This is a genomic window from Polyangium mundeleinium (genome assembly GCF_028369105.1).
GTDB lineage: Bacteria > Myxococcota_A > Polyangia > Polyangiales > Polyangiaceae > Polyangium > Polyangium mundeleinium.
The window spans coordinates 5,598,499-5,655,206 of record NZ_JAQNDO010000001.1 but is presented as its reverse complement, the minus strand read 5'-3'; the positions used below and the strand labels follow the sequence as shown (position 1 = coordinate 5,655,206).

Genomic DNA, 56,708 nt, shown 5'->3' with positions numbered 1-56,708 from the left:
TCTTCGCCCAGATCGCCGTCCTCAGCGTGCTCTGATGCGAGGCCAATCCCCGGCGCACGCCGCGTCGCCCCGGTGGCATTCCGGTTGCACGTTCCCGGGGGATGATGGCGACGCCCCCTCGCGCGGGCTGCTTCAGGGCAGCCCTGGCTCTCAGCATTTCGACCCTCGTCACGACCTCCGTATCCGCCGCGGAAAAGCCGCCCCGCGCCGCCGTGGGCGCGCAAGCGACGGGGTTCGTCGTCGGCGCGAGCCTATGGGTCGCCCCCCTCGATGAAGACGTCCTCCGCGAAGAGCTGACGCTCGGGTTCAAGGTCGAGGGACTGTTGCTCGGCGTCAACATGTATTATGCGAGCCACACGCGCGACTATAAACCGGAGGTTGGCTCCAGGAAGGAGGACGAAGAGACATTCGTGGTCTCCCCTGGGGCCCAGTTCGTCCTGGGTCGCACCGAGAACGCGCGGTTCGAGCTCCTGGGCCTCCTCGGGGCCGGCGTGGGGACGTGGAGGCAATCGAACAGGGTGGTTCCCTCTTTTCAGCAGGCCACAGAAGCCCCTCCGGAGCCCACGGTGAGCGCAGGCAACGGCCCTCGCGTGCGCTGGTATGTGGGGACCGGCGGGCGCGTCTGGCTCTACCCCACGTTCGGATTGAACCTCGGCGCGGGGCTCCTCGGCGATTACCGCCTGCAGAAGGGCACCTTTCGCGAGCCGCCCGTCACCCTGTTTCTGCAGGCAGGCGCCATCGGCGTTTTTTGAAAGGCAGGAGCACCCACCGCTATGAAAACGAAATGTCTCCTGCCTGGGGCCGCCGGCCTCGCGATCCTCGTGGTCACGGGCGCGGCGAGCGCGGAACCGAACGACGAGGCGCGCAACGGTCCGCCAGATTGGGGCTTTGCGATCCAGCCGGCATTCTCGACCGCCCCGCGTGGCCACGTCGATGGAAGCCTCCTCCTCGGCGTCGCCCTCCCTCGTGTCGTGCTCGGCCTCGGCGTCGACTTCTCGCGGGCCTTCGATGAGCCGCACGACGACCCGCTCTTCATTCCGTATGCCGAGCTTCAGGGGACGCTCCTTCGCTCCGAGGATCGGCGTACGGAGCTCTTCGTCTTCGGCTCCCTGGGGCGCGTGCCTCTCGGCATTAGCGACAGCTTCTCAGGGGAGCATATCTTCCGCTGGAGGGTCGCGCCGGGGCTGCGGGTCTGGCCCCTCCGCAGCCTGGCCGTCACCGCCGCCGTCGGCCTCACCGCGGACGAGTACGAGCGATTCGGGTTCGATGACCGGGACCAAGGCCAGCACGTCACGATGTTCGGAAGGTTCGGGCTCCTCGCCGTCTTCGGGAAGTGATCTGGCGCTCGAAGCGCAGCCTCAGGCGGCGCCGCGCTCGCTCGGAATGCCGAGCTTGTTCGAGCGCGCGGCGTCGAGGGAGCTCGTGAGCTGCTCCTCCAGCGCGTCGAAGATGGTGTCGACCATGCCAATGGCCACGTCGCGCTCGGCCGTGGTGATACGCTCGCTCGTGATGAACGCGCTTCGCGGGAGGCGCTCCCCGCGCGCCCCGTGCGCCACGTCGTGCCGATCGCAGAGGTAATCGAGCCGGATTCCGTGCTCTTTCTCCACGACCTCCGCGAGCCGCTTCACGTTCTCGAAGAACGCGTGCCCGCTCGCCTCCAGGGCCGCGACGAACCAGAAGAGCATCGCCGGATCCCGGTGGCCCATGGCGAGCTTCGCGAACGTCGCGAGGTTTTTCCGGTGCGTCTCGACCTGCGGATCGAGGAACAGAAACTTCAGCGTGTCCTTCGCCTTCCAGCCGAGGACCTCGTCCATTCCGAGCGCCTGCCAGTCGTTCAGGAAGAGCGCGCTGTGCGTCTCCAGGTCGTCACACCATTCGTTGATGCGCCGCTCCTTCGGCGTCCGCGGCTCGGGATAACGGACCGCGTATCGGTTCAGATCACGGTATCCCATGATGTCAGGCACCCAGGACGGGAGGAACCGCATGAGCTTTTCCCGCGGGGAGACGCTCGTCTCCTCGCGCAGCCACGCATAAAAAGGATGCCGCGCCGCCTGCGCCTTCCGCTCCTCGATGACGCGAAGGACATCCTCGTGATAGAGCGCCATGGGCTGCTCGAGCTCGACCTCGTACGAAGGCCGCTCCGTCGGCACGGACGCCGTGCGGGGCGCGATCTCCTCGACGCGGGGTCGTTTCGGGAGCACGCCCGGCTCCATGAACGAGCGCCCGTATTCCAGGAAGCAATCGTGGACCTGCTCGAAGAGGTCGAACATGCGGTTCGACAGGCGCATCGCGAGCGGCCGTTGCTGCTCGTCGAGGACCTCGTCGTCGAAGACGCCTTTGGATCCCCAGACGAACCCCGGCTCCCGCTCGAGGTGGTGATTGCCGTAGTAGATGTACCGCAGCCCCGTCTTCGCCTCGATCTCGCTCGTGACCTTCGCCATGTGATGGAAAAACGCGTTCCCCGCGGCCTCGCCGGCCTCGGAGTGCGTGAAGCGGACGAGCGGATCGCCCGCGTCCTCGACGTCGAGCCGGCCGAACTCCAGCACGAAATACCGGAATCGCTCGTTCTCCTTCGACAGGAAGAGCCACCAGATCATGTCGCTCGCGCGAAAGCCGAGGCGCTCGTCGAGCTTCATCTTGCTCCAGTCCTCCAGGAAGAGCCGCGAGTGGGTCTCGTCCTCGCGCGTGCCGCCGTTCAGCGCCTCCTCGAAGCGGTTTCGCGGGTTCGGGAAGCGGATGAAATACCGGCTCGCGTCGCGGAAGTTCATCACGAACACGGTCATGATGGGCGCGATCAGGACCTTGTCCTCGAGCGGCACCGCGTCGGAATGCAGCCAATCGAAGAACGGGTGCGACAGGATGCGCTCCCACCGCGCCGCCTTGAGCTTCATGAACTCCTTCATTGTGGGCCTCCTTTGCCTTTGCGTTGGCTCCGATCGGGTGAGTCTATCACGAGCGGAAATCGAAGGAGGTCCCTCCCCGCGAAGCCGCCGTCGAAAGAGCCGGCCGCACGAGGCCTGTGCGCCGGCACGCCTCGCCGAGCGTAATCTCCCCTTGCTTCGTGCCTCGCCTTCCGCCTATTCTCCGTCGCCCCCTCCGGCTGGAGAAACCCTGTGTCCTTGCTCATCGATCCGGAGATCGCCGCCCGCGTCGACCGCCTCGAGTTGCCCTTCAACACCTACGGTGTCGATCCCTACGGCGCCTCGAAGCAGCACCTCGCTCGGCTGTTCACGGCCTTCCGGTTCTTCTACCGCCATTACTTCACCGTCGGCGTGGAGGGCATCGAGCACGTCCCCGTCCGCGGCCGCGCCATGCTCGTCGGCAACCACTCGGGCGGCATCGCGATCGATGGCGCCATGGTGATCACGTCCTGCTTCTTCGAACGCGAGCCGCCCCGGCTCGCCCAGGGCATGGCCGAGAAGTTCATGGCCCAAACGCCGTTCATGGGGCTCTTCGCCACGCGCAGCGGGCAGCTCACCGGGCTCGTGGAGACGGCCGAGCACCTGCTCCACGACGAGCGCCTGCTCATGATCTTCCCGGAAGGCGCCCGGGGCACCGCGAAGCTTTATCCCGAGCGCAACACGCTCGTCCATTTCGGATCGGGCTTCATGCGCCTCGCCATGAAGACACGGACGCCCATCATTCCGTTCGGGTTCGTCGGCGGCGGCGAGGCCATTCCCACGATCGCGAATTCGTATGCCCTCGGAAAGCTCTTCGGCGCGCCCTACGTCCCGATCACGCCCTGGGGCGTCGCGCTCCCGGCGCCCGTGCGGCTCGAGCTCACGTATTCGGCGCCCATGACGTTCGAAGGGTCGGGGACCGAGGAGGACGAGGTCATCGAGGGCTACGTCGAGCAGGTGAAGCAGCGGATCGCCGGCCTCATCGAGGTGGGCCGGGAGAGACGGCGCAAGGCGCTCGCCTGGTCGCGCGGGGCAGAGGACGAGGCCCGGATCGAGGGTGAGCCGGCAAGCACGAAGGAGGAGCAGCGATGAGGGTTCTCATTCCGGGCATCGGGGGCGTGCTCGGTCAGCGCGTCGCGCGCCGCCTGCTCGAGCAGGGGCACGAGGTCATCGGGATCGATCGCCGGCCGTGGCACGACGCGCCGCCCGGCATCGAGCTGCACAACGTGGACATCCGCAAGCGCGCGGCCGAGGACGTCTTCCGCAAGAAGCGGCCCCAGGCGGTCATTCACATGGCCACCGTCACCCACCTCGTCGAGAAGACCGCGGAGCGCTACAAGATCAACCTCGGCGGCACGCGCGCCGTCTTCGAGCATTGTCGCGATTGGGGCGTCGAGCACGCGATCTTCGTCGGGCGACACACCTATTACGGCGCGGCGGCGGATTCGCCGCTGTATCACAAGGAAGAGGACCCGCCGATGGCGGTGACGACCTTCCCGGAGCTCTCCGACCTCGTCGCGGCCGATCTGTATGCGTGCACGGCGCTCTGGCGACTGCCCAATTTGTGCACGACGGTCCTCCGGATGGTGTACACGCTCGGGCCCACGGGGCACGGCACGCTCGCCACGTTCCTGCGCGGGCGGCACGTGCCCATGGTCCTCGGATTCGATCCGCTGTTTCATTTCATGCACGAGGAGGACGTGGCGACGGCGATCTGCCTCGCGCTCGAGAAGCGGCTGCAGGGCGTCTACAACGTCGCGGGGCCGCAGCCGGTGCCACTCTCCGTGGTCGTTCGCGGGACGGGGCGATCGCCCATTCCGCTCCCCGAAATCGCCTTCCGCGCGGCGCTCGGCCGCTTCGGCTTGCCCCGCCTGCCGCCGGGCGCGCTCGCGCACATCAAATATCCGGTCGTGGTCGACAGCGAGGCATTTCGCGCGGCCACGGGGTTCGTCCACCAGGTGGACGAGGTCCGGGCGATGCAGGAATATCGGGACGCGTTCCCGGTGCGGGGATAGCCGCAGGGCGCGCCCCTTCTTCGGGAGCGCGCCCCGCGGGAAAACGTTTTATTGGCAAACGCCGCCGAGGCACTTGCCGCTCAGGCATTCGATGCCCTTCGTGCACGCCTGGCTGGCGACGTTCTTGCACGCGCCCTTGCCGTCGCAGACGGAGGTGCCGCCGCCACACGCCTGCTGCTCGTGGGTCTCGTTCTCCGGGACGTAGGCGCAGATGCCCACGGCGCCTGCGAGGTCGCACCGGACGCACGCGGCGCCACACGCCTCGTTGCAGCACACGCCGCCCGTGCAGAAGCCGGTCGCGCAATCGCCGGCCGCCCCGCAGGCGAGGCCCTGGACGCAGGGGCCGCAGGCGCCGCCACAATCGACGTCGGTCTCGAGGCCGTTGCGGAGGCCGTCGCTGCAGCTCACGCACGCGCCCATGAAGCAGGATTGCCCGGCGGCCGCGTCGCATTGAGGCCCGCACGCGCTGCGCGCGCCCGGGAGCGCCTCCTGGCAGACCCAGCAGAGCTCGACCGCGCACGCCGCGTCGCAGCCGTCGCCCGACGCGCTATTGCCGTCGTCGCACGCCTCCTTGTCCTGGCGAACGCCGTCCCCGCAGCGCGACGCGAGCGCGCTGGCGCCCAGGTTGGGCCCGGACGGCACGAGATCCTCGAGGAATTCGCCCTCGACCACGCAGCCGTAGCCGATAAGTGCGCAAGCCACGATCCACAAGAAATCCCGTCCAACGTGTTTACGCGCCATGACGACCGTACCCCCAAAAAGTCAGAACCGGATGTACGCCTCGGTCAGAAAAGAACCTGGACGCCGAGGAGCCCGCCCTGGAAGCGCACCACTGCCTGTGGGACAAACTTCTTTTTCTTCGCGGTCCTCACGTCGTCCTCGACTTGAATGGCATACAGGGCCGTCCCCAGGCCGGCGACGCCGGCGCCGACGAACGACAGGATCGAAGCGTTCGCGAGGAACGCCATGTCGCGCTGCATGTCATTGAAACCGCCGGGACAGCTCCGGCAGGGATCGGCCCGCAGCCGCTCGCTCTCGGCGTCGAGCGTCGCCGCCGCGGCGCCGAGGCCAATGCCGAACGAGGCGAAGAGCACGGTCGCCGCCACGCCCCCCTCGACCACCTCCTCCGCGCCCCGATCGGGCGTGATCGGCGGCGGGACCATGACCTCCCAGGGCTCGCGGCAGAGGCCGTTTGCCGATTGGAAGAGCCCGCCCGAGAGGACCACCAGCGATAGAATGCCCCGCACGACCACGCGCGACGTACCCCTCGCGTTCTCACGAGAATGCATCGTTCCCCCCATATCAATGCAATTTCTAGCACCCGCGTGGGGGTCGTACGAGCAAATGCTCGCGGCGCGGCGCGCTCGCGCGGCCTATGTCCCGCGCGCCCACCGATTCGTAGTTCGATAAAAACGAGAAATCAGCGTTCGTCGGGCTCGAAGAGCGCGCCGGGGTTCATGATTCCGGCAGGGTCGACGGCGCGTTTCGCGGCGCGGAGCGCGGCTTCGAATGGCTCGGGCCGCTCGGCGCGAAAGTAGGGGCGGTGCACGCGGCCGACGGCGTGATGATGCGTGATGGTGCCGCCCGACGCGAGAATCGCGTGGCTCGCGGCGTCCTTGATGGCCGCCCACGTCTCGAGCTCGTGGCCGTCCCGCGCGGGGCCGATGAACGTGTAATACGGCGCGGGTCCGTCCGGATACACGTGGGTGAAACGCCGCGCGAGCACGCCGCCGCCCAGAGCGCGTTGCAATGCCGGGAGCACGGCCTCGTGCACGGCGGCGTCGAGCGCCTCGAACCTGTCCCACGTGCACGCCGTCTCGAACGTGTCCGCGAGGACGCCGAGGGAGACGAGCGCGCTCTGCAGATACGGCGCCCGAAAAAACGATTGCTTGTACGTCGCCTGCGCCCGCGCCCCTTCCCCACGCTCTTCGCGGAAAACCGGTCCCTCGGGACAAATGCCGCCGGCCTCGGCCGTGATCACGAGGGCCCGGTCCATCGAGGGCCCGAGCGGGTGATCCGCCGATTCGAAGGCGAGGAGCAGCACGGCTTCGCCGTCGACGAACACGCCGCCGAGCAGGGCGTCCGTGCGATCGAGCAAGCGGCAATTCGAGGGATACAGGCCCGATTGCGCGAGCATCCGGCACGCCCGGACGCCGTCCGCGAAGCGCGGGAACGTCACGCTCGCCGAGGCCCGATACCGGGGCCGCGCCTGCAGGCGCACCCACGCCTCCGTGATGACGCCGAGGATCCCCTCGGAGCCGAGCGCGAGCCGATCCGGGTTCGGTCCCGCGCCCGAGGCCGGGAGCCTGCGGCTCGCCCAGGTGCCGGCGGGCGTGATCATCCGGATGGAGGAGACGAGATCGTCGATATGGGTGTACAGCGTCGCGAAATGGCCGCCCGCGCGCGTCGCGATCCAGCCGCCGAGGGTCGAGAACTCGAAGCTCTGCGGGAAATGGCGGAGCGTGAGCCCGTGCGGGGCGAGCTGCTCTTCGAGGACGGGGCCCGTCGCGCCGGCCTGAATACGCGCCGATCGCGAGACGGGCTCGATTTCGAGCACCCGATCGAGCCGCCGCAGGTCGAGCGAGACCACGCCGCGCGGGCGATCCCCCACGCTCGCCTCGATGCCTCCGACCACGCTCGTGCCGCCACCGTACGGGATCACGGCGATGCCCTCGACCGCGCAATGGGCGAGCAATTGTTCGATGTCCTCCTCGGACCGGGGAAAGCTCACCCAGTCGGGGGCGACCGAAAAATCACCGCGGTAGGCCCGGACGAGGTCGCGATACCCTTTGCCGTACGTGTGGAGGATCCGGTCCTTCGGCGCGGCCGAGGAGATCGGCGCGAGGGAGACGGGCGGCAGGACGCGGGGGTCCGAAAGGCGCGCGGATTCGAGGGTCGGCAAGGGCCGCAGGGAAACCTCCCGGCCGAGGAGGGCGCCGACCTGCGCCGCGAGGGCCTCTCGCCCGGGTTCGTCCGGAAAAGCGTCCGTGTATCCCCACGCCCAATGGCTTCGCTCACGCTCGCTCATCGTCCTTTGGCTCCTCCGCGACGGGCGCGGCCTTGACGCTCGCCGGCGCGCTCGGCGGATCGACCGGCGTATCGGCGGGCGCGCTCGAATCGAGTAGCATGGCCATCCAGCGCGTCTTTTCGCTCCCTTCGAGGAGGATCCGCGCCACCATCGTGAGGGGCACCGAGAGGAACATGCCGGCCGGGCCCCATAGCCACCCCCAGAACAGGAGGGAGAGGAAGACCACGGTCGCCGACAACCCGAGCCTGCGCCCCATCCACGCAGGTTCGAGGATGTTGCCGAGCACCGTGTGCACCACGAGAAACCCGGCCGAGACGGCCAGCGCCCGCCCCGGGCCGTGCGAGAGGAGCGCGAAGAAGACCGGCGGCGCCCCGGCGATGATCGCGCCCACGTTGGGGATGTAGTTCAAGAGGAACGCGACGAGGCCCCAGAGCAGCGCGAAATCCACACCGAGGACGTAGACGATGAGGCCCGCGAGGAGGCCGACCGCGATGCTGACGACGGTCTTGATGAACAGGTAGTTCTGCACGTCGCCCACGATCCCGGGGAAGAGCCCCACGTAGCCGCCGCGCGCCCCCGCGAGGGCGCGGAGCTTGCGCGAGAACGTGCGCGACTCGAAGAGCATGAAGCCGAGGATCAAGAGGACGATGAAGATGTTCGAGACGAGCCCCGCGAGATCCCGGATCATCCCGGCGCCGAACGAGAGCACGGTGCCGGGCGAGACCATCTGCGTGATCGCGCCTCTCGGGACGTGGACGTTGTGCGCGCGCAGCCAGGTCGTGAGGTCCGCGGCGATGATGTCGAGCCGGGCCTGGTAGCGGGGCACGGCCTCGCCGAACTCGGTCGCCGAGCCCGCGACGACGGAGGCGCCGGCGCTGAGGACGGCGATGTTCGCGAGCAGGACGAGGGTGGCGGCGACGGGCTCGGGGACGCGCCGCTTCTCGAGCCACGTGAGCGGCGGGGCGCTGACGACGGCGAGCAGGAGCGCCATCATGATCGGCACGAGCACGCTCGCGGCCGCGTGGAGGGCCGCGACGACGACCACGAAGGCGGCGAGCTGCAAGAGGGCGTCGGAGCGAGACGGGACGCGGGTGTCCAAGGCGGCGGCCATCCTAGCCGGACGGGACGCGTCGCGCACCCCGGATGCTCGCCCCTTCCAGCGCGGCACGGCTCGTGCGATGGGCAGCACCCCGGATGCGGACCCAAAAACAATCGAGAGGCGGAGGACACACGATGGGACGAACGATGACCCTGGCCATGTTCGTGCTCGCCGCGGTCGTGGCGAACGCGTGTGACGGGAGCGGAGGCGGCGGCGGAGACGGCGGCGCGGGCGGCAGCGGTGGCGCAGGAGGCATGACTGGCAGCGGCGTCATGGCTGGCACAGGCGGCAGCGGTGGCACAGGCGGCAGCGGCGGCGCGGGGGGCAGCGGGGGCATGGGCGGCAGCGGCGGCGCGGGCGGCGGGAACGTGCTCGGGCCTGGGGAATGCCGCACGAGCGCCGATTGCAACCAGGGAGGCGAGTTCTGCTTGTCGCCGGGGGAGCAGCTCCCGTGCGGGATCTGTTACGACCCGCCGAACCCCTGCACCACGGACGCCGCGTGCGCCGCGCAGAATCCGATGACGATCTGCACGAAGGCGCCGTGTAGCTGCGGGGAACCCGAGTGTTTGCCCGGCTGCGCCTCGGACGCGGAATGCCTGCCCGCGGAGCACTGCTCGCCGGGGCACCGGTGCGAGCCGGATCCGTGCGCCGTGGACGGCGATTGTCCGGCGAATTTCGCGTGTACCCCGCAGGCGCAGACGTGCGCGCGGAAGGCTTGCAGCGCGGACGCGGATTGCAGCGGTTTTTGCGTCAATGGCCTCTGCCACGCCGAGGCCGGATCCTGCGCCCTGCCGCCGCCCTGACGGCGTACATCCGCGAATCGAACACGCCTCAGGGGCAGGCGCAATGTATCTGCGCCGTGCCCACGCAGAAGACGTCCCACGACGACTTGCAGCACGTCTTGTCGATCAGGCAAACGGCGTTCACGCAGGGGTCGCAGAGCGGATCGAGCTCGTCGCCGGGCGTGCACGGATCGTGCGCGCAAGCCGGCGGGCCCGCGCTGCACCCGTCGTCCACCACGCCGTCGCAGTTGTCGTCGACGAGATTGCCGCACATCTCGGCCTGCGGGGTGGCCATGGACGTGCACGAGAGCGCGCCCGCGGTGCACGTGCGGATGCCCGCTGCGCACGCGCCGAGGTTGCCCGTGTCGCACGCTTCGCCGCCGCCGGGGTTGTCCTCGTCAATTGCGCCGTTGCAGTTGTTGTCGAGGCCGTCGCAGACCTCGACGGAAGGCGAGGCCGTCTGGACGCAAACGAGCCCCGTTTTGCCATGGCAAACGAGCTCGCCCGCGCTGCACACGCCCGGCGCGCTCGTGTTGCATTCGTCGCCGACGCCCGGGCTCTCCTCGTCGATCACGCCGTCGCAGTCGTCGTCGACGCCGTTGCAAACCTCGGGGACGCACGCATCGCCGCCGCCGCCCATGCTCCCGCTTCCGCCGCCGCCCACGCTTCCGCTTCCGCCCGCGCCTCCGCTCCCGCCTCCGCCCCCGCTCCCGCCTCCGCCTCCGCTGCCAAGGAAGATTTCCTCCACGACGGGTGATGTCGTCCCCCGCGCGCAACTGGCGGCCCCCACGAGGAGCCCCACGGAAACCATCGCCGCCCATCCCACGAGATACCGCTCGCCCATCACGCACCCTCCCCAACGTCGGCACGGGCGGAAAGCCGCGATCGGCCGCCCGCGCCAAGCCATCCGGCCCCCTACGATGCTCCAAAGCACGTAGTGGGGGTCACCAAATGGAATTCGTGAAGAGACGTTTGCGGGACAAGGACGGAATTCGCCCACGGACAGGCGTCTCGAATACGTGCGCCGCGACCCTCATGGTTCTTCCCGCGCCTTCGTCCCGCGTGTACAAGGAGACATGCTTCGAAACGAATTTGGCTCGGCGGGGCGATGGGGGCGTGTCCTGGGCGTGATGGGCGCCCTTTCTTTGCTTGCGGCTTGCGGGTCGGGCAATGGCACGACCGGGAGCGGAGGCAACGGCGCAGGCGGGAGTGGTGCCGCAGGGGGGAACGGCGGCGGGGGTGGCGGGGGCAACGGCGGCAACGGCGGCAACGGCGGCGGGGGCAACGGCGGCAGCGGCGGCGTCGGCGGGGGTGGAGGCTCGGGCGGCTCGGGCACGCCTGCGGGGCTCTTCGAGGCGCCGAACCCCTGGAACAAGGACGTCTCGGCCTTGCCGAAGAACACGGAGTCGGACGCGATCACGGGCTGGCTCGCGGACAATGGCGGCTGGGGCGCGGGCTCGTTCCGGATCGATTTCAGCATCGAGCTGCTCCACGCCGACGCGAACACCGAGATGCGCACGTTCGAGACCACGGACGAGTTTTACTCGCCCGATTGCGAGCACGTCCCCTTCCCCGTTCCGGCCGGCGGCGCGCTGGAGGGCGAGCAGGGCTATGCGTGCACGAACGACGGCGATTGCCACCTGCTCGTCGTGCATCAGCCGACGAAGACGCTCTACGAGATGTGGCGGGCGAACATCGTGGGCAACAACTTCTACGGCGGCTGCGCGGTGACGTGGAACTTGACGAAGTCATACCCGCCGAACCTGCGCGGCGAGGGCTGCACCTCCGCGGACGCGGGCGGCTTCCCCATCTCGGCGATGCTCTTCTCGGCCGACGAGGTGGCGGCCGGCTCGATCGATCACGCGATCCGTTTCATCCTGCCGAACGCGCGCATTCGCGACAACGTGTACGTGCATCCGGGCACGCACAGCACGGGCCCAACGTCCGGCGGCCCGAATGCGCCGCCCTACGGCGTGCGCTTCCGGTTGCGCGCGGATTACCCGCTCGAGACGCTGCCGACCGAGGGCGCCCGCGTGGTCGCGCGAGGCCTCCAGAAATACGGCATGTTCCTGGCCGACGCGGGCAACATCGCGCTCACGGCGCAGAGCGACCGGTTCACGACGCACAAATGGGACGAGGTCGGCGTGGACTCGTTCTCGCTCACGGACATCCAGCCCGAGGACTTCGAGGTCGTCGACATGGGCGACCCGATTCAATGGAGCGGGGACTGCGTGCTGAACCCGCCCTGATCGGCGTCAAAGCATCTCGGGGAAGCTGCTCCAGCGGTCCTCGAAATGCAAGATGAACGGGTTCGTCATGAGCTCGTAACGAAAGCCTTGGATGGGCGCGATCGGCACGTCCATCGGCAGATCCCCCGCGCAGCCATACGAAAAGATCCAGGTCTCGATGACCTGCCCCGTCGGTGCATCCCGCCGCGCGACGCGCTCGAGCCGCGATCCGGACCAGGTGACGTCGGTGATGAACTTCTGCGTGCCCTGATCAAAGACGTCCCACGTGCGCCGGACGAGCCGCCCCGCGTCGTAATCGAAATCGACCGATTGATCGAGCACGCCATCCCCCTTCGTATCGTACTCGACGCGCGTGATGCTCCCGCCCTCCTTCCAGAAGAAGCGGTCGACGTAGTCAGGCTGTCCGTCGCCGTCGGCGTCGAAGTCCCGCCGCGAGAGCCGCCCCGCCGCGAGGTCTTCATACAAAAAATCCTCGGTGACGATCTGCTCGCCGTTCATGTACACATGTTCGGCCTTCACGAGCCACTGCCCCGCCGCATAGAACTGGCGGAAGACGTGCTCCTCCGTGCCGTCGCCTCCGTCGTCCGACCCCGCTTCGAGGACGAACGGCTCGCCTCCGAGATACCGGTACCGCATCACGCGGGAGAGGACCCCGTCCGCGAAAAACTCGTCCCGCTCGTGGTTGCCCGCAGCGTCGAAGAAGAAGCGTGATTCGCTCCGGGCGTCGCCCTCGGGCTTCGAGGCGACGTACGTCGTGCGCACCACGCGATCCTGGTCGTCCCATTCCCACGTCATCTCGCGGTGCGGGCTGCTGAAGCGGCCATCCTCGACTGTCTGCGTCATGCGGCGGCCGAGCGCGTCGTAGCCGCGTTTCACGAGGAAGACCCGCTTGCCGTCCGCCGTCCGCTCGACATACTGGAGGACGCGGCCGCCCTCGTCGTAATGGTAAACGGCCGCGAGGCGCAGCGCGTCGTCGAGCAGGTAATCGATCCGGTTCGTGCAGACTGCCCCGGGGACGTCGTCCTCGTCCTCGTCCTCGCCCGCCACGGGCGGGGAATCGGCTGCGGCGGGCCCCCCGCAGCCGATTGAGCCGAGGGCGAGCGGGAGCAGGACCAGCAGGAGGGGGCGGAGCATCCCCCGAAGGTACACGCGAAGAGCGCCGGAGGGGTCAGCCTTCCAGCACCTCGAACCGGATCCCCGCCGCCTGGAGCCGCTCGATCAACACATCGCCCATGCCCGCGGCCGGCGTCACGACGCCGACGTGCGGCGGGAGCCGATCCCGATCGAACGCGAGGCACAACGCGCTCTCCGCGATCATCTTCGAGGTCTCGCCATACCCGGGATCCCCGCCGCTCACCCGCGTGAGCACGCGGTGGCTCGAGCTCCGCCCGCGGAACGTGACCTCGAACCAGCTCCGCGCGCGTTGCTCTGCGCTCGGGCCCTCCCCCGAGGGGCGGAGCCGCGAGAGCAGCTTGCGCGCCGGGCCGATCTGCGAGAGCCCCACGATCGCGCCCATCCCGAGCGTGACGCCCGCGAGCACCAGGGGCGAAGAAAAGACGAGGTTGTGGCCATACCGGAAATCGGGGCCGTACACGTCGAGCGCGCGGGCGCTGCGCAGGACGATCTGCGGGTCGATCGACGGCATGGGGCAAGCCCAGCCGCCGAGCTCGGGCTCCTTGCGCACGCGCGGGCGCAGCTCCTCGACGACACGGCCGCCGGGCAGCGGATCTTTGGCCCAGGGGCGCGCGTTCCCGGCGGCGAAGCCCACGCCGCCCATTTCGTTGAGCAGCGATTGCCACGTGCCGCCCGAGAACGACCCGGTCGTGCGCACGAACCCTTCGAGCGTGATCGGCTCGCCCTTCGGGAGCTTCTGCACCGTGTAGAGCGCGCCGAGGTCGTGCGGGATGCTGTCGAAGCCGCAGCAATTCACGATACGAACGCCTGCCTTGCGCGCGTCCTCATCGTGCCGCTCGATCAGGCGATTCACGAAGCTCGGCTCGCCCGTCAGGTCGACGTAATCAGCGCCCTCGCGAATGCAGGCCTCGACGAGCGGCTCGCCGTGGAGGGCATAAGGCCCCACGGTGGTGAGCACGACCCGGGCGGATCGGGCCATGCGCGCGAGCGAGGCGGCGTCGTCGGAGCTCGCTTCGAGAAGCGGGAGGGGCGAACCCTGGGGCAGGACGGATGCGATCTCGCGCTGGACCCCTTCGAGTTTTTCCTTGCTGCGGCCGGCGAGAGCCCAGCGGAGGGGCGTTTTCCTCGACGTCTCGGCGAGGTAATGGGCGGTGAGGCGGCCGGTGAAGCCGGTCGCGCCGAAGAGGACCACGTCGTATTCGCGCTCGGTCGTCATGCCCGGCTCGATACCACGGCGGGCCCTCGGGCAGGAAGGGATCCGCTTCCGCGTCATGGCCGCCCTGCCCTCTCACGAAGCAACGCGTGGCCGCCGCTGTCCGCGAACGGGGAGCGTACACGCGAACCGTCCGGGCTTCATCGCGCGCCCGTCGCGTGGCTGGGCTCGAACTTCGCCGCCGCGTAGACCGGCATCCCCCCATGGAGGCCCGAGGCGTCCGCGCGCCGGGCCTGGGCCTGGGCGCGCATGGCCAGGAAAAACACGAGGACCGACACGATGCCGAGAACCACGAACGCCCCGGCGATCGAGCGCTGTCGCCTCCGCCGCGCCTCCGCCCGCCATTGCGACGCAGCGGCGCGCTGCCTGGCCATGAACTCGGCGTCCGCCGTGCTCTCGTCGAGCCACCGCGCGAGCCTCGGCCAGCGCTCGATGCTCGACGCGTGGACGAACTCCACCGTCACTGCGCCCGGAAGGCCGCCGACCTCGAGGAGCAAAAGCCTCGCGCCGCAGAGCCCTGCGGACGGCAGCTCGCCCTCGGCGAGCGCGAGGAGCTTTCGCCCTTCGCGCAGGGGCGTGAGCGCGGCGAGCAGTTCGTCCGCCGATGCGAATCGCTCCTCCTTTCGCTTGCGCAAGCAGCGGTCGACGACGTCCGAGAGCGCAGAAAGCTCGGGCATGACGTCGCAGAGCCTGGGCATGGGCACATCCAAGTCGGAGACGCTCTCGGCCCGCTCCCGCGTGAGCGGCGCGAGCGGATGCGCGCCTGCAAGCAGTTCGTACAGCAGGACGCCGACCGCCCATAGATCGGCGCGCGCGTCGACCTCCTCGCCGCTCCATTGCTCGGGCGCCATGTACGCGAGCGTGCCGCCATCGATCGGCTCCAGGCCGTCCCCGCGCCGCGCCAGCCCGAAATCCAGCACTTTGATCCCCCCGGCATCGAGGATCATGATGTTCTCGGGCTTGAGGTCACGGTGGACGACGCCGCGCTCGTGCGCAGCGATGAGCGCGCGGAGGACCGACGTCACGATGTCGAGCGCGAGGCCCTTGGGGAGCGCACGGCTCGATCCACGGGGCCCCGAGGACAGGACCTCCCGCAGCGTGCGGCCTTCGAGGTATTCGAGGACCATGTACGGATGCCCGTCGGTCTCGTCGACGTCGTAAAGGACCACGATGCTCTCGTGCTTGCAGAGCGCGGTGGCCCTGGCCTCGGCGAGCAAGCGCGAGGTCGCCTGTCCGCGATCCCGAAGGAGCTTGATGGCGACGAGGCGCCCGAGCTTGGTGTCCCGCGCGAGCAACACGACCCCCATGCCGCCTTCGCCGAGCTTGCGGATAATCTCGTAGTGCTTGAGGAACCCGCCGGGCAAAAACGTGGCCTCGGAGGGCGCGTCTCGCTCGGCGGGCGCGGAGGACGAGGCAGCAACCTGCCCCGGGGGCAATGTCCGCTCGACACGAACGAAGTCCGCGGTGACGCTCGCGCCCGTCAGGAGACGGGGGCCGGGTCCTGCTTCATCAGAGACCACGGCGAGCATCGGTCGAGGTCGCTCGTACGGTATCCAGCGCGTTCGCAAAGGTTCGCTCGGACGTCCCCCGGAAGGATGCCCAGGACGCGGGCCGCCAGCCGCCGACTACGTTGCACACGAGGATCCCCATGGGTCTGACCATTCCGGACGACACGCACGAGCCGCGGACGACGAACGCACGCCGCACCGCGCCTCCGACCGTCGAGACGATGTCACCCGTTTCGCCGGATTGCACTTACTCCGCCCTTACAGCTCGGCGTGATGCCGACGAGCAACGTCTTCGCGCCCTGTAAGATGCTTGTAATTGACACAGGGGACGTACAGGTCTGAATACGACAATCCCTCGCGTGGATGGAACCCACGCCGCGACGGCAAGCGACAAGTGTCTCGGCAGCCTGCTACGCTGGCTTGCCATGACCATCGCGCAGGCCGGAAAGCTCATCGCAGAAGCGCGATCGGCTCTGTTCATCACGGGCGCGGGCATCTCGGCAGCGTCGGGGATCCCGACCTACCGCGGCGTGGGCGGGCTCTACGGAGACCGCGTGACCGACGAAGGGATGCCCATCGAAAAAGCGCTCTCCGGCCCCGTGTTCCGGCGCTCCCCGGAGCTCACCTGGAAATACATCCACCAGATCGAGCAAGCCTGCCGCGGCGCCGCGCCGAACGCCGCACACCTGGCCCTCGCGCGCCTCGAAGAACGCCTCCCCCGGAGCTGGGTGCTCACACAAAACGTCGACGGCTTCCACCGCACCGCCGGCTCGCGCAACGTGATCGACATCCACGGCGACATCCACCGGCTGCTCTGCACGAGCTGCACGTACACCGAAGTCGTCCAAGACTACGCCCACCTCGCCCCCTGCCCCCGCTGCACCACCTGCGAAAAGGTCCTCCGGCCCGACATCGTGCTCTTCGGCGAGATGCTCCCCGTGGCGAAGCTCGAAGTGCTGCACCACGAGCTCGATCGAGGCTTCGACGTCGTCGTCTCGGTCGGCACATCGAGCCTCTTCCCCTACATCGCCGAGCCCGTCCTCGAAGCAGCCGCGCGCGGCGTGCCCACGATCGAGGTCAACCCCGAGCCGACCGTCATCTCACACGCCGTCGCCCTCCGCCTGCCGATGGGCGCCGTGGAAGCACTCGAAGGAATCTGGCGGATCGTGGAAAGCAAGCCGTAGCGCCGGGGTTTCACCCCGGACCCCGACCAGGGGTTTTCCACCCCTGGACCCGGACCAGGGCCAGCCCTGGACCTCGGGTGCATCGACCGCGATGCGGTCGATGCAAAGGAACGCTGAGGCGCGTCCGCATCGGCCTCCCGTCCTCGATCGAGGCCCCGATCCCTCAGCCGCCCCGCACATGTGCGGCACCGAAAATCTGGCATGTCGGTTGCCTGGCGCGCCGCGCTCGCGAAGAATCGCGCGCGTCCTTTGGCACCACATTCCGGTGCAGCGCTTGTTTGAGGAGAAGACATGAGGAACATGAAGCAAATCCTGGTCGCTTTGGGGCTCGTGGCGTTCTTGGCCGGCTGCAGCGACGGCGGCAACGAGAACACGGGCGGCGCAGGCGGCGACGGCGGCAGCGGCGCCGCGGGCGGCCAAGGCGGCGCAGGTGGCGAAGGCGGCCAGGGCGGCCAGGGCGGCCAGGGCGGCCAGGGTGGCGCGGGCGGCGACGATCTGCAGGCCCTTTACAAGGCCGCCGTCACCGACGCCGCAACCCCGGAGGCGGACGAGATCTCCGACAAGCTCACGGAGATCCGCCCGGACAACGCCGAGCTCGTGCTCGACGCGAACGGCCGCGTGAAGATGGTCACCTGGACCTCGTACGCGGGCTACGACGCGCTCGTCGGCATGGAGACGACCGTGCCCGTGGAAGTGTGGGTCACGCCGGCGCCGAAGCTCGCGGAGTTCTGCAAGGCGACGGGCCTCAAGGGCGCCGCGCTCGACCTCCGGCTGGAGCAGCTCCTCGGCCTGCCCCCCGGGAACGGCAAGACCCGCGTCGTCGAGCTCTGGGTCCCGATGAACAGCATGTTCCGGCCCGCCCCCGACATGGAGATCGACGACAACGTCGCCCAGCTCGACTTCCCCGCCGGCACGCCGCAGACGCACATCGATTGGATCACCAACCTCCGCATGACCTCGTACGGGGACCCCGGGTACCCCTGGACCCAGCTCGGCTACACGTACGACTGGCTCCCGGGCGGCACGTCCGAGGTCGGCCTGAGCGAGTTCGTCATCAGCAAGGGGACGATGCTCGCCGTGGCGGACGTGAAGAGCCAGGAAGAGTACTGCACGCCGTGATCACACGGCGTTAGCCCCACGTCCGCAAGAAAAACAGCCCCACCACGATCACGACGAGCGCCACCGCGATCCCCCAGACGACGAGCGCTCGGCTCTCCCCGCGCGGCTTCGCCTTGGACGACACAGCCCGGCCCTCGCGCGGGGCGAGCACCTCGATCTCCCGCCGCCCCGACTTGTCCCCCGCCCCCGGCGGCACGTCCTTTTTCTCCCCGAGCACCCGCAGCCACTCGGCGAGCGCCCCGATCTCCCGCGTGATCTGATCGAGCTGCGTCTCCGTGTTGTCCGCGATCGTCCGCAACACGGCCGGCTCGGCCTCGCCCCGCTGCTCCTGCGCCTCGCGCAGAATCGCGCCGAGCAGCGACAGCCGCTCCAGCACCTCGCGCATCGGGGTCATCTTGTCGCGCAGGCTCGTCACCTTGCGGGCGAGGCCGTCGATCCGGCCGAGCGCGTCCTCCAGGTCGCGCAGCCGCTCCTGCTGGTAGGACGCGACGAACGCCTCCAGCGCCTTGCGCATGTCGTTCGCCGCGGAGAACCGCTCCTCGGCCTCGAACGCGAGCGCCTTGACGAGCACGTGGTAGAGCCCCTCCGGCATGAACGCCGGCCGCGCGGGCGGATCGTACAGCGTCTTGGCCCGCCGCTCGATGATCTCGTGCACGCGCCCGTCGGTCGTCGCGGGGTACGGCACCGAGCCCGTCGCGAGCTCCCACAAAACCGATCCGATCGCGTGCAGATCCGACGCGGCGCCCACCTTCTCGCCCGTCGACTGCTCCGGGCTCATGTACGCCGCCGTGCCCGCCGTCCCCGGCATGCCCACGAGCGAAAGAGAGTCGCTCTCGCCCTGCACCTGATCAAAGGCCCACAGGCCGAGATCGGTGATCTTCACGTCGTAGCCCTCGCGATCGGGCACGTACCGGACGAAGATGTTCGCGGGCGTGAGATCGCGGTGAACGATGCGGTGAAAGTGCATCTTGGCCGCGCCGCGCAGGACGGCGATGCCAATGCGGGCCACCTGCGCCGGCGGCAAACGGCGCTCGATCGCGGGCAGCGAGGCCACGACCTCCGCGAGCGTCTGCCAGGGGACGTACTCCAGCGCGAGGTAGGCCGGCGCGACGTCGTCGAAGCCGAGGACGTCCACGAAAAACTGCTTGTGCTGCGCGAGCATCTGCGCCGCGGCCACCTCGCGGCGGAACATCTCCTTGAGCGACGCCTCGAACTCCGGCAGGCCCTTCTGGATGACCTTCACCGCGACCCAAGGCCGATCCTTCGACGCTTGATCGTAGGCCCGGAACACCGCGCCCATGCCGCCGCGGCCGAGCAGTTCGACGAAGAGGAACCGGCCGCGCAGGACGTACGGCATCGCGGCCCAGCCCTCGACGGGGCGCGGACGCTCGCAGGCGCAGGAGAGCTGCGAGCCGTCGGTGAAGGTCCGCCAGCACTCGTCGCAGACGAAGAGCAGCGGCGCGGCGGCGGCCGGGGTCGCGGTCACGGAGGGCGGCGGGCCCTCGTAGAGGTGGGCGACGCCGGGGAGCGCCTCGTTGCGGAAAAAGGGCGATGACGGGGCGCGGGGCGAGAGCGACCGGGCGCGCACCGTGGGCGCGGGGAGGCTCTGCGAAGGGCTCACCACCACGCCGCTGTCGCTGTCCGCCGGCTTTCGATCGTCCTCGCCCTTGTCCGTCGTCACGCTCGGAGCGCCTCGGGGGGCGAGTATCTCTTGCCCGTCGGCAGAAAGCACGGCCGTTCTTCCCCCGCGCGCCGCGCGCCTGCGGTCGAGAGCATCGAACCGTTCGATGCTCTGCGAGATCGCGAAGCGAGCTCGCCTCGGGGGGTGTTCTAGGGACGCGCGAGCCGGAACGACGGATCGTATGCGGAGAGCGACGGGTACATGAGCGGCGCCGTCGTGTCCCAGGCGAGCAGCCGCTCGCGGTAGGCGGCGAGCATATGGGCGCGATCGGCCTCGGTGGAGCGCGCGGGCGCCCAGGCGACGAAGGACGGCAGCACGTCGAAGCCGACGTACCGGAAGACGCCCTGGTTCACGGGCGCGAGCAGCATGTTCATGTCGCCGGCGAGGCCGGTCTCCTCGTACATCGTCGCGGGCCCGCCCGTCGTGACGGAGGCCATGGCCCGCTTGCCGCGCATCGTGCCGTGGTCGTACCACCGGCCCCCGCCGTAGACGCGCTGGAACGCGAACACCCGATCGACCCAGCCCTTCAGGATCGCGGGCATCGAGAACCACCACATCGGGAACTGGAAGATCAAGGCGTCGCAGGCGAAAAGCTTGTCCATCTCGGCCTGGACCTCGACGGAAAAACCGTTCGTCTCGACGGCGTGGGCCTCCTCGACCTGCTGCTTGAAGACGGCGGGATCCTTGCGGCCCGTGAAGTTCTGCGGCCCCGAGACGGGCTCCCAGCCCATCGTGTAGAGATCCGACACGACGACGTCGTGCCCGCCGCCCTCGAACGTCTCGACGGCGACGCGCGTCAGGGCGGCGTTGAAGCTCTTCGGCTCGGGGTGCGCGTGAACGATGAACACCTTCATGGCGTGGCGCTCCTTCAAGAAAGACGGCGACCCCCCCCGGGGACGCCACCCGCATCGTATCAGCGGAAAAAGTCGAAGCTCGTCCCGAGCCCCTGGTCACGCGCGGCCGCATGCACGACCCGCGCGAGCGCGACGTCTTGCACGGCGAGCCCCGTCGAATCGAACACCGTGATCCGCGCGCCCTCGCGTCCCGGGCGCTTGCCCGCGAGCACCTCGCCGAGCGTCGCGTGGATCTGCTCGCGGCGGAGCTTGCCCGTTTCCAGGGGGACGTTCACTTCCCCGCTGTGCGTGGCCTGCTCCCAGTCGTCGATGACGACGCGGCCGTCGACGAGGATCGCGGGATCGAGCTCCTGCTTGCCGTGGGCATCCGCGCCGATCGCGTTGACGTGGGCGCCGTCCTTCACCCAGGCGCGTTTCACGACGGGCGCGCGCGCCGGCGTCGAGGCGTTCACCACGTCCGCGCCCGAGGCCTCTTCGAGCGACACCACGCGCCCACGCGCCTCCTCGGCGAACGTGCGCGCGGCGTGCTCGGAGACGTCGGCACAAAGCACCTCGAACGTGTCGCCGTAGACCGCGCGATGCGCTTCGAGCAGCGTACGCGCCTGCACGCCGCACCCGACGAACCCGACGGTCCTGGGCGCGCGCGCGGAAAGGTGCTTCGAGGCGATCGCGGCGGCGGCGCCGGTGCGCACGGCCGTGAGCAGCGTCGCATCCATGACGGCGAGCGGCAGCGCGGTCGCGGGATCGGAGAGGATGTACATGCCCATCACGGAGGGCAGATCGAAGCGCGCGGGGTTCTCCGGGTGGGAGTTCACCCACTTCACGCCCGCGGCGCCGTCCACGTACGCGGGCATGGCGCGCAGATCGCCGTGGTAGGCGTCGAGCTCCAGGTAGACCTCGGCGGCATGAGCGCGCGGCCCTCGCCGTGCGCGGTGAAAGCGGCCTCGACGGCGGCGATGGCGGCCTCCATCGAGAGGAGCTGTCGGACGTCGGAGCGCGAGAGGAGGATGGTTGCGTGCGGAGGCATGGGCAGGCCGGCGATATAGATCAGCGAGCGGCCTGCTTCCACCCGGCGCGGATCAAGGGACCGACCGGGCGGCGCGGGCGGCGCGCAGGTGCGCGAGGGCCCCGCCCCAGGCAACAAGCTGGTCGAGCATGCCGGACACCGTCTTCTCGTGGTGGTCCGCCGGCTTGAACGTCGTGTAGTTCTCGAAATCGGTGCGCAACGAGAGCGCGACCTGGTTGCGAACGTGAGCCACCTGGAGCTCGGACAGCACGAGGCGGAGCTGCTCGACGGCGCGCGTGCCGCCGGCGCTTCCATACGCGACGAACCCGGCGGCCTTGTCGTTCCATTCGCGATAGAGGAAATCGAGCGCGTTCTTCAGCGCGCCCGAGGGGCCGTGGTTGTATTCGGGCGTCACGAAGACATACGCGTCGAAGGAGGCGACCTTCGCGCTCCAGGCCTTCGTGTGGTCCTTCGTGTATTTGCCCGTCGACGGAGGGAAAGGCTCGTCGAGCAGCGGGAGGTTGTACTCCGCGAGGTCGACGAGCTCGAAGGTCGCGTCCGTGCGCTTTGCGGCGAGGTCGTACACCCAGCGGGCGACGGCTTCCGCTTTCCGACCGGGGCGCGTGCTGCCGATGACGATGGCGATTCGGATCATGCGGGGTGGATCTCCGGGGGTCGTGTCGTCGGAGGGTGACACGGATGGGGCGGTTTTGCGGGAGAATCCGCTGCCGCGGGCTCCATCGGTAGCTTGCCTGTCCCGCCCGGGTGCGGCTACCTTCCCCCGGACGAGCGAGCAGAGGAGCGTCGGGTGCCGGAGGACATGGCCGCGCTTTTACGGAGAGCCCTCGCGGGCGAGCGGGCCGCGGTCCGCGCGTTGATCGATGCGCTCGCGCCCGTCGTGCAGGCCCGCGTCGCCCGCATCCTGCTAAGGCGCCGCGCGCCCCAGCGCGATATCCGCCAGGAGACGGAGGACCTCGTCCAGGAGGTCCTCCTCGTTCTTTTCGCCGACGCCGCCCGCGCCTTGCGCCAATGGGAACCCGCGCGAGGGATGAGCCTCGCCAATTTCGTCGGCCTCATCGCGGAGCGCGAGGTCATCTCCATCCTGCGCAGCAAACGGCGCAGCCCCTGGACCGAAGAGCCGGTGCTCGACGAGGAGCTCGAAAAGCCCCACGACGAGCAGCCCTCGATGGAGCGGCTGTTCGAGGACCGTGAGGCCCTCGAGGCCCTGCTCGCGGCCATCCGCGCGCGGCTCGGGGACCGCGGAATGCTCCTCTTCCAATGGCTCGTCGTCGAAGGCCGGCCCGTCGAAGACATCTGCGCCGCGCTGGGCATGACCCCGGACGCCGTGTATGCCTGGAAGAGCCGCCTCGCCAAGCTCGTTCGCGAGGTCGCCAAGGATCTCGCGTCAGACCAGGACCTCCCGCCACGAATCCCATCGTCCAAGGTCAAGCCATGAAGGACGACGACCTCCTCGACGCCCTCGGGCGCGCCGCACGAAAAAACGACCTCCTCGCCGATCCGCGCTGGGATGCGCTCGCCCGCGGCGAGCTGTCCGACGAGGAGATCCAGAAGCTCGCCGAAGGCTCGGCTGCCACGCGAGACGCGGTCGAGGCCTTCCGCCCGCTCGGCGCGCAGGCGAACGCATGCCTCACCGAGCAGGCCCTCGTCGCCATCGGCGCGCAAAACCCCGGCGCGGCCCCCGCCGAGGTCGTCCGGATCCACCGCCCGCGTCGCGCGCTCCTCGCTCTCTTCGCCGCTTGCCTCACCGCCGCCGTCGCGTTCGTGTTGCTCTCACGAAACGACGCAGAGCCCCCGCTCCCGATGTACGCCCTCTCCGTCGAAGGCGGGGATCGATCCTTCCGCGCGGATGCGCCCTCCCCGGACGAACCCCGCCTCGCCCCCGGGTCCCGGCTCTCCCTCTCGATCCGGCCCGCCGCGGACGTGTTGGGCGTTGTCGAAGCGCGCGCCTATTCGATACGAGACGGCGTCGTCGCGCCTTGTCGCCCGCGCATCGAGATCGCAGCGACCGGCGCGATTCTCGTCACGGGCAGCCGCGAGGAGCTCTTCCCGGACATCGGGCCGGGCCGGCTGGAAATCGCGATTCTCGTGGGCCGGCCGGAGACGCTGCCAGAACACACGCCCGCGGCTTCCGAGCTCGCCCCCGAGGGCCCCACGCGGGCATTTCAGGTCCTGCGCGCCGCCGTTTGGCTCACGGACCCGAACGAAAAATGAGCGCGCGCGCATCCCGTTGGTTCGCGGCCCTTCTGTGCACCGCAGCCTGCGAGGACGCGCCCACCCCGCCCGACCCGCCTCCGCTTCGCGTCGAATTCGCCGGCTGCGCGGCCGTGCGCGAAGGCCCGGTCTGCGAGATTCTCGCCCCGAGCTCGCTGAAGTTCTGGGTCGAGACCCCCGAGGACGCCCATCTCTCCGCCGAGATCGACGGCGCGACGCGCGCCTTCACCACGGCGAGCGCGCAGGGAGGACGCCGCGTGACCGTGGACGCGCCCGCGGGCAGCCGGGAGGTCGCCCTTCGCGCCGCGCGCAATGGCGCGGCCGCGGTCTTTCGGCTTCGCCTCGAACCCCTCGTCACCTCGCCGGCCCTCGACGAGGCCGAGGCCCTGCGCCGCCGCGGGCAGCTCGACGAGGCCGAGGCGAAGCTCGCCCCGCTGCAATCGGATCCCTCCCGCGTCCTTCGCCTGGGCGCGCTCCGCAAACGCGCGCGCATCGAGAGCAAGCGCGGAGCCACACCCCACGCCGCCCGCCTGTTCGCCGAATCGCTCACGGAGGATCGCGCGCTCGGCCGTGTCTCCGACGAGCTGCACGACCGCTTTGCCCTCTTCCACATGCACCTTTATGCGGGACGCCGCTTCGCCGACGCGCGCGCTGCGCTCTCCGACGTCGAGCGCCTCGCGCGCGATTTCCCCGAGGGCCGCGTGATGGCTTCGTATTACGAGGGCCTGCTCGCGCGGGAGACCGGCGACCTGCGCGGCGCGCTCGGCGGCCTGCGCGCCTCGCAAAAGGCCGCTGCCCGGCTCGGCTTCGAGGCGCAACGCGTCGACGCGCTCGAAGTCGAAGCCAGCGTCCTCTCGCAGCTCGGCCGCCACCCCGATGCGCTCGCCGCCATGGACGAGGCGCGCAGCCGTTTGCCCGGAGACGCGAGCCCGTGCCGGCGCGCCGAATCCGACAACAACCTCGGCTGGGTCGCCCTGCGCACGGACGCGGACGGGCAAGGGCTGCGCGAGCCGGAGCCGCCGCTCCGCGCGGCGCTCGAAGCCTTCCGCAAGGAATGCCCGCGACCGGCGGAGGAAGCGAACGTCCTTCTGAACCTCGGCCTGTACGCGATGCATCGAGACCGCCCCGAGGAGGCGCGGGCCCACCTCGATGCAGCCCGGCGCGCCGCCCCCCGCGTGGATGCGCGCATCGAGGCTTGGGCCGCGGTGCTGGACGGCCGCATCGCCCTTGCCAAACCGGAGACGCGCACGGCCCTCGCGCCACACGAGCGAGCCCGCGCCATCGGACGCGCCGCGCTCCTTTCGGACGTGGAGCTCGAGGGCGCGCTCGGCCGCGCGCGGGCGCTCGAAGCGCTCGGCCGAACGGACGACGCCGAGCGCGCATATGCCGAGGCCGACGCGCTGCTCGACGTCGCGCTCCGGGCGGTCCCGCTCGGCGAAGGCCGCGAGACCTTCCTGCACGGCGCCGAGCTCGTCACGCGCCTGCGGGTCGATTTCCTCCTCGGGCGGGCCGAGAAGGCGGAGCGCAGCGCGCGCGACGTGTGGCTGCGAGAAGCGGCGCTCGCGGCCATGCGCGGCAAATCAAGGCTCTTGCGGGCGCTCGGGTGCGCGGCGTCTCCCTCGCAGACCCGCCGCGAGGCGCTCGATCGCTCCCTCGCCCGATATCACCAAGGGCGCGCCGCCCTCGAAGCGGAGCTCGCCGCGTTGTGGCGGCTGCCGGAAAACCGCCTCGACGCGGCGCTCCGCGCGCACGACACGCGCATCAAGGACCTGCGCGCCGCCCTCGACGACGCGCTCGCGCACCTTTGCCCGCACGACCGCGATGCAACGCGAGGTCCCTTCGTCCCGGCCCCTGGCGAGGTCACGCTCGTCCACCTGCCCACGCGCAGCGGGTGGACCGGCTTCGTGATCACGCCGGACGCGATCGTCGTCCATGACGCCGCGGGCGTTCGGCCCGACCTGCCGCCGTCCCGCCTCGCCGCGGCGCTGTTCGAGCCCTTCGCAGGCGCCCTTCGCGGCGCGTCGCGGCTGCGGCTGATCACGCATCCGTCGCTCGATCGGCTCGATCTGCACGCGCTGCCGTTCGACGGCGCTCCGCTCGGCGCGCGCCTGCCTGTCGTGCACGGCGCGGGATTCGACCGCCCGGAAAGGCCGCCTTCGGAGGGCCCGCTCGCGGCGCTCGTGGTCGCGGATCCACGCGGCAACCTGCCCGGCGCGCGCGAGGAGGCCCGCACGGTCGCCGCCGCGCTCCGCGCGCGGGGCGCCTCGGTCCTCTTGCTCGAAGGAGAGGCTGCCACGCACGCCGCCGTGGTCGCGGCGTTGACGGATCCGGCGACGCACCTGTTTCACTTCGCGGGTCACGGTCTCTACGAGGGTCGCGACGGCTGGGAGAGCGCCCTGCCGCTCGCCACGGGCGCGCTCGCCGTGGCGGACGTCCTCGCGCTCGCGCGGGTGCCGGAGCAGGTCGTGCTCTCGGGCTGCGACACGGGCCGGGCGGGGACGAGCGCCGCCTCCGAGGGCCTCGGGCTCGGGCAGGCCTTCGTCGTCGCCGGGGCGCGGGCCGTCGTCGCCGCGACGCGCCCCATCGAGGACAAGAAGACGCTGCCGTTCGTGCATGCCTTGTATGGCGACAGCAAAGGGCCGCTCGACCTGGTCGAGGCGCTCCACCGCGCCCGGCGCGCGGCGCACGAGGGGGATTCGCCGAGCGACGTGGCGAGCTTCCGTCTCCTCTCTCCTTGAACGATCTTTTTTCCGAAGCCGCGTCAGATCGCCGCTCCCCGCGGCGAAGACCCAGGATGCGCCCGAGGCGCATCCCGATGCTCATGTCCTCCCGACGCACCCTTCTCCGCCCGGGCCGAGGGCCCGGCGTCCTCTCGGCCCTCGCGTCTTTCGCGACCGGTCTCGTTTTTCTGACGAGCTGCTCTCCGGAGCCCCCGCCGCTCCTCTACGAATACGAAGGGCCCCCAGGGCTCTTGCCCATGGCGGGTGGGACGTCGACGCCCACGGCGGGATGCTCCGGCCTGCGCTGGGTGGGCCTGTCCACGACCGGCGCCTGCCCCCTCCCCCCACCGGATTGGGTCGGCGGGCCGGCCTTCGGCGTCCCCGCGGGCAGCCCCCCGTTGCCTCCGTACCTCGCGGATTATTGTCTTTATGCTTGGACCGCGCCCGGGTTGCCTGCGGCGGCGGACGTGAACAACCTCGCCGCCCAGCTCGCAGGCGCCGGCGTCCTCGGCCTGTCGGAGGATTGCGTCGTGGTCGGGCCGCTCGCGGACGGTTGGTCCGAGGCGTCGCGCGATTGGCTGCACGCCGAATACCTGTCGCGGATGGGCAGCTTGGGTCCGCTCACGTTCGGGCTCAAGCAGCCGGCCCAAGTGCGCATCGCGCTGCTCGACTCCTCTCCCGACGACGCGACGGGGAACATCCCGCTCGGCACGCTCGACCATGGATATCTGCTCGGCTGGATCGCCAAAGACCTCGCCTGCCCTGCGGGTGGCCATTGCGCGGCGCGCGTCACGACCGAGCTCGCCCTTCCACGGATCGACGCAGAGAAGGCGGACTTCACGAACGGGGGCCTGGTCGGCACCCGGCTCGACCTGGCCCGCGCGATCGTCATGGCCGTCGAGCGGTGGAAGAAGGACCGGGCCGATCACCTCCTCCTCGGCGCCGGCGTCGATCATCCGCGCCTCGTCCTCAACCTCAGCGTCGGCTGGGAGCCCGCGCTCGGCTGCGACAAGAACCCCGCGTCGAATGCGGCCTCGGCGTCGGTCTACGACGCCCTGGTCCACGCCCATTGCCATGGCGCCGCCGTCGTCGCCGCCGCGGGCAACGATCGGGGCGGCCCGAGCCCTCCCCATGGATTGGTCTGTCCAGCCGCCTGGACGGTCGATGGCGCGCCGGCCTCCGGGACGTGCGCGTCCCTCGAAGGAGCTGGTTATACGAATGCCTTCTCCGGCGGCCTTTTGCTGTTTCCGCCGGGCCGCGAGCCTCCTCTGCTCCATGCCGTGGGCGGGCTGGATTATGCGAATCGACCCATTGCTCGGACGAGGCCCGAAGGCATGCCGCCCCTCGCCGCGCTCGCGCTCCAGGGCGTCGCCGGGGACCCGTCGCGGCCCTCCCCCACGCCGCGCACGGGCACCTCGCTCGGCGCGGCGGCGGTATCGGCGATCGCCGCGACGGCATGGGCCTACCGGCCGAGCCTCTCCGCGGGGGAGCTCCTGGAGCTCGTGTATGCATCGGGCGAACGGACCAACCTCCTCGCGGACGTGCGTTCACCGGCGGAGGTGAAACGTGCATCGCTGTGCGCCGCGCTCGCGGCGGTCTGCTCGCTCGGCAATGACTCCGCGTGTCCGCCGGGCCTCGTCTGCGCGCCCCTCGCACCCCAAGGGGACCAGAACCCGCCATTGTTCCCGGGCGGGCTTGCGCTCCTCGACGCGGCGTTCGAGGACGCGCCCGTGCTCGTGGCGCCCCCGCCGGGCGGCACTGCGCCGGGCGAGCTGGTTCCGAGCCTCGCCATCCCCCCCTGGGTGCGCCCGCAACCCGATAGCCCGCCCTGCGGCTCGTGTGTGATTCATTTCGGCTCCGTCCACGACCCGGCCTGGCTCACGGTGGCGCTCGATTCGCGTTATGGCCGGGAGCTCACGGACATGAGCCTGATCCTCTCCGGCGTGAACCCCGCGGGGACGCCTGCGCGGATCACGATAGGCCCGCTCGGGCCGGGGCAAATGAACGGCATGACCGGGCCCTTCCGTGTGACCGGGATCAATCGCTCCTCGCTCGCGCGCGTGAGCTCGGCGGTGCTCTCGTGGCAATCCACGGACCCGCTGACGGGCGAGGTGGGATCCGTGAGCGAGCAGATTTTGATTTCCGAGTGACGACCCGGACCAGGGCCTGAGCATTGGGGGCCGCCTCGCTGGGGCGTTGCCCCAGGCCCCAGCAGGGGCTGTCCGCCCCTGCACCCGGACCAGCCAGGGGCTGGACCCAGGCTCGATGAGCTGCGCTCCGCGCAGCCCATCGAACAGGCCCGGTCAAGACCGGCAACGACCCTGCCAACCAAGACAGCCGCGCTGCTGGTTCGGCTGGCAACCCGGCTTCTTCGTCGGCCTGTTTGAAAAACTGCGCGGAGCGCAGTTTTTCAACCCTCGGTCCAGGCTGTGCCTGGTCCGGGGTCGAGGGGGCGGACAGCCCCCCGCGGGGTCCGGGGCGGCGCCCCGGCGCGGCGGCCTGCGCGAAGGCTCAGGGACTCCCGCAGACCTCGTTCGAGTCCACGCTGTCCACCCCGCCCGCCTTGCATTGCGCGCGATAGCAATAGACCACCGCGGGCGAATAGGCGCCGTCGTCGTGTTGCTCGATCGTGCTGCCTCCGAGCGTGTAGACGAGCGAGAACGCCCCGCCGTTCTCGTTGCGGAAAAGGAGGATCTTGTCGCAGCCCGCCGCGGTCCACGTGACGTGCAGCGCGTCGCCCATCGGGATGACCTGGTCGAGCACGGGCGGCAGCGGCATGGGGGGCGCGTCGTAATCGCGGGGCCACACCAATCGACCCGGCGCGCCCTCTGTGCCCTGCTCGGTATGGCATTTGTTGCAATCCCCGTCGGTCTGGGGCCCGGTCATGGATCGCGTGACCCCATTCGCGACGAGCCGCGCCGAATAAGGGACCGGCACGCCCGCCACGACGGCGCTCGACATGAAGTTGCCCGCGGCATTCGGCAGGAGCGTCATCGTCACCTTGCCCGTCGTGTCGAGGATCTCGACCTTCGCGCCGGGCGGTGGCGGGCTCATGCAAAGGTCCTTCTCGTGGAACGCGGGAAAGACCGTGCCCATGAAGAAGTAATTGAAATCCGAGGCCTGGGTCTTGTGACACGCGCGGCAGGCGAGGCCCGGGTTCATCTGGGCCGTCGCCGTTGCGGCCGGATCCCAGGTCTTGCCGCTCGCGCACGTGGTCTCCGCCGGTTTGTCGGGAATGGCCCCGCACGACCCCGCCGGCATGCCCGCGGCCACCCATTGCTCGAACACCGCCACCTGCTTCGCAGACGCGGGAGGTTCGGACAAAGGCGGCATCGGCGCCGCCGCCAGGTGCATTCGTTCGAGGCTCCGTTCCCCGACGGTCTTGCTGGAGTCCCCCGCGAGCGCGAGGAAATCGTGCCGCGTGACGAGGGGCATGGGCGCCCCGGCCGCGACAGGGGACGCGTGGCAGCTCACGCAGATCTCTTCGAGGACCTCACGCACGTCGCAGGGAAGCTCGTTGGGCCCCAGGTCGACGCCACTGTCGGGCGCCTGCCCCGTCGACGACGCACCGGAAGGGTCCTCACCCGAAGGAGGGCCGCCCGACGAGCAACCGAACGCGAAACCCACGAGGAGAGAAAGAAAGGAGAGAGCCGTTTCCCGGGCGCGCATGCGCGGGAGTATCACCGACGGCGCGCCGCTCGGCCATGCGGCGGATTGTCGCATGGCACGCGGCGGTCCGTGTCATTGAGGAAGCGCGAGGCCAGGCGGAATGTACTCGCAGGGCAACGTCCCGCTCGGCGGCCTCGGTAGGCCATCCACCTCGTCGAGACACGACACGAGCGCCGTAGGCTCCCCGCCGCCCGCGCCGCCGCTCCCGCTGGAGGAGCTGGAGGAGGACGCGCCGCCGCCGGAGCCGCTCGAAGAGGAGGTGCTCGTATTCTGCGAGGGCTCGTCGGAGCACCCCCACAGACAGGCCACCGCAGTGGCCAGGAAGAGCCAACGTTTCATCACAGCCCCCTTCCGGCTAGTAACGAACCCAGATTTCGTCGTTCGCCTTCACGCCGTCCGCGGACAGCAGGTTGACGCCCTGCGTGCCCTTGATGAGGTCGACGGTGGCGTCATTGAAGCTGTAGGCATCGGAGCCGCGCCAGACGATGAGCGCGTCCTTGAAAAAGAGGCTCAAGTCCGGGATGTCGGCGGGCACGGTGTACTTGTTCCAGCCCGGGAGGTGATCCGGGACGATGGCCTGCGTGGCGGCGGGCTCGCCCGTCTCGCCGGGCAGGGCGACCCATTCGGCGTACGAGAGGGTCGCGTCAGCGGCGCGGCAGACCTGATGAATCTTGTAATAGATCGAGGTGAACGGCGCCGCGGGCAGCTTCGCGCGGAAGGCGATCTTGTAATAGTTCGTGTCCTTGGGGAGGGCGTCCGCTTCGTCCTTCTGCCACGTCACGCTCGTCACGAGCGCGGTGTCGACGGCGTCATAGGTGAGCGAGGTCTTGCCGAAATCGCTCTCCATGGGGCGCACGGAGGTCATGCCCTTGGGGATGTCGACGGTGAGCGCATAGGTGTCCGACCCCTCGCAGCCGTGGCCGACGCCGAGCTCGATGACGATGGTCTTTCCGGCGACGGCCGTCGGGGCCACCGCGGCGATATGGGCCTGCGCAGAGGCGCTCACAGCGAGCACGCCCGCAATGGCCAGCGAGCTGAGAACCTTGTTCTTCATTTCCATGGGCTCCTTCGATAGCGGAGGCCGAGGACTAGCATGACGGGCATAGGGCGACGGTGCGTCACGATGTCGCATGGACGCCTCCCGCTTCTTGTTCTACGAGGGGCGCCGTGCTCGATCGATCTCGGAATTCCAAGGCGGATCGTTTTGCGTTCGCCGCGCTCGCGCTCGTGCTGGGGATGACGGGCTGTTCACGCCGCGACGAGGGGGCCCCGGAGCCTGCGCCGAAGCCGGTTGCCTCTGCGGCGCCGCAGACGACGTCGGCTCCGGGGAAGCACGAAAAGGCCGCGGCAGCAAATGACGCGGAGCCGCAGCCCGATTTCATCAAGCATCCACCGGTGCATCTGAAGCCTCCGTGTGCGAGCACGAGCGCGGCGGCGGCCAACGACGGCGGCAATCGTTGCGTCACGCTGACCCTGCGTTGCGCCGAACTCGACGGCGGCGAGTCCGTGTGGCTGGCGACGAGCCCGCCGATCGCAAAGGTGAAATTGCCCGAAGGCGCGAAGGGGCTCCGGGTCAGCGCCGAGGACGAGGTCTCGGCGACGGTCTGCTGCAAGGCACCGGCCGCCGAAAAAGGGCCCGTCCAGGCGCAGCTCCGGCTCTTCACGGACGAAGTGGCCGGCTCGACGCACGCGTTCGAATGCCCTTGAGGGCCGTCAGGGGGGAGCGCAGGGGGACGGCGTCCTCGCTTCCGCGTCTCCAAACGTCCTGAGCCCTTCGCGTCATCGTTGCTCGCGGGTCTCCGAACGTTCGAACACCCTCGCGTCACGGTTGCGCGTGCCGGTTCGAACGTTCGAACACCCTCGCGTCACCCTCGCTCGCGGGTCTCCAAACGTTCGAACACCCGCGCGTCACCCTCGCTTCTGCCTCTCGAAACGTTCGATCCCCTTCGCGTCACCGTCGCTTGCGGGTCTCCGAACGTTTGGAGACCCTCGCGTCACGTTCTCTCGACCCCCTTCGAACGTTCGAACACCCTCGCGCGTCGAAAACCTGCGCGCGAGAACACAGGCATGCGCAGAGGGACATGGTAGGCTCCGCGCCGTGAGCCCTCCGGAGCCTTCGCGCAGCCTCGCCGTCTCGTCGCGCGCCCTCGAGCACCCGGCCAGGACGCTCGACGATGCCGTGCGGCTCTGCGACCCGTTCACGCCGCTGCATCCGAAGGAGGACGAGGACCTTCGCCAGGACCTCCAGAACGTCCGCGGCGGCGACCGCCTGGCGCTCGTCGCGCGGAGCATCCGGCGGGCGGGCGGCGTCCCCACGCTGCACCTCCTGAGCGGCCATCTCGGCAGCGGCAAGACGACCGAGCTGCTTCGCATGCAGCGGCGCCTCGCGTCCGCGGAGGGCGGCGGCTCGCCGGTCGCGACCCTCTTCCTCGACGCCGACCACATGCTCGACCGCACGAGCGTCGACCTCGAGGACATCCTGCTCGCGCTCTGGAGCCTCGTGTACGAACAGCACCCCGCGGCGGCCGCGAAGGTGCTCGTGCCGCTCTGGAAGAAGCAGATCGGCGATAGCCTGGGCACGGTCGTCAAGAACCTGCCGAGCGGCATTCCCCAGGCGATCCAGAAGGCGCTCGATTACATCCGCGTCCAGGGCGTCGAGCAAAAGCAGGTGGTGCGCGCCTCCCTCGCGTCCGTCGTCCCCGCGCTCATCGAGGGCTTGAACCAGGCGTTCCAGACGATCCGCGAGACGCCGCCGTTCGACACGTCGGAGCCGCTCGTGGTCCTCATCGACAACCTCGAAAAGCTCTCCGAGGGCCAGCGCGCGGGCGTGGAGCGGCTTTACCTCGACCGCCTCGTCGCGCTGAAGGGGCTCGACGCGCACCTCGTGCTGACGGTGCCGCTGTATCTCTGTTATGCGGCGGCCGGAGCGGGCCTCATCGGGCTGTACGGGGGCAAGGTCGTCGTGCTGCCGATGATCGAGGTCGGCAAGCGCGTGGCCGAGGGCGGCGGCGACAACCTCCTCGGCCTGCGCGCGATGGTGGAGCTCTTGCAACGCCGGGTGCGATTCGATCTCCTGTTCGAGGAAGGCGACCAGGCGGCGCTGCGGATCGCGCGGGCCTCGGGCGGATGCATCCGGCATGCGCTTCGCATCGTGCTCGACGCGGTGAACGAGCACGACGATCCCCCGGTGACGGCGGCCTCGGTGAACCGCTCGATGGCGGGCGTGCAGGCTGATTTCGAGCGCGCGTTGCCCGAGCCCTACGTGCCCGTCCTGAAGCACGTGGCGCATACGAATCGATTCCCGGACGATTGCAAGGAAGACGTGAAGCGCGATCTCTTGCGGCACCTCTTCGTGCTCGAATACCAGAACGGGGATCCGGAGCCCTGGTGGGCCGTGCATCCGCTGGTCGTGACATGCCGGAAGTTCCGCGAGCACCCCTGACCCGCCCGGGGCCGCTCGCGCGGCTCACGGAGGAATCGGAGCACGGCCTCGACGTGCTCCGGCGGGGGCTGCGGCGGGCGAGCTCGTTTGCGTTGTTCGTGGTGCTGGCATCGGATGCGGCGCGGGCGGAGGTGCTCTGGCGGCTCCAGGAATGGAGCGGCCAGGAGGGGCTCCCGCCATTGACGTTTTTTCCGTGGGGCGCGGAGGCCGCGGAGGCCGTGGACGCGTTCCTCCTGGCGTCGGACCGGACGAAGCCGCTGGCGGGGGCGGTGGTGCCTTATGCCGAGGTCTTGCTCGACGAGAAAGGCGGAGAGGCGCTCCGGTCGCTGAACATGGCGCGCGACGTGCTCGGGCGGCTGATTGCGGGGCCGCTGGTGCTCGTGTTGCCGGAGGCGAGGGCGGGCGAATTCGCGCGCGGGGCGGACGATTTGTGGGATGTCCGGGCGGGGACGACGGCCGTGGAGGCGGAGGCGGTGGCGGTAGCGGCAGCGGAGGCGGACGCGGTGGCGGTGGCGGAACTGGGAACGGGTGCGGTAGCGGAAGCGGAAGTGCTGCGTCTACGAGAGATCGAGGCATCGGGGGAAGTGGCGCCGGGGGCGCTGGCCGATGCGTGGCTGAACGTTGCAACGGCGTTCCTTCGAGCGCATGCATTCGAAGAGGCGATGAGCGCTACGGAGACAGCCGAACAGCACGCGCGGGGCGTCGGATACACGACTGGAGTGATCCAAGCGTTGGGTATCCGGGCGGCTGTGTTCCAATCGATCGGCCTGCCGGAGCAGAGCGTGCGTGTGTCGAGGGAAGCCCTCGCGCTGTCCACGGCCGCGGGCCTCTGGTGGATCACGGCAGCAAGCCGTTTGAGGCTGGGAAAAGCACTCCATGCCATGGGCGCCCTGGAAGAGGCGCTGGTGCACCTGCGAGGAGCCCTCAAGGACTTCGAGGCGCTCGGTATGCAGCAAGGGCAGGCGCTCGCTCTCGATGAAATCGCTGATACTCATCGGGCTCGCGGCCAGCTCGACGAGGCCCTGCGCATCCGACGAGACGAAGAACTCCCCCACTACGCGCGTACCGGTGACGTGCGAGGCCTCGTCGTCGGCCGCGCTGAGTTCGCGTTGACCCTCCTCGCCCGCAACGCCCCCGGGGACCGAGAGGAAGCCGCCCGATTCCTCCTCCTCGCGCATGCGGACGCCGAGCGCTTTCAACTGCCCGAAGCAGAGCACATCCGCAAAGTCCAGCAGGAGCACGGTCTTCCCACCGAGGACCCCCCTCCCCGCCCGTAGCAAGCCCCTCCTCCTCCCGCCGAGCCCGGCGCCGCCCTGCATGACCGCGGTGTAATCCTCGGACCGGGTCTGCGTCAGCGGGTGCGAGGGTTGCGACCCCGCGGCGGCCACGCGATGAACCGGGGCCCCGCATCCCTGCGAGATCGCACGGAAAGGAGCTTGGAGTCACCGCATGAAGACCACGCTGGGCCTGCTCGTCCTGCTCTTCGCGTCCGCTTGCAGCGGGCCGGAGGTCCCTTCGGCCTTCCAGCCCGGCTCGCCCGCATCCCCCGCGGCGCCCCCGGCGCCCCGTCCCCCCGTCGCGGCGGTCCTCACGGCCTCGGATCCGCTGGAGGCTGGCGTCTGCGTGCCCGGCAAGCCCTGCGTCCTTCCCGACGCCCAAGGCACCTCCGAGGGCAAGGACGAGCACCCGCACGGACACCACGGGGGCCACGACCACGGACATCACGGCGGCCACAACGGCCACGGCGGCCACAACCATTGACCGGGTGAACCTGCCATGACGACAAGACCTTTCTTTTCGTTCTCCGCGCTGGCGCTCGCCCTGGGCCTGTCCGCCGGCTGCGCGAGCGCGTCGCTCCCCCAGCACGTGGGCGAGGTGAACGACATCTTCACCGCGCGAAACCGGCGTGATCTCGCCGTCTCCGTGCCCGGGGAGGACGAAGACTGGGAAAAAACCGCGGCGGAGGTGCCGAAGCTCCTCGGAAAACCCCTCGACGCCGACGGCGCCGTGCGGATCGCGCTCGCGCAGAACCGCGAATTGCGCGCGGCGTTTTACGAGATCGGCATCGCCCGCGGCCGGTTCGTGCAGGCTGGACTGCCCCCGAACCCCGAGATCGATCTCAGCGTCCGGCGCCCGAACGATCCCACGCAGCCGCTCCAGCTCGACATCGGGATCGAATACAACCTCAGCGGGCTTTTGATCCTCCCGCTCCGCAAAGGCGTCGCCGAAGCCGAGCTCGCCGCCGAGCGGCTCCGCGTCGCAGGGCAGGTCCTCGATATGGCCTACACCACCCGGGCTGCGTTTTACACGGTGCAGGCGCGCCAGCAGGAGCTCGACCTCCGCGACCGCGCGCTGAAAGCGTTTCAGGCAGGTTTTGCCGCGGCCGAGGAGCTTTCTCGGGTCGGCAATCTCCCGGATGTGGATCTCGCCACCCAGCGGGCCGCGGTGGAGTCGGCGCGCGTCGACGTCGCGGAGGCGGAGAACCGCCTGCTCGACGCGCGGGAAACCCTGAATGTGGCGCTGGGGCTGTCCGGCGAGCAGACACGCTGGAGCATTGAAGCGAGGCTCCCGGATCCGCCGGCCGAGGCGCTCGTGTTCGAGCGGGTCGAGGAGCGCGCCGTCGCGTCGAGCTTCGAGCTTCAGGAGCTCGACGCGCGCATGCGTGTCGCCTCGAAGCGCGCCGGGCTCGCGCGGACCGAGGGCAACCTCCCGCATATCTCGGGCGGCTTCCACGGCGAGCGGGACGCTTCCGTGTGGGAGATCGGCGGCCACGTCACCGTGGGGCTGCCGATCTTCGATCGCAACCAGGGCACGGTTCTGAGCGCTCGTTCCGAGTTCGGCGCGCAGCGCGAGCGATATCTGGCGACCGCCACGGCGCTCCGCGCGACCGTGCGCACCGCGCAAAACCGCGTCGAATCCACGGGGCGGCGCGCGCGCCATTACCGCGAGGTCGTCCTGCCCGCGCGGGAAAAAGCCCTCGCGGAGACGGTGCTCCAGTACAACGCGATGCAGGTCAGCGTCTTTCAGGTCCTCGACAGCCAGCGCCAGGTCACGCAGACCGGCCTCACCTACGTCGAGACGCTCCTCGAGTACTGGAATGCGCGCGCCGCGCTCGACCAGATCCTCGCCGGCCGCCACCGCGGCCTCGCGCTCGGCCCCGCCGGCGCACCACGAACGAACCTCCCCTCGGGCGGCGACAGCGCCGCGGCCGGGCATTGACGGGAAGGAAGAGACACCATGGATCGCCGCAAATTCGTTCAATTCGGAGTCGCCGCCGGGGGCGCCTTGCTCGCCTCGCAAGCGTTCGGCCAAAACGCCAAACCCGGCGCCGCGCCTGCACGCCCCTCCCCGAAACGCGCCGTGTTCCCGGGCGGCCAGGTCGCCGTCACCACGCCGAACGGCGTGACGTTGCCGCTCAAAGAAAAGGACGGCTTGAAGATCGGCCACCTCGTCGCCATGCCCGTGAAGCACACGTTCGCGCCGGGGCTCGAGGGCGATTGCTGGGGCTACAATGGCCGGACACCCGGGCCCACGATCGAGGTCGTCGAGGGCGATCGCGTGCGGATTTACGTGACGAACAAGCTCCCCGAGCCGACCACGGTGCACTGGCACGGCGTGATCTTGCCGAACGGGATGGACGGCGTGTCCGGCCTCAACCAGCGCCCCATCAAGACCGGCGAGACGTTCGTCTACGAGTTCACGTTCCGGCACCCCGGGACGTACATGTATCACCCCCATTTCGACGAGATGACGCAGATGGCGCTCGGGATGATGGGGATGATCGTGGTGCACCCGAAGCGGCCGAAGGGTCCGCCGGTCGATCGGGATTTCGTGCTGATGACACACGAGTGGAAGATCACGCCGGGCTCACGCCGCCCCGATCCGAACGAGATGACCGATTTCAACGTGCTGACCTTCAATTCGAAGGCGTTCCCCGGGACCGAGCCGCTCGTCGTGGGCCGCGGCGAGCGCGTGCGCATCCGCTTCGGCAATCTCTCGGCGATGGACCACCACCCGATCCATTTCCACGGCCTGACCTTCGAGACCACATGGACCGACGGCGGCGAGATCCCAGCGGCCGCGCGGCATCCCGAGACCACGGTCCTCGTGCCCGTCGGCAGCACGCGCGTCATCGAGTTCGTCCCCGATGAGCTCGGCGACTGGGCCTTTCATTGCCACATGACCCACCACGTGATGAACCAGATGGGCCACGGGATGCCGGTCATGGTCGGCGCGAATGCGCGGAAGATCGACCCGCGGGTGCAAAGCCTCGTGCCGAGTTACATGACGATGGGACAAACGGGCATGGGCGACATGGCCGAGATGGGCATGCCCGTGCCGAAGAACTCGATCCCGATGGGCGGCGGGCCCGGGCCGTTCGGGTCGATCGACATGGGCGGGATGTTCACGATCCTGAAGGTCCGCGAGAGTCCCGAGACGGCGGATCCCAAGGGTTGGTATACGCATCCGAAAGGGACCCAGGCGGAGCGCGCGGAGGACGCGCTCCTGAAAGCGGATGGGATCGATCCGGACGCAACGTTCGGGTGAACGCGCGGAGCCCAGGAACGCTCCGCGCGTGGGGACGGCACGTCACCCTCCACCCCGGGATCGGGCTCCGGCGCGAGCTCGGGCGGTGGGAACGGGACCGTCGTCGATCGCGGGCCCACGAGCATCTCGCTCGACGGCGATCCCAACGGTCTTTTCTGGGATGCCGACACGGCCACGTTTTTCCTCGCCGACGACAATGGCAATCGAATCCTCGCGTGGACCGATACGGCAGGACTCGCGCTCGCCGCCGAGTTGCCGCCCGCGCCGCCCGATAGCGCGGGGCTCGGTCAGGTCGTCAAGCGGAAGGACGGCACGCTCGTCGTGCCCAGGTTCGGCGGCGGCACCGCGGGCGACGTCGTCTATGCGAAGCCCGACGGGACGAACGGCGTGGTCCCGAACCTCGATCCGCTGCGCCGCCGCATTGGCCTCGCCGTGTCCGAGGACGGCACGCTCTACGATACGTTCTTCGTCGCGATGAACGGCATCAAGCTCGGCAGCGTCGCCAAGCTCGATCTCGCCGGCACGGAGGCCGAGGTCATCACGGGCCTGAAAAAGCCCATCGGCGTGCTCGCGGTCGGCGGAGATTTCATCGTCACCGAACAAGAGACGGGCAACGTGTACCGCGCGCCCATCACAAATCCGGACGAGCTCGCGGTCCTCGCGCAGCTCACGGGGCCCGATCTCCTGACCACGGGGCCCAATGGCACGTTCTTCACGGGCGGCAAGGACGGCAGCGTCCGCCAGATCATCGCGTCCGACGCGCTCAGGCTCCCGCGATGCGTGATCTCACCCGTGAGCGCATAGACCTCCCAGAGGTTCTTGTCCGGATCGAGGAGCCAGAACTTCGTCTGCCGGGCATAACAACACTCGACGTCGTCCTCGCGCTCGGTCAAGAGCCCCGCCTCCTTCAGGCGCTCCTGCATGCCCGCCACGGAGTCCGGGGCCGAAAGGCGCAGGCCGAGGTGGTTGAACGAATCCGCGCTGCGGTGATAGACGGGCTCCAGCGAGAGCACGAGCGGAGGTTCGTCGAGCTCGAACTTGGCGTAGTCCTTGTAATGCTTCGCCGGCTCCTGGCCGAAGAAGGCGCGATAAAACGCGACCGCCTTGCCGAGGTCGCCGACGTTCAGCGAGACGTGGGTCTTCTCGGAGCTCATCGGGGTCTCGGGCTCAGCGGAAATGAAGGTCGGCGAGCCCCATCATGCCGTAGATGGTCCGCAGGTAATGGTGGAACGCCTGGCGATGAAGTCCTGGTGCAGCGGATAGCCGCCCGCGCCGGCGGGCTTGTAGATCAGCTTGTCCTTGAACGGATGCGCGTGGTCCTGAAAGAGCTGGGCAAGGACGTCGGCGACGCGGCGGTCGTGGAACCAGGCCGAGCACCTGGGCGCGATGTCGGTGACCGGGTCGAAGAGCTCGAAGACGGGCTCGCACGTCTCGTAATGGTACTGCCACCGCACGCGCAGGTTGTTCTTCGCCATCAGCTCCTTGCGTTCGAGGAGCGCCGCCGTCTCCTCGGCGACCTCCTGCACTTCGGAGGGAGAGAAGAGGCCACGCAGCACGAGGTAGCCGTCGCGGTGATAGGAGTCGACGAGGTGCCCGATGTCCATGCCCTCACCCTACCGCGGGGCACAGGTCGTGGTCTATAGGGTGGCTCAGGCCCGGACGACGCGGCACGCAAAACACTTGTACGCCTGCTGTCCGGACAGCGCGTCGAAATGCCCGTCGTCGACGAGCACGTTCGCGGGCTCGTACCGCGGGAGGCCGAGATCGTCGCCCACCTTTTGCGCAGGGCCGAAGAAGTTCGGCACGAAGATCGTGTCCTCGCGAATGCCATCGAAAAGGAGCGCGGTCGCCGTGATCACGCCCCGCGGGCTCTCCACGCGGATCGCGTCTCGGTCACGGATCCCCGCGCGCGCCGCCGCGCGTGGGTGGATCTGCACGAGCCGGAGGCCGTTCATCATCTTTCCGGTGTTCGTCCATTGCGTCATCGTCGCGAAGTCGACGACGCTCGGCCGGCCGATCATCCCGAGGAGCGGGAACCCGGCGCGCGCGGCCTCGTTTGGCGGCACGCCGAGCTTGACCCGCGGCGTGGACGAGCCGGGGTGCAGCGGGTTGGGGACTTTTTCCGCCAGGTGCACGACCGTGGGGACCCCGGCGCCGACCTCCGGGTGCGAATAAAAAGGCGGGAGCGCCGCGTGCCCGGCGCGGGCGAGTTTTTCGTGGATCTCGGGCGTATGAATCTCGATTTTCCCGCTCGGCGTGAAGAAGCGTTTCCCCGCGTGCCCGAGGGCGCTCGCCACGGTCGTCCACGAGGGGTCGTCGAGGTAGAGCGTGCTCGTGCCCGGGTGATCCTCGGAGGGGCAAGGCCACCGGAGCGGCTCGGCGCGCTCGCGCAGGCGCTTCGAGGTCATCCCCGCCATGCCCGGCGTGTTCTTGACGAAGACCTCGTCCCACAACGTGCGGTAGTCCTTCCACGCCGCCGGGAGGTTGTCTTTCCAGTACGAAGGCGGGTGCTTTTTGTCGACCTCGGCCATCGCGTGGGCGAGGTCGATCCAGAGGTGAATGTCGGGCCGCGCCTCGCCGATCGGATCGACGGCCTTGTCCGACCAGCGAATGGCGCGGTCGTCGCGGCGCATGTAGACGCACTCCTGTTCGAGCACGCTCGGGATCGGGAACACGTAATCGGCGAAGAGCGCGGGTTCCTCCAGGAAGAGGCCCGGATACACGAGCAGCTCGAGTTTTTCGTAGGCCGCGCGCACCCGCACCGCGTTCGCGCCGTCGACGAGCGGGTTTCCCATGAGGAACACGGCGCGCAGGCGGTAAGGATCCTCGTCGAGAATGGCCCGCGGGAACACGTCCGGTCCGAGCAGCCCGGGGCCCTTTTTCTCCGGGACCTCGCCGCGGACCTTCGGCAACCGCAGATCCCCCGGCCAGGTGTTGTGCATGAAATTGCAGCCGCCGCCGGGGCGGCCGACGTTGCCGGTGATCGCCGCGAGGAACGCCATCGCCCGGTAGGTGTGGAACGCATTCATCTGATGCGAGATGCCCGCATTGCAGAAGATCGCCGCGGGGCGGGCCTTCGCGTACGCCTCGGCGAGGGCGCGAATCGTGCTCGCGGGGACGGTCGTCATCCGTTCGCCCCACTCCGGGGAAAACCGTTGCGCCTCGACGTGCTTGACGAGCGCGTCGAACCCGACGACCCACTTGTCGACGAACGCCGCGTCGTAGAGCTTCTGCCGGATCACATGCGCGAGCATGGCGTAGACGAGCGCCATGTCGGTATGCGGGCGGATGGCGATGTGCTGATCCGCAAAGGCAGACGTCGGCGTTTGCCGCGGGTCGACGACGACGAGCTTCGCGCCGGTGCGCGCGCGCGCCCGGAGGAGGTGCTCGAACGTGACGGGGTGCGTCTCGGCCTGGTTCGTGCCGAAGAAGAGGAAAAACTTCGAGCTGCCGAGGTCCTCCTGGCCGGTGATGCCATCCTTGGCGTAGCCATTCGTAAAATTGCCGAGGCCAAAGGTCCAGGCGAGCGCGTCGCCGCCCGCGTCGTTGCAAACGGGTCCGACGTCGGTCGCATTGGGCGAGCCGTAGAGATCAAAGAAGCGGCCGATGATGGATCCGACCCCGCGCACGAGCCGCCCCGAGGTCTTGCTGGCGACGCCGGCGGCGCCGGTGGAATCGCGAATCTCGACGAGCTTCTTGGCGATCTCGGCGAGGGCCTGATCCCAGCCGATGGGCTCGAAGCGCGAATCGGGGGAGCCTTTCGCACCGGAGACACGCCGGACCGGGGTACGAATGCGGTGCGGGTTGTAGACGATCTGCGCCATCATCGGGCCCTTGACGCAGAGGTTGCCCTCCTGGACCGGATCGGCCGTCTCGCCCTGGATGTCGATGATACGTCCGCCCTTTTTGTGGACCTTCAGGCCGCAAAGGGAGTTGCAGAACTGGCAAGCGGCGCGAACGACCTCGTCGGGCTGGAGCGCCCCGGAGTTGCGGGTGAGATCAAAGGCCACGCGCGCAGGCTCGGGCGGAAGCGGAGGCGCCGTGGCCTCACACCCGGCCACGAGCCCCGCCGCCGCGCTCGTCGCGGCCGACACCTTGAGGAATCCCCGACGCGAGAGGGTCGAATCGCCCGCCATGTCGGGACGGGATGATGCGCCGGGGCCCCTCGAAACACAAGGGGCGCAGCGCTTGCCCGCGGGCGAACAGGAGAGCAGACCGGGCAAACCCGAAGTGGTAGACTCGCGGCGTCATGCACGTGCTGTCACGCCGCTCGTTCGCATCACGCTGGGTGTTCTTCCTGCTCGCGCTGCTCTGCCTTTCCTGCGGGAAGCAGCCCGCGGGAGGGCGGGCGCTCCGGCTCGCGACGACGACGAGCCTGAAGGACGCGGGGCTGCTCGACGAGCTGCTCCCCGCGTTCGAGGCGAAGTCGGGCTGCCGCGTCGAGGTGAATGCGCTCGGGTCCGGCAAGGCGCTGCGCGCGCTGCGGGAGGGCACAGCCGACGTGGCCATCACGCACGCGCCGGCCGGGGAGCAAGCCGCGGTCGCCGCAGGCGAGGTGGGGCGGCGGAGCCCGTTCATGCACAACGAGTTCGTGCTCGTCGGGCCCGCCGATCAGGTGGGCGTCGTGGCCGGCGCAGGCGACGTGCAGGAGGCGTTGCGCCGGATCGCGTCGTCCGGGCGGACGTTCGTCTCGCGCGGGGACGACTCCGGGACGAACCAGCGCGAGAGGGCGCTGTGGAAGGCCGCGGGGATCGACACGAAAGGCGCGTTCCTCGTGCAGGCGAACGCCGGGATGGGCGAGACGCTCGAGCGCGCGTCGGACGAGGGCGCGTTCACATTGAGCGATCGGGCGACGTTCGTGGCCAAGCAGAAGGATCTGAAGCTTTCAATCGTGTTCCAGGGCGACGCAGCGCTGCGGAATACGTATTCCGCGATCGAGCCGAAGGCCGGCGCAGGGGCCAACGCGGAGGGGGCGCGGGCCTTCACGGAGTTTCTTCGTTCAGCCGAGGGACGTGCCATCATCGGCGCGTTCGGCGTGAAGGCCAGCGGAGAGCCGCTGTTCACGCCGGAAGCGCAATGACGCGGCACCCCTGACGTCCCCACCAGAGCCATGACGAACAACGCACCCCCTCCTTTCGCCACCGAACGCAAAGAGACGACGATTCCGCTCCTGCCCTGCGTCTCGCCCGAGGATACGCTCGCGTTTTATCAGGCGCTCGGCTTCCAGGTCACCTACGAGATGACACGGCCGTACCTGTATCTGGCGCTGCGCTTTCGTGGCTTCGAGCTGCACTTCGGCAAGGCCCCCAAGGGGCTCGACCCAAAGGAGGAGAGCTCAGGCGGCTGTCTGGTGCTGGTGGACGCCGTGGAGCCCTATCACCGGGCGTTCACCGAGGCCATGCGCGCAAAGTACGGCAAGGTGCTCGCCAGCGGGAAGCCCCGGATGACGCGCTTCCGACCTGGGCAGAGCCGCTTCTCGCTGATCGACCCCTCCGGCAACAACATCCTTTTCATCCGGCGGGACGAGCCGGAGGAGGTCGAGTACGGCGGGTCCAAGGCGCTCGCAGGCCTGGCGAAGGCGCTCGACAACGCGCGCATCCTGCGGGATTTCAAAAACGATGACCGAGCCGCCGCGCGCGTGCTCGACAAAGCTCTCGCGAAATATGGGGCCGAAGCCCCGGTGGTGGACCGGGTGCAAGCAATGGCGGCCCGCATGGAGCTCGCGATTGCGATGGACGACGCCGCGATGGGCCAGGCCCTGCGGGAGCAACTCCAGGCGCTCCCCCTGTCCGACGAGGAGCGCGACCGCTTGTCCGAGGAGCTAAAGGCCGCGGAGCGGCTGGAGCAGTGGCTCGCGCGCGCCGCAGCGACGCGTCAAGCATGAGCTGAGCATGGATGTCTTCTTGGGGCCGCCGCGCTGGGGCTTTGCCCCAGGCCCCACCGGGGCTATCCGCCCCTGGACCCGGACCAGCGCAAGCGCTGGACCCGGGGTCGATGAACTGCGCTCCGCGCAGTTCATCGAACAGCCGCTGACAAGACCGCAAACGACCCTGCCAACCAAGGCCGCAGCGCTGCAGGCTCAGCCGGCAACGTTGGCGTCGCCAGCTTGAACCCCACCTTCATGGTCTTGCCACCGGCCCGTTGGAAGAACTGCGCATCGCGCAGTTCTTCCAGCCTCGGTCCAGGCCGTGCCTGGTCCGGGGTCGAGGGGGCGGACAGCCCCCCGCGGGGTCCGGGGCAGCGCCCCGGCGCCGCGCGTCCTCCGCTTCAGCTCGATTTTGGCTCGATTGTTGGGGAGGCGTTCCCCAGGCTTGCCTCTGGGCGGGCCTTGAATTCGAGGGTCACGGCCTTCGAGAGCCGCACGACGGAGCCGGGCCGGATCGGCGCTTCGTGGTCCGGCGCGACCATCCGCCCGTCCACCTCTGTCGGCTGGCGCGAGACGGGCCGCAGCACATAGCCCTCGGGCTTGCGCCGGAGCTCGAAATGAAAACGGCTCACGAGCTGCTCGAGCTGCTTGTCTTGCAACACGAGGACGACGTCGTTCGCCCGCGTGCCGTCCTCCCCGCGGAGCCGGCCGAAGCTGATGATGTCTTGCCGCGGCAAAACGAAGCTGTCGCCGGTCTCGCACACGATCACGCTTCCGGGCAGGCGGTGTTCGTCGCGCCAATCGAAGCGGAAGAGCACGAGCGCCTCGGCGTGCCCCCGGACGACCACGGGGGGAACGGGCCAGGCGCGCACGCGCATGCCGGGCGGAGACTCGCGCAAGGCCGCCGCCGAAAGGCGCAGCTCGCCGGGCTCCGCCGTCGAGGCGATACGCGCGCACAGGTTCACCGCGTCGCCCGATACGATGACGCCGTCGGTCAGCACCGGCCCGGCGTGCACGCCGAGCCGCACCACGAGCTGATGATCCCGCGACCGGGTCTGGTTCTCCTGCGACGTGCGCTCGAGGAATACGACGAGCCCGGAGACGGCCTTTTCGACGTCGGGAAAACAAGTGAACGCGCCGTCGCCCGCGACGTCGACGATACGCCCGCCGAACCTTTGGATCGACTCCCCGAGGAGATCGTGATGGAGCTGCTGCAGCGCCCTGCCCGCCTTGTCCCCGAAGCGCGCGAAATACGCCGTCGAGCCGACGATGTCGGTGAAGCCGAGGGCGAGCGGCTTTTCGAAGCGCCGCGTGAGGACCTGCGAGAGCTGGGTCTGGAGCCGGATGATTTCCGTCAGGCTCATCGCATCGAAGTCGAGCTTCATCGTGGGCCGAACCAAGGTAGCTCGAAAGATCCGTCCCGCCTAGCCTTTTAGGAGGCGTGCGCGGGCGACGCCTCGACGGACCCGAGGACCCCCTCCAGCGTGGCGAGGTCGACGGGCTTGACCAGGTGCGCGGTAAAACCGGCCTCCTTCACGCGCCTGCGATCCTCCTCGTGGCCGTAGCCTGTCAGCGCGACGAGAATGGTCTCGGCCTGCGCGGGGTCGCGCCGGAGCTCGGAGGCGACCTCGTATCCGTTCATCCCGGGCAAACCAATGTCGAGCAAGACGATCTCGGGCCGGAAGGTACGCGCCGCCTCCAGCGCGGCGCTGCCGTCGAGGGCCGTATGGACCTCGTGCCCCGCGATGCGCAGGAGCATCGAGAGGCTCTCCGCGACGTCGGCATTGTCGTCCACGACCAAAATGCGGCGCGGCCCCGCAGGTAGGCTCCTCGCCGGAGGCCTCGGGCCCGACGGCGGCTCCGCCACTGGCAAGGCCGGCAGGCGCACGATGAACTCGCTCCCCTGCCCTCGCCCCTCGCTGCGGGCCTCGACCGTGCCGCCGTGCATTTCGGCGATGTTTTTCACGAGCGTCAGCCCGATCCCGAGCCCGCCCTCCGATCGGGCGAGCGAGCGCTCCACCTGCGTGAAGAGGTCGAAGACCCGGGTCAGCATTTCCTTGGGAATGCCGACGCCGGTGTCCCGGACCCGGATCGAGACGATGTCCTCCGCGCGCTCGACGGCGAGCGTGATGCGCCCCCGCTCCTCGGTGTACTTGGCCGCGTTCGTCAGGAGGTTCTCGACCATCTGCGTGAGCCGCGTCGGATCGGCGTGGACCCAGGCGGGCTCGGGCGGCATTTCGACAGAGACCTCGTGCTTGCGAGCGTCGAGGAGCGGCCGCGCCGTCTCGAGGGCGCGCCCCACGGCCGCCGCGACGTCCACGCGGCCCTTTTGCAGCTTGATCTTCCCGCTCGTGATTCGACTGACGTCGAGGAGGTCGTCGACGAGCCGGGTCATGTGCTGGACCTGGCGCTCGATCATCGCGGTGGATCGCTCGATCCGCGGATCGGCCATGTCAACGATCCGCAGGATCTGCGCAGCACTCCGGATCGGCGCCAGGGGATTGCGGAGCTCGTGGGCGAGCATGGCCAGAAACTCGTCTTTGCGGCGGTCGGCCTCGCGGAGCGCCTGCTCGGCCTCCTTGCGGGCCGTCACGTCCATGAAAATGCCCTCCCACATGGTCTGGCCCGTCGGCAGGCGGCGAAGGCCCGAGCGGCAATGAATCCACACGATGCTGCCCCAGCGCGTCCACAATCGATACTCGCAATCGAACGGGGCGAGGCCACGGACGGCGGCGATCTCCATTTCGACCATGCGGGCGCGGTCGTCCGCGTGCACGAGGCCATAAAGGGCGGAGGCGTCCGCCAGGATCTCGGCAGGCGTGACGCCGAGGAACTGCTCGACGCCGGCGCTGACATAAAGAAATCGCCGGCCCCCCTTGGCGTCGGCCAGGAGCTGGTAAATCGCGCCCCGCGGCAGGTTGTCGCTGAGGGTCCGGAGCCGCTCCTCGGTCTCGCGCAGGGCCTTCCTCGCCAGCCTGGACTCGGTCACGTTGACGATGGTCGCCACGAAGCCCGTGATACGGCCGTCGTCGTCGAGCTCCGAATCGTACACGCACCGCATGACCTGCGGGCCCAGGTCCTCATAAGGGATCTCGATCTCGAATTCGACATGCTCGCCGCGGAGGGTGGCCTCCACGTGCGGCTCGATGGCCGCATAGGCGTGCTCGCCGAGCATGTCGCGGATCCGTCGGCCGGCGAATTCGCTCTGGCGGCGGCCGAAGCGGGCGGCATAAGGCTTGTTGACGTACTTGTACCGGCGGTCGGCGTCGCAATGGGCGATCAGGACGGGGATGCGGTCGGTGAGGAGCTGGAGCTGCCGCTCGCGGTCGTGCTCCACCGCCTCGACCCGCTTGATGTCGGAGCGGTCCCGCATGATCTTGGCGAAGCCACGGAGGAGCCCGGCCTCGTCCCGGAGGGGTGTGGCGACGCCGGCCGACCAGAAGCGCGTGCCGTCCTTGCGGACGTGCCAGCGATCGTCGTCCCCGCGCCCGCTCGCCAGGGCCTCGTCGCGCTCGTGTTGCGGTTTGCCGCTGCGGATGTCCTCCGGCGTGAAGAAGCGGTCGGAGGACTGGCCGAGGACCTCGTCCTCGCGATACCCGAGGAGCCGCTCCGCGCCCTTGCTCCAGCTGAGGACGACGCCGTCCGGATCGGTGATGAAAATGGCGTAATCGAGGACGTTCTCGGCGAAGAGCCGGAACATCTCGCCTTCCCACGCCCTCCTCTCCGCTCGCTCGTGTTTGGTCACGAAGCCCCGCCCTGCATGTAGGGCGAACCCGCGGAAACGGTCAGGACGCGCAGCGCGAATGGAGCGCGCAGGCGGGCGTGGCGCTCAGAGCGGATCGACGTCGAACGCGTCCGCGTCGCCACGCGCGGCGCGGGCGCGGAACGCCGCGGTCTTCGCGGCCGCCACGCTTTGCGCGGCGTCCTCCGCCAAACCCTGCGCGCGCCCCGTGCGTTCGATCTCCTGGCGGAACGCGCGCAGCGCGAGAATCCGGCTCGTGACGGACACGAGCACGGCGAGCGCGAGGAAGACGATCATGAAGGTCGTCGAGATGTTCCATACGGCGAGCCCCGTCGCGGCGAAGAAGCAAACGGCCGAGAGCAGGCGCGATTGCTGGATGGTCTGGGCATAGACGCCCTGGGCGCGCGCCACCACGAGCTCAGCATTCGCGAGCGTGGCCGCCTTCTCGCTCTTCACCGCTCGCTCCGAACGCGCGAGCGTCAGATCGCCCCGCGTCTGGAAATTCGGCAACGTCGTCATGGCATCCTCATTCGTAATGTCCTTGGCCGTCATCAATCGATGGTTCGTTTCTAGGCGATGCGGTGGCCTCGGCTGAGCGTCGGCTGCCGCGTGGACGGAGGCTCGACGCTGAGACCGGGAATGAAGCTCAGCACGGTCGCGGTCAGGATGAACGCCCCCGGGATCAGGAACGCGAGATAGCCGCCGACGCGCACGGCGGGCACCATCAAGGCCGCGCCCGACGCGAATGCGATGATCTTTCCGCCGCGCAGCATCGCGCCCTGCAGCGCCGTGCGCCGGGCCTCGCCGCGCGAGAAGAAGGAACTCGCGAGCTGCACGCCGAGCTCCGTCGCCGGCCCCGTCATGTGGGTCGTGCGGACGGCGAGCCCCGTGGCCGTGGAGACCGTCGCGTTCTGCAGCCCCATGGCGAAGCTCAGGAGCGAGAGCAGCACGAAGTCCTTGGGCTGCTCGACGGACGTGCCAAAAGGCCCGAAGAGGCCCACACGGCCCGCGATCGCGACGCCCCCGAGCATCAGCGACACGAAGATCAGCGGCGCGGCGTGGAGCGGCTGCTTGCCACGCTGGTGGCGCCCCTGCAGCACGAGCACCGACGCCATGGCGCCCACGATGAAGCAGAGCACCACGAGGCCATATTCGGCCATGAGCGCCCACAACCCCGCGTCGATGCCGAGCTGTGTCGTGAGCCCCGTGATATGCGTGACGAACCGCTGGCAAGCCAGGAAAGCGCCCGCGTTGACGGCCCCCGCGGCGAGCGCGAGCAAGAGCCAGCTCGGCGCGTGGCGCATCGAAAAAATCGTGGGAGGCGTGTGAAGCGCGACGGACATCAACATCCCTTCGTGCGGTGTTTGATGGAGGGTCCACCCCCCGGAGCCGCCGTTGCGTTTTCACGGAACATGCCAGCGACGGATCTCCCGCAAACGCAGGGAGCGCCGCGCGCGATCCGGGTCCTTCGTCGGGCCCCACCGACGCCGGATCGACGGCCCTCGCCGACAGTGTCGGGGATCAGCGACAATGGCGCCGGGCCGAGCTCCGTGTCAGCTCATGTCCCGCACGCTCCACGATCCACGGATTCCCGGCACTCGCCCCTTTTCGGAGCTCATTGATGCGGCTCGTCTCGCGGCTCGTCCTCTCGCACGCGCTCCCCGTCGGACTCATGGTCTGCGCGCTCGTCGTCATGCTCGGCTCCCTCGCCCGGATCAGCTCGTCCCTCAAGGAGGTGCGTGACGCCGAGCTCGGGTCGCTGAACACGGAAGAGGCCGTTCATCGCGCCGCGTGGGCCGTCGAGATCGCCGTGCGGCACGGCGCCGTGGACTGCGAGCACGGGCGATCCTCCGAGGACGCCGCGCATGTCATTCGGCAGCGCGCGGATGAGCTCGCCGCCGTGCTCGAAGCCGCGGGCAAACCCGTGCGCGAGTCCATGCTCGAGCCCGTCCGCGGCTACCAGGCGCTCGCCACCCGCGTCTCGACCGGCGATACCTGCGCCCACCTGCTCACGACCACCACACGGCTCGAGCGCGAGCGGCTCGACGAGAAGCTCACGGACGCCTGGATTTCGCGCATGTTCGAGCTGCACTCCGCGCTCCTCCGCAAAGACGAGGAGTCGGGCCGCGCCGCCGGGTCGGCGCTGTCGAGCGGCATCGTGCTCGCGCTCGTCGCGTGCGTCGCGTCCGTGCTGCTCGCGCAGCGGCTCGCCCGCACGGTGACGCAGCCCCTCGCCTCGCTCTCGTCGAGCGCGCGCAGCGTGGGGCGCGGCGACTTCACCGTCACGGTGGAGGCGCAAGGCCCGCTCGAAGTGTACGAGCTCGCCGAAGAGATGGAGGTCATGCGCCGCCGCCTCGCCGAGCTCGAATCCCTCAAACAAGGGTTTCTCGCGTCCGTCTCGCACGAGATGCGCACGCCGCTCACGAAGATCCGCGAGGCGCTCGCGCTCCTCGCCGACGGCGCAGGCGGCAAGCTGAACGAGCGGCAGGCGCGTATCGTGCAAATCGCGCAGGTGGCCTGCGAGCGCGAGATCCGCACCGTGACCACGCTCCTCGATCTCTCGCGGCTCCGCGCCGGCGCCCCCCTGCAACGCAAGCCCGGCGCCTCCGTCGACGAGGTCCTCTGGGCCGCGGTGCGCGACGAGGACATCGAGGCCCGCGAGCGCGGCGTCCTGGTCGACGTCGAGACGCCCGGCGAGGCGGCCAAGGCCTTCCTCGACATGGTGCTCGTCGAGCGCGCCATCGCGAACATCGTGCGCAACGCCGTCGCCGTGTCGAAGAAAGGCCAGCACGTGCGGGTTCGTCGCGACCTCGTGCCCGAAGGTCCCAGCGGGGCCGCAGGCACCTGGGCACAGATCAGCGTCGCGGATCAAGGGCCGGGCATTCCGCCCGAGATCCGCTCCGTCATCTTCGACGCGTTCGTGACGCACAGCGTGGACAGCTCGCCGAAGCGCGTGGGCATCGGGCTCGGACTTGCGCTCGCACGGGAAATCGCGCGGGCGCACGGCGGCGACATCGAGGCCGCGGACGACCCGGCGGGCGGCGCGGTGTTCCGCATGTGGCTGCCCCTCGAAGACACCGAGCCGACGTCGCGCGCCCTGCCCCCGCACGTGTGATAAAACCCCGCCCGAGGGGGAATCCCATGCGGAAGGACGAGCTCGACACCACCCCGCGCCCGCACATCCTCGTCATCGACGACGAGCCACACCTGTGCGAGCTGCTCGCCTACCGCCTGGAGCACCACGGCTACCGCGTCAGCACGGAGCTGTCGGCCCGCGGCGGGCTCGAAGCGCTGGAGCAAGCGAGCATCGACGCGATCATCCTCGACCTGCGCCTCGAAGACGCCGACGGCATCGAGGTGCTCAGCGAGGTGCAAAAACGCTCGCCCGATCTGCCGGTCATCATCCTGACGGCCCACGGCACGATCGAGACCGCGGTCCTCGCGATCCAGCGGGGCGCGTACGGATTTCTGACGAAGCCGTTCCAGGATTACGAGCTGCTGCAGAAGCTCGCGCAGGCCATCGAGAGCGGGCGGCTCAAGCGCGAGGTGGCGGGCCTGCGGCGCATCGTGGGGGACACGTCGAGCGACATCCGGCTGCTCGGCACGAGCGACAACATCGCGGCCGTGCGCGAGCGGATCGCCCGCGTGGCGCCCGCGGACGCGACGGTGCTGCTGCTCGGCGAGTCCGGCACGGGCAAGGAGCTCGCGGCGCGGTCGCTCCACGCGCTCTCGGCGCGCAAGGCGCGGCCGTTCGTCGCCGTGAACTGCGGGGCGCTGCCGGCGGAGCTTTTGGAGAGCGAGCTCTTCGGGCACGTGCGCGGCGCGTTCACGGGCGCGAGCCGCGACAAGGACGGCCTGTTCGCGGCGGCGCGCGGGGGAACGCTCTTGCTCGACGAGATCGGCGAGGCCCCGGCGCCGGTGCAGGTGAAGCTTTTGCGCGTGCTCCAGGAGAAGCGTTTTTCGAAGGTCGGATCCGCGACCGAGGAGGACGCGGACGTGCGCATCGTGGCCGCGACGAACCGCGATCTGCGCGCCGAGGTCGCCGCCGGGCGCTTCCGGGAGGACCTCTTCTACCGGCTGCACGTGGTGCCGATCGTCATGCCGCCGCTCCGCGAGCGCACGGACGACATCCCGCTGCTCGCCGAGCTCTTCCTGCGCCGCGCGGCCGCGCGCTACGGCTTGCCCGAGCCGTACCTCTCGACCGATGCGATGCGCGTGCTGCTCGCCCATTCCTGGCCAGGCAACGTCCGCGAGCTCGCGAACGTCATGGAGGGCGCCATCCTGCTTTGCCAGGAAGAACGCATTCGCCCGCAGCACATCCTGGCGACGCTGGCGACGCCCGCCCGCCCGCCCGCACCGCTCCCCGGGGAAACGCCGGCCGAAACGACCGAGGAGGGGCCGCCGTCCGGGCTCGCGAACCTCGATCCCGAGGCCCCGCTGCCGCCGCTGCGCGCCGCGCGGGACTCGTTCGAGCGTGCTTATCTGGTCGAGGCCCTCCGCCGCGCCGGCGGCAACGTCAGCGCCGCGGCCAAGCTCGCCGGGCGCAACCGCACCGACTTCCACGATCTGCTCCGCAAGCACGGCCTCTCGGGCGCCGATTTCAAGGCATGACCTTCACGCGGCGGTGAACGCCGGACGACGCGCTCGCCCGTGGCGCGGCGCGGCCGAGCGCGTATTCGACGCCGCTGCGCAAGCTGCTGAGGAGCACGATCGCGCCGAGATCTGCGCCGATCTCCACGAGCGTCCGCGCGACCTCGGGCCGCATGCCGGTGATCACGGCCCTGGCGCCGAGGAGCCCGATCGCGCGGGAGGCGCGGACGAGCGCGTCGGCCACGGCGGCGTCGACGACCCGCACGCCGGTCACGTCGAGGATCACGGTGGTCGCGCCGTGCTGTTCCACGCCGGCGAGGAGCGTGCAGAGGAGGTGCTCGGCGCGCGCAGGATCCATGGCGCCGATGAGCGGCAGGAGGACCACGCCGTCCGCGATGGGGATGAGCGGCGTGGAGAGCTCGAGCAGCGCCGCGCGCTGGGCCTCGATGAGGCTCTGCGACAGGCGCGCGCGCTCCTCCTCCATTTGCTTGCGCTCGGTGATGTCGCGCAACGTGCCTGCCATGCGGATGGGTTTGCCGTCCGCGTCGCGGACGAACACCTTGGCGCGGCTCATGACCCAGACCCAGCCGTTCGATTTGTGCCGCATGCGATACTCGAGGTGGTAGGTCCGGAGGCGGCCTTCGAGGAAGCTTTGCAGCATCTTCCACACCTCCCCGGCGTCGTCGGGGTGCATGAGCGCGCTCCACGTCTCGGCGTTGCAGGGCATCTCGCCGGGCGTGAGGCCGAGCATCTCGAACCAGCTCGGGCTCATGAAGGCCTCGTTGGTGCGGAGATCCCAGTCCCAGCCGCCGTCGTCGCTGCCATCGACCATCCAGCGAAAACGTTGCTCGCTCTCGACGAGCCTCCGCTCGCGCTCCTTCCCCTCCGTGATCTCGCGCTCGAGCTCCACGACGCGCGCTTCGAGCCGTGACACGTCCGCTCGCGCAGCGATCTCGGACCCATCCATGAATCACCTCCCCCCGTTTTCCCCGGCATCATGAAATGCTTGTGAGCGCGCGAGGTCAACGGGAATACGATTGCGATACCGCCGAGAAGAAGGTTCCGTCTTGCACGGCATCCTCCGATATCGGATACATGCGCGCATGCGTCTGTCCCGTTTCGCCTCGCCCCTTCTCTGCGTGATGCTCCTCGGTGCGTCCCTGTCGGCTTGCGGCGGGGCGGCCTCGCCTTCGCCGGACGTGGCCACGTCGGGCAAACCCCGAAAGACTGGCACGTCCGCGCGCCTCGAAGCGGATCCGCGCATCGGCGTGTACACGTCCATTCCGTGGGGCTTCGAGACGAACTCGTTCTGGATCGAGGGCCCGACGGGGCTCATCGTCATCGATACGCAGTTTTTGCCCTCCGCCTCGGCGGAGTTCCTCCAGCAGGCCGAGTCCCTCACGGGCAAGAAGGTCGAGCTCGCGATCGTCTTGCACCCCAATCCGGACAAATTCAATGGCACGTCCACCTTCCAGGCGCGGGGCATCCGGGTGGTCACGTCGGCGCAGGTGCTCGCGAAGATCCCGCACGTGCACGAGATCCGGACACGCTCCTTCGCGGCGCGGTACGCGCCCGATTACCCGAAGGATCTCCCCAAGCCGGAGAGCTTCGGCGACGCGACGCAAGAGCTCTCGGCCGGCGGGGTGACGGTGAAGGCGCACGTGCTCGGCCCGGGTTGCTCCGAAGCGCACGTGGTCCTCGAATACGACGGGCACGTGTTCGTGGGGGATCTCGTGGGGCAAGGGACCCACGCCTGGGTCGAGATCGGCGAGACGGAGGCCTGGATCGAGCGGCTCGGGGAGATCGCCGCGATGAAACCGCGGTTCGTGCACCCGGGCCGGGGCAAGACGGGCGGCGCGGATCTGCTCCCATGGGAGACGGGGTATCTGCGGCGGCTGCTCGACGAAGTGGCGAAGGAAAACCCCACGATGCCGCCGCCGGCAGGGGCGATCGATCGGGTCAAGGAGCGCATGATGAAGGCGTATCCCGGGCTCGATTACGACGTTTTTCTCGACGTCGGCCTCGAAGAGGTCTGGCAGAAACAAGCGGCAAAGGCGGCCGCGAAATAACCGGCAGCTCCACACGGACGGCGCGACGCACCTACAGCGGCGCACATGAGCCGCGCGTTTCCTCCGTTCGGGTCGGAGAGCGCGTGTCTTGACGCACCGCGGAAACCTTCACGAAACATGCGAGGGTGTATCGATCGAGCATGAAGGTCGATACGGGCGACACCGCCTGGCTCCTCGTCTCCACGGCGCTCGTGCTTTTCATGACGCCGGGCCTCGCCCTCTTCTACGGCGGGATGGTGCGGCGCAAGAACGTGCTGTCGACGCTGATGCACGCCTTCGCCGCGCTCCCGATCGTGACGCTCCAGTGGGTCCTCTTCGGCTATTCGCTCGCGTTCGGGCCCTCGATCGGCGGGCTCGTGGGCGGCCTCGGGTATGCCGGGCTCGCCCCGCTCGCGACCGAGGCGCGCGGGACCGTGCCGCACCTCGCGTTTTGTGCGTTCCAGATGATGTTCGCCGTCATCACCCCGGCCCTCGTCGCCGGCGCCTTCGCCGAGCGCATGCGATTTCCGGCGTATGCCGTGTTCGTCCTCCTCTGGTCGACGCTCGTGTACGATCCGGTCGCGCACTGGGTCTGGAGCGAGAGCGGCTGGCTCTTCAAGATGGGCGCCCTCGATTTCGCGGGCGGCACCGTCGTGCACCTCTCGGCCGGCGCCTCGGCGCTCGTCTGCGCCGTGGTCCTCGGCAAACGCGTCGGTTATCCGCACGAGCGCCACCAGCCGCACAACCTCACGATGACGCTCACGGGCGCGGGCATCCTCTGGTTCGGCTGGTTCGGCTTCAATGCGGGCAGCGCCCTCGGATCGGGCGCGCTCGCCGCGCTCTCGATCGTCACGACGCACGTCGGCGCGGCCGCGGGAGCGCTCGGCTGGATCGCGGTGGAATGGTGGCAACGCGGCAAACCCACGGCGCTCGGCGTCGCCTCGGGCCTCGTCGCGGGGCTCGTCGGCATCACGCCCGCCGCCGGGTTCGTCTCGCCAGCCGCGGCGGCCGTCATCGGGTTCGTCGCGGGCGCAGCCTGTTATTTCGCGGTCGTAGGAAAAGAGCGGCTCGGCTACGACGACGCCCTCGACGCCTTCGGCGTGCACGGCGTGGGCGGCGCGATCGGCGCGCTCCTGACGGGTGTTTTCGCGCAGAAGGCGTTGAACGACGCAGGCCGGGACGGCGCGCTCGCGGGCAACGTCGCGCAGCTCGGGCCGCAGCTCGCCGGCATCGTGGTCGTGGGCCTGTATGCGGCGATCGTCACGTGGCTCCTGCTCAAGGCCATCGACAAGGTGATCGGCCTGCGTGTCGCCGAGGACGAGGAGCGCGAGGGCCTCGACGCGACCGAGCACGGCGAGACGGGTTACGCATCCTGATCGCGGAGGAGCCGAGCGGACGGGCCGTCCCCGCGGCCATCTGGCACGAGGGGCAGCGTGAATGCGAACGTGCTGCCCCTGCCGATTTCGCTTTCGACCCAGATACGCCCGCCGTGCGCCTCGATGAGCTGGCGGGCAATGAAGAGCCCGAGCCCGAGCCCCTCGACCTTCTTTCCGGTCCTCGCCCGGTAATACCGCTCGAAGAGGTGGGGGAGCTCCTCGGCCGGCACGCCGCAGCCTCGATCCCGCACGGCGACCACGAGCTCCACGTCCTTCGCCTCGACGCCGATGGTCACGATCTCCTCGGGCGGGGAGTATTTGAGCGCATTGCCGACGAGGTTGACGAGGATACGCTCGAAGCGCGCCGCGTCGAGGATCACGGGGGGCAGCACCTCGGGCGGGCGCTCGATCCGCAGGCGCGCCTGGTCCTGCATCGTCCACGCGCGCGAGACGATGTCCTGGATCAGGGGCAGGAAATCGCAGGGCTCGGTGTGGAGCAGGAGCTGGCCCGAGTCGAGCCGCGCCGAGTCGACGAGGTCGTCAATCATCGAGGCCATGCGCCTGGCGCTGCCGACGACGCGATCGACGACGGACACCTCGTGGTCCATCCGGGCGCGCGAGAGCATGCGCCGGAGCATCTGCGCGGCCGACATCATCACCGTGATGGGCTGGCGCAGGTCGTGCGAGATGGCGTGCAGCACGT

51 protein-coding genes and 1 pseudogene (2 of these 52 only partly in view) are annotated in these 56,708 nt (G+C 69.4%); 26 read left to right on the top strand and 26 right to left on the bottom strand.

All coding sequences use genetic code 11. The features are described 5' to 3' along the window. The 3 genes from POL67_RS22570 to POL67_RS22560 form a co-directional block, all read left to right on the top strand. On the top strand, window positions 1-35 hold the 3' end of the coding sequence (locus POL67_RS22570) for a hypothetical protein (RefSeq protein WP_271920334.1). 88 nt of this gene lie to the left of the window's left edge; 35 of the gene's 123 nt are visible here — the last part of the coding sequence; its start codon lies beyond the left edge, outside the window; its stop codon occupies window positions 33-35. Between the two features lie 66 nt (window positions 36-101). Next, window positions 102-752 (top strand): hypothetical protein, encoded by a 651-nt coding sequence (locus tag POL67_RS22565; protein WP_271920332.1) that lies wholly within the window; start codon window positions 102-104, stop codon window positions 750-752. 21 nt (window positions 753-773) lie between these two features. Beyond that, the gene (locus POL67_RS22560) at window positions 774-1,337 is read left to right on the top strand and encodes a hypothetical protein (protein ID WP_271920330.1); all 564 of its coding nucleotides are present in this window, start codon (window positions 774-776) and stop codon (window positions 1,335-1,337) included. 21 nt (window positions 1,338-1,358) lie between these two features. Here the strand turns inward: POL67_RS22560 and POL67_RS22555 are convergent, their stop codons facing one another. Next, the gene (locus POL67_RS22555) at window positions 1,359-2,903 is read right to left on the bottom strand and encodes a hypothetical protein (RefSeq protein ID WP_271920329.1); all 1,545 of its coding nucleotides are present in this window, start codon (window positions 2,901-2,903) and stop codon (window positions 1,359-1,361) included. A gap of 210 nt (window positions 2,904-3,113) precedes the next feature. Here POL67_RS22555 and POL67_RS22550 point away from each other — a divergent pair, with 210 nt between their 5' ends. Together POL67_RS22550 and POL67_RS22545 are read left to right on the top strand one after the other, a co-directional pair. Beyond that, window positions 3,114-3,992, top strand: a complete 879-nt coding sequence (locus POL67_RS22550; RefSeq protein ID WP_271920327.1) for a lysophospholipid acyltransferase family protein — start codon at window positions 3,114-3,116, stop codon at window positions 3,990-3,992. Continuing rightward, the gene (locus POL67_RS22545; protein WP_271920325.1) at window positions 3,989-4,915 is read left to right on the top strand and encodes an SDR family oxidoreductase; all 927 of its coding nucleotides are present in this window, start codon (window positions 3,989-3,991) and stop codon (window positions 4,913-4,915) included. The genes POL67_RS22550 and POL67_RS22545 overlap by 4 nt, the downstream gene beginning before the upstream one ends. 48 nt (window positions 4,916-4,963) lie before the next feature. Here the strand turns inward: POL67_RS22545 and POL67_RS22540 are convergent, their stop codons facing one another. The 4 genes from POL67_RS22540 to POL67_RS22525 all read right to left on the bottom strand — a co-directional run bounded on the left by POL67_RS22540 (window position 4,964) and on the right by POL67_RS22525 (window position 9,042). After that, a complete protein-coding gene (locus POL67_RS22540) occupies window positions 4,964-5,656 on the bottom strand; it encodes a hypothetical protein (RefSeq protein ID WP_271920323.1) in 693 nt (230 codons plus the stop codon). 44 nt (window positions 5,657-5,700) lie between these two features. Continuing rightward, window positions 5,701-6,204, bottom strand: a complete 504-nt coding sequence (locus POL67_RS22535; protein WP_271920321.1) for a hypothetical protein — start codon at window positions 6,202-6,204, stop codon at window positions 5,701-5,703. Window positions 6,205-6,335: 131 nt separating this feature from the next. Beyond that, window positions 6,336-7,943: an FAD-binding oxidoreductase gene (locus POL67_RS22530; RefSeq protein WP_271920319.1), complete on the bottom strand. Its 1,608-nt coding sequence runs from the start codon at window positions 7,941-7,943 to the stop codon at window positions 6,336-6,338. After that, window positions 7,930-9,042: an AI-2E family transporter gene (locus POL67_RS22525; RefSeq protein WP_271920316.1), complete on the bottom strand. Its 1,113-nt coding sequence runs from the start codon at window positions 9,040-9,042 to the stop codon at window positions 7,930-7,932. Before POL67_RS22525 ends, POL67_RS22530 begins: the two co-directional genes overlap by 14 nt. A 134-nt stretch (window positions 9,043-9,176) precedes the next feature. Between POL67_RS22525 and POL67_RS22520 the strand changes: the two genes are divergently transcribed. Continuing rightward, a complete protein-coding gene (locus tag POL67_RS22520) occupies window positions 9,177-9,845 on the top strand; it encodes a hypothetical protein (protein ID WP_271920314.1) in 669 nt (222 codons plus the stop codon). Between the two features lie 28 nt (window positions 9,846-9,873). On the opposite strand, the gene POL67_RS22515 is transcribed toward POL67_RS22520, so the two are convergent. Further along, on the bottom strand, window positions 9,874-10,668 hold the full coding sequence (locus tag POL67_RS22515; RefSeq protein WP_271920312.1) for a MopE-related protein: 795 nt from the start codon (window positions 10,666-10,668) through the stop codon (window positions 9,874-9,876). Between the two features lie 232 nt (window positions 10,669-10,900). Here POL67_RS22515 and POL67_RS22510 point away from each other — a divergent pair, with 232 nt between their 5' ends. After that, window positions 10,901-12,073, top strand: coding sequence for a hypothetical protein (locus POL67_RS22510; protein WP_271920310.1), 1,173 nt, complete (start codon window positions 10,901-10,903; stop codon window positions 12,071-12,073). A gap of 6 nt (window positions 12,074-12,079) precedes the next feature. Here POL67_RS22510 and POL67_RS22505 read toward each other — a convergent pair whose 3' ends face one another. The 3 genes from POL67_RS22505 to POL67_RS22495 form a co-directional block, all read right to left on the bottom strand. Next, window positions 12,080-13,207, bottom strand: coding sequence for a hypothetical protein (locus tag POL67_RS22505; RefSeq protein ID WP_271920308.1), 1,128 nt, complete (start codon window positions 13,205-13,207; stop codon window positions 12,080-12,082). A gap of 34 nt (window positions 13,208-13,241) precedes the next feature. Next, a complete protein-coding gene (locus POL67_RS22500; protein WP_271920306.1) occupies window positions 13,242-14,423 on the bottom strand; it encodes a saccharopine dehydrogenase family protein in 1,182 nt (393 codons plus the stop codon). A 137-nt stretch (window positions 14,424-14,560) separates the two neighbouring features. Beyond that, a complete protein-coding gene (locus tag POL67_RS22495; protein ID WP_271920304.1) occupies window positions 14,561-15,940 on the bottom strand; it encodes a serine/threonine-protein kinase in 1,380 nt (459 codons plus the stop codon). A 413-nt stretch (window positions 15,941-16,353) separates the two neighbouring features. Between POL67_RS22495 and POL67_RS22490 the strand changes: the two genes are divergently transcribed. After that, complete coding sequence (locus tag POL67_RS22490; RefSeq protein ID WP_271920302.1) at window positions 16,354-17,112, top strand: NAD-dependent deacylase; 759 nt, start codon at window positions 16,354-16,356, stop codon at window positions 17,110-17,112. Window positions 17,113-17,412: 300 nt separating this feature from the next. After that, complete coding sequence (locus tag POL67_RS22485) at window positions 17,413-18,231, top strand: membrane lipoprotein lipid attachment site-containing protein (RefSeq protein ID WP_271920300.1); 819 nt, start codon at window positions 17,413-17,415, stop codon at window positions 18,229-18,231. A gap of 10 nt (window positions 18,232-18,241) precedes the next feature. On the opposite strand, the gene POL67_RS22480 is transcribed toward POL67_RS22485, so the two are convergent. From POL67_RS22480 to POL67_RS22465, 5 genes are all read right to left on the bottom strand, one after another. Then, window positions 18,242-19,912 (bottom strand): protein kinase domain-containing protein, encoded by a 1,671-nt coding sequence (locus POL67_RS22480; protein WP_271920298.1) that lies wholly within the window; start codon window positions 19,910-19,912, stop codon window positions 18,242-18,244. 149 nt (window positions 19,913-20,061) lie between these two features. Beyond that, window positions 20,062-20,766, bottom strand: a complete 705-nt coding sequence (locus tag POL67_RS22475) for an NAD(P)H-dependent oxidoreductase (RefSeq protein WP_271920296.1) — start codon at window positions 20,764-20,766, stop codon at window positions 20,062-20,064. A 59-nt stretch (window positions 20,767-20,825) separates the two neighbouring features. Further along, on the bottom strand, window positions 20,826-21,656 hold the full coding sequence (locus POL67_RS22470; RefSeq protein WP_276076668.1) for an ornithine cyclodeaminase family protein: 831 nt from the start codon (window positions 21,654-21,656) through the stop codon (window positions 20,826-20,828). Next, window positions 21,587-21,793, bottom strand: coding sequence for a hypothetical protein (locus tag POL67_RS54540; protein ID WP_276075890.1), 207 nt, complete (start codon window positions 21,791-21,793; stop codon window positions 21,587-21,589). The genes POL67_RS22470 and POL67_RS54540 overlap by 70 nt, the downstream gene beginning before the upstream one ends. A gap of 52 nt (window positions 21,794-21,845) precedes the next feature. Continuing rightward, window positions 21,846-22,427, bottom strand: a complete 582-nt coding sequence (locus POL67_RS22465; RefSeq protein WP_271920294.1) for an NADPH-dependent FMN reductase — start codon at window positions 22,425-22,427, stop codon at window positions 21,846-21,848. A gap of 153 nt (window positions 22,428-22,580) precedes the next feature. Here POL67_RS22465 and POL67_RS22460 point away from each other — a divergent pair, with 153 nt between their 5' ends. From POL67_RS22460 to POL67_RS22445, 4 genes are all read left to right on the top strand, one after another. Next, a complete protein-coding gene (locus POL67_RS22460; RefSeq protein WP_271920292.1) occupies window positions 22,581-23,228 on the top strand; it encodes an RNA polymerase sigma factor in 648 nt (215 codons plus the stop codon). Next, window positions 23,225-24,004, top strand: coding sequence for a hypothetical protein (locus tag POL67_RS22455; RefSeq protein ID WP_271920291.1), 780 nt, complete (start codon window positions 23,225-23,227; stop codon window positions 24,002-24,004). Before POL67_RS22460 ends, POL67_RS22455 begins: the two co-directional genes overlap by 4 nt. Continuing rightward, window positions 24,001-26,742 carry a CHAT domain-containing protein gene (locus POL67_RS22450; protein WP_271920289.1) on the top strand — a complete coding sequence of 914 codons (2,742 nt, stop codon included), beginning with the start codon at window positions 24,001-24,003 and terminating at the stop codon, window positions 26,740-26,742. Before POL67_RS22455 ends, POL67_RS22450 begins: the two co-directional genes overlap by 4 nt. A gap of 83 nt (window positions 26,743-26,825) precedes the next feature. After that, entirely contained in the window at window positions 26,826-28,874 is a 2,049-nt protein-coding gene (locus POL67_RS22445; RefSeq protein WP_271920287.1) for a S8 family serine peptidase, read from the top strand. 361 nt (window positions 28,875-29,235) lie between these two features. On the opposite strand, the gene POL67_RS22440 is transcribed toward POL67_RS22445, so the two are convergent. The 3 genes from POL67_RS22440 to POL67_RS22430 all read right to left on the bottom strand — a co-directional run bounded on the left by POL67_RS22440 (window position 29,236) and on the right by POL67_RS22430 (window position 31,447). Next, the gene (locus POL67_RS22440) at window positions 29,236-30,393 is read right to left on the bottom strand and encodes a hypothetical protein (protein WP_271920285.1); all 1,158 of its coding nucleotides are present in this window, start codon (window positions 30,391-30,393) and stop codon (window positions 29,236-29,238) included. 72 nt (window positions 30,394-30,465) lie between these two features. Continuing rightward, on the bottom strand, window positions 30,466-30,732 hold the full coding sequence (locus POL67_RS22435; RefSeq protein WP_271920283.1) for a hypothetical protein: 267 nt from the start codon (window positions 30,730-30,732) through the stop codon (window positions 30,466-30,468). 16 nt (window positions 30,733-30,748) lie between these two features. Beyond that, a complete protein-coding gene (locus POL67_RS22430; RefSeq protein WP_271920281.1) occupies window positions 30,749-31,447 on the bottom strand; it encodes a DUF1775 domain-containing protein in 699 nt (232 codons plus the stop codon). A 113-nt stretch (window positions 31,448-31,560) separates the two neighbouring features. On the opposite strand from POL67_RS22430, the gene POL67_RS22425 reads away from it, so the two are divergent. The 7 genes from POL67_RS22425 to POL67_RS22395 all read left to right on the top strand — a co-directional run bounded on the left by POL67_RS22425 (window position 31,561) and on the right by POL67_RS22395 (window position 39,187). Beyond that, entirely contained in the window at window positions 31,561-32,100 is a 540-nt protein-coding gene (locus tag POL67_RS22425; protein ID WP_271920279.1) for a hypothetical protein, read from the top strand. A gap of 391 nt (window positions 32,101-32,491) precedes the next feature. Next, the gene (locus POL67_RS22420; RefSeq protein WP_271920277.1) at window positions 32,492-33,835 is read left to right on the top strand and encodes a hypothetical protein; all 1,344 of its coding nucleotides are present in this window, start codon (window positions 32,492-32,494) and stop codon (window positions 33,833-33,835) included. Beyond that, window positions 33,808-35,112 (top strand): tetratricopeptide repeat protein, encoded by a 1,305-nt coding sequence (locus POL67_RS22415; protein WP_271920275.1) that lies wholly within the window; start codon window positions 33,808-33,810, stop codon window positions 35,110-35,112. Before POL67_RS22420 ends, POL67_RS22415 begins: the two co-directional genes overlap by 28 nt. A 172-nt stretch (window positions 35,113-35,284) precedes the next feature. Then, entirely contained in the window at window positions 35,285-35,596 is a 312-nt protein-coding gene (locus tag POL67_RS22410) for a hypothetical protein (protein ID WP_271920273.1), read from the top strand. 15 nt (window positions 35,597-35,611) lie between these two features. Beyond that, on the top strand, window positions 35,612-37,054 hold the full coding sequence (locus tag POL67_RS22405; protein WP_271920271.1) for a TolC family protein: 1,443 nt from the start codon (window positions 35,612-35,614) through the stop codon (window positions 37,052-37,054). Window positions 37,055-37,072: 18 nt separating this feature from the next. After that, window positions 37,073-38,383, top strand: a complete 1,311-nt coding sequence (locus POL67_RS22400; protein WP_271920269.1) for a multicopper oxidase family protein — start codon at window positions 37,073-37,075, stop codon at window positions 38,381-38,383. A gap of 252 nt (window positions 38,384-38,635) precedes the next feature. Beyond that, window positions 38,636-39,187 (top strand): hypothetical protein, encoded by a 552-nt coding sequence (locus POL67_RS22395; protein ID WP_271920267.1) that lies wholly within the window; start codon window positions 38,636-38,638, stop codon window positions 39,185-39,187. A gap of 11 nt (window positions 39,188-39,198) precedes the next feature. Here the strand turns inward: POL67_RS22395 and POL67_RS54270 are convergent. The 3 genes and pseudogenes from POL67_RS54270 to POL67_RS22385 all read right to left on the bottom strand — a co-directional run. After that, window positions 39,199-39,537, bottom strand: a pseudogene (locus POL67_RS54270) (ArsI/CadI family heavy metal resistance metalloenzyme); the annotation flags it as partial. Window positions 39,538-39,579: 42 nt separating this feature from the next. After that, window positions 39,580-39,987 (bottom strand): phytanoyl-CoA dioxygenase family protein, encoded by a 408-nt coding sequence (locus tag POL67_RS22390; RefSeq protein WP_271920265.1) that lies wholly within the window; start codon window positions 39,985-39,987, stop codon window positions 39,580-39,582. Between the two features lie 45 nt (window positions 39,988-40,032). Then, entirely contained in the window at window positions 40,033-42,519 is a 2,487-nt protein-coding gene (locus POL67_RS22385) for a molybdopterin-dependent oxidoreductase (protein ID WP_271920263.1), read from the bottom strand. Window positions 42,520-42,632: 113 nt separating this feature from the next. Between POL67_RS22385 and POL67_RS22380 the strand changes: the two genes are divergently transcribed. Together POL67_RS22380 and POL67_RS22375 are read left to right on the top strand one after the other, a co-directional pair. Further along, window positions 42,633-43,463 carry an ABC transporter substrate-binding protein gene (locus tag POL67_RS22380; RefSeq protein WP_271920261.1) on the top strand — a complete coding sequence of 277 codons (831 nt, stop codon included), beginning with the start codon at window positions 42,633-42,635 and terminating at the stop codon, window positions 43,461-43,463. A gap of 30 nt (window positions 43,464-43,493) precedes the next feature. Further along, window positions 43,494-44,267 carry a DUF8817 family protein gene (locus POL67_RS22375; protein WP_271920259.1) on the top strand — a complete coding sequence of 258 codons (774 nt, stop codon included), beginning with the start codon at window positions 43,494-43,496 and terminating at the stop codon, window positions 44,265-44,267. A gap of 383 nt (window positions 44,268-44,650) precedes the next feature. Here the strand turns inward: POL67_RS22375 and POL67_RS22370 are convergent, their stop codons facing one another. The 4 genes from POL67_RS22370 to POL67_RS22355 all read right to left on the bottom strand — a co-directional run bounded on the left by POL67_RS22370 (window position 44,651) and on the right by POL67_RS22355 (window position 49,334). Continuing rightward, a complete protein-coding gene (locus POL67_RS22370) occupies window positions 44,651-45,634 on the bottom strand; it encodes an adenylate/guanylate cyclase domain-containing protein (RefSeq protein ID WP_271920257.1) in 984 nt (327 codons plus the stop codon). A 47-nt stretch (window positions 45,635-45,681) separates the two neighbouring features. After that, a complete protein-coding gene (locus POL67_RS22365) occupies window positions 45,682-47,994 on the bottom strand; it encodes a PAS domain-containing hybrid sensor histidine kinase/response regulator (RefSeq protein ID WP_271920255.1) in 2,313 nt (770 codons plus the stop codon). A gap of 84 nt (window positions 47,995-48,078) precedes the next feature. After that, window positions 48,079-48,510 (bottom strand): hypothetical protein, encoded by a 432-nt coding sequence (locus tag POL67_RS22360; RefSeq protein WP_271920253.1) that lies wholly within the window; start codon window positions 48,508-48,510, stop codon window positions 48,079-48,081. A 50-nt stretch (window positions 48,511-48,560) separates the two neighbouring features. Then, a complete protein-coding gene (locus tag POL67_RS22355) occupies window positions 48,561-49,334 on the bottom strand; it encodes a YoaK family protein (RefSeq protein ID WP_271920251.1) in 774 nt (257 codons plus the stop codon). Window positions 49,335-49,612: 278 nt separating this feature from the next. Here POL67_RS22355 and POL67_RS22350 point away from each other — a divergent pair, with 278 nt between their 5' ends. Together POL67_RS22350 and POL67_RS22345 are read left to right on the top strand one after the other, a co-directional pair. Further along, on the top strand, window positions 49,613-51,106 hold the full coding sequence (locus tag POL67_RS22350; RefSeq protein WP_271920249.1) for a HAMP domain-containing sensor histidine kinase: 1,494 nt from the start codon (window positions 49,613-49,615) through the stop codon (window positions 51,104-51,106). Between the two features lie 26 nt (window positions 51,107-51,132). Then, a complete protein-coding gene (locus POL67_RS22345) occupies window positions 51,133-52,602 on the top strand; it encodes a sigma-54-dependent transcriptional regulator (RefSeq protein ID WP_271920247.1) in 1,470 nt (489 codons plus the stop codon). Here POL67_RS22345 and POL67_RS22340 read toward each other — a convergent pair. Further along, window positions 52,592-53,548, bottom strand: a complete 957-nt coding sequence (locus POL67_RS22340; protein ID WP_271920245.1) for a PAS domain-containing protein — start codon at window positions 53,546-53,548, stop codon at window positions 52,592-52,594. The genes POL67_RS22345 and POL67_RS22340 overlap by 11 nt on opposite strands. 136 nt (window positions 53,549-53,684) lie before the next feature. On the opposite strand from POL67_RS22340, the gene POL67_RS22335 reads away from it, so the two are divergent. Beyond that, window positions 53,685-54,650 (top strand): MBL fold metallo-hydrolase, encoded by a 966-nt coding sequence (locus POL67_RS22335; RefSeq protein ID WP_271920242.1) that lies wholly within the window; start codon window positions 53,685-53,687, stop codon window positions 54,648-54,650. A 140-nt stretch (window positions 54,651-54,790) separates the two neighbouring features. Further along, a complete protein-coding gene (locus POL67_RS22330; protein WP_271920240.1) occupies window positions 54,791-56,005 on the top strand; it encodes an ammonium transporter in 1,215 nt (404 codons plus the stop codon). Here POL67_RS22330 and POL67_RS22325 read toward each other — a convergent pair. Then, window positions 55,993-56,708 carry the final stretch of a PAS domain-containing sensor histidine kinase gene (locus POL67_RS22325; protein WP_271920238.1) on the bottom strand. The gene runs 1,954 nt beyond the window's last position, so the window shows 716 of its 2,670 coding nt (coding positions 1,955-2,670); its start codon lies off the right edge, out of view — the gene reads right to left on this strand; its stop codon occupies window positions 55,993-55,995. The genes POL67_RS22330 and POL67_RS22325 overlap by 13 nt on opposite strands.

Coding starts and splice junctions, on each gene's coding strand:
- POL67_RS22565 (WP_271920332.1), top strand. CDS start 102: ATGATGGCGACGCCCCCTCGCGCGGGCTGCTTCAGGGCAGCCCTGGCT.
- POL67_RS22560 (WP_271920330.1), top strand. CDS start 774: ATGAAAACGAAATGTCTCCTGCCTGGGGCCGCCGGCCTCGCGATCCTC.
- POL67_RS22555 (WP_271920329.1), bottom strand. CDS start 2,903: ATGAAGGAGTTCATGAAGCTCAAGGCGGCGCGGTGGGAGCGCATCCTG.
- POL67_RS22545 (WP_271920325.1), top strand. CDS start 3,989: ATGAGGGTTCTCATTCCGGGCATCGGGGGCGTGCTCGGTCAGCGCGTC.
- POL67_RS22540 (WP_271920323.1), bottom strand. CDS start 5,656: ATGGCGCGTAAACACGTTGGACGGGATTTCTTGTGGATCGTGGCTTGC.
- POL67_RS22535 (WP_271920321.1), bottom strand. CDS start 6,204: ATGCATTCTCGTGAGAACGCGAGGGGTACGTCGCGCGTGGTCGTGCGG.
- POL67_RS22530 (WP_271920319.1), bottom strand. CDS start 7,943: ATGAGCGAGCGTGAGCGAAGCCATTGGGCGTGGGGATACACGGACGCT.
- POL67_RS22520 (WP_271920314.1), top strand. CDS start 9,177: ATGGGACGAACGATGACCCTGGCCATGTTCGTGCTCGCCGCGGTCGTG.
- POL67_RS22515 (WP_271920312.1), bottom strand. CDS start 10,668: ATGGGCGAGCGGTATCTCGTGGGATGGGCGGCGATGGTTTCCGTGGGG.
- POL67_RS22510 (WP_271920310.1), top strand. CDS start 10,901: ATGCTTCGAAACGAATTTGGCTCGGCGGGGCGATGGGGGCGTGTCCTG.
- POL67_RS22505 (WP_271920308.1), bottom strand. CDS start 13,207: ATGCTCCGCCCCCTCCTGCTGGTCCTGCTCCCGCTCGCCCTCGGCTCA.
- POL67_RS22500 (WP_271920306.1), bottom strand. CDS start 14,423: ATGACGACCGAGCGCGAATACGACGTGGTCCTCTTCGGCGCGACCGGC.
- POL67_RS22490 (WP_271920302.1), top strand. CDS start 16,354: ATGACCATCGCGCAGGCCGGAAAGCTCATCGCAGAAGCGCGATCGGCT.
- POL67_RS22485 (WP_271920300.1), top strand. CDS start 17,413: ATGAAGCAAATCCTGGTCGCTTTGGGGCTCGTGGCGTTCTTGGCCGGC.
- POL67_RS22475 (WP_271920296.1), bottom strand. CDS start 20,766: ATGAAGGTGTTCATCGTTCACGCGCACCCCGAGCCGAAGAGCTTCAAC.
- POL67_RS54540 (WP_276075890.1), bottom strand. CDS start 21,793: ATGCCTCCGCACGCAACCATCCTCCTCTCGCGCTCCGACGTCCGACAG.
- POL67_RS22465 (WP_271920294.1), bottom strand. CDS start 22,427: ATGATCCGAATCGCCATCGTCATCGGCAGCACGCGCCCCGGTCGGAAA.
- POL67_RS22455 (WP_271920291.1), top strand. CDS start 23,225: ATGAAGGACGACGACCTCCTCGACGCCCTCGGGCGCGCCGCACGAAAA.
- POL67_RS22450 (WP_271920289.1), top strand. CDS start 24,001: ATGAGCGCGCGCGCATCCCGTTGGTTCGCGGCCCTTCTGTGCACCGCA.
- POL67_RS22445 (WP_271920287.1), top strand. CDS start 26,826: ATGTCCTCCCGACGCACCCTTCTCCGCCCGGGCCGAGGGCCCGGCGTC.
- POL67_RS22440 (WP_271920285.1), bottom strand. CDS start 30,393: ATGCGCGCCCGGGAAACGGCTCTCTCCTTTCTTTCTCTCCTCGTGGGT.
- POL67_RS22435 (WP_271920283.1), bottom strand. CDS start 30,732: ATGAAACGTTGGCTCTTCCTGGCCACTGCGGTGGCCTGTCTGTGGGGG.
- POL67_RS22430 (WP_271920281.1), bottom strand. CDS start 31,447: ATGAAGAACAAGGTTCTCAGCTCGCTGGCCATTGCGGGCGTGCTCGCT.
- POL67_RS22415 (WP_271920275.1), top strand. CDS start 33,808: ATGCCGGAAGTTCCGCGAGCACCCCTGACCCGCCCGGGGCCGCTCGCG.
- POL67_RS22410 (WP_271920273.1), top strand. CDS start 35,285: ATGAAGACCACGCTGGGCCTGCTCGTCCTGCTCTTCGCGTCCGCTTGC.
- POL67_RS22405 (WP_271920271.1), top strand. CDS start 35,612: ATGACGACAAGACCTTTCTTTTCGTTCTCCGCGCTGGCGCTCGCCCTG.
- POL67_RS22400 (WP_271920269.1), top strand. CDS start 37,073: ATGGATCGCCGCAAATTCGTTCAATTCGGAGTCGCCGCCGGGGGCGCC.
- POL67_RS22390 (WP_271920265.1), bottom strand. CDS start 39,987: ATGGACATCGGGCACCTCGTCGACTCCTATCACCGCGACGGCTACCTC.
- POL67_RS22385 (WP_271920263.1), bottom strand. CDS start 42,519: ATGGCGGGCGATTCGACCCTCTCGCGTCGGGGATTCCTCAAGGTGTCG.
- POL67_RS22380 (WP_271920261.1), top strand. CDS start 42,633: ATGCACGTGCTGTCACGCCGCTCGTTCGCATCACGCTGGGTGTTCTTC.
- POL67_RS22375 (WP_271920259.1), top strand. CDS start 43,494: ATGACGAACAACGCACCCCCTCCTTTCGCCACCGAACGCAAAGAGACG.
- POL67_RS22370 (WP_271920257.1), bottom strand. CDS start 45,634: ATGAAGCTCGACTTCGATGCGATGAGCCTGACGGAAATCATCCGGCTC.
- POL67_RS22360 (WP_271920253.1), bottom strand. CDS start 48,510: ATGACGACGTTGCCGAATTTCCAGACGCGGGGCGATCTGACGCTCGCG.
- POL67_RS22355 (WP_271920251.1), bottom strand. CDS start 49,334: ATGTCCGTCGCGCTTCACACGCCTCCCACGATTTTTTCGATGCGCCAC.
- POL67_RS22350 (WP_271920249.1), top strand. CDS start 49,613: ATGCGGCTCGTCTCGCGGCTCGTCCTCTCGCACGCGCTCCCCGTCGGA.
- POL67_RS22345 (WP_271920247.1), top strand. CDS start 51,133: ATGCGGAAGGACGAGCTCGACACCACCCCGCGCCCGCACATCCTCGTC.
- POL67_RS22340 (WP_271920245.1), bottom strand. CDS start 53,548: ATGGATGGGTCCGAGATCGCTGCGCGAGCGGACGTGTCACGGCTCGAA.
- POL67_RS22335 (WP_271920242.1), top strand. CDS start 53,685: ATGCGTCTGTCCCGTTTCGCCTCGCCCCTTCTCTGCGTGATGCTCCTC.
- POL67_RS22330 (WP_271920240.1), top strand. CDS start 54,791: ATGAAGGTCGATACGGGCGACACCGCCTGGCTCCTCGTCTCCACGGCG.